Origin of the sequence: Halomonas sp. DP1Y21-3, from assembly GCF_019801245.1 — a bacterium.
Classification (GTDB): Bacteria; Pseudomonadota; Gammaproteobacteria; order Pseudomonadales; family Halomonadaceae; genus Halomonas; species Halomonas litopenaei.
Genome location: NZ_JAHVJM010000004.1, coordinates 511,517 through 567,522 on the forward strand (window position 1 = coordinate 511,517; position 56,006 = coordinate 567,522).

A 56,006-nucleotide genomic window follows, 5' to 3' on the forward strand; every position below is an offset into this window, starting at 1 on the left:
GCTGAGGCCCGCTGGGTATTGAAGGAGCCGGTACCGAGCTGCACGCTGGGCGTCGGCCCTTGTTCATCGGGCTTGTCGGTGAACAGCTGAACCACCCCGCCCACCGCGTCGGCGCCGTAGAGCGCACCGCGGGGACCGCGTACCACCTCGATACGCTCGAACATGCGCGGCTCCAGGTACTGCCAGGCAGGCCCGCCATTGGTGGCCGAGCGCAGGCGGATACCGTCGATCATCATCACCGAGGCGGTGCTGCCGGTACCACGGATATAGACGCTCGCCTGCTTGCCGAAGCCACCGTTGGTGGAAATATCCACACCGGGCTGGCCACGCAGGGCGTCGGTAATGCTGACCGGATCGCGGCGCCTTAGCGCCTCTTCATCGATGACGCTGACGGAGGACAGCGACTGACTGGCGGTACGCGGCGAAAGCGTCGCCGACACCACCAGCGGGTCGAGTTCGGTGGTGGGCTCGGTGGTGGGCTCAATAGAGGCCTGTTCGACGGAGGAAGACTCGGCGGTCATCACGTCGGAGGAAGCGGACTGCTGGGCGCTGGCCTGGCTCACCAGTAACCAGGGGGCGGCGGCAAGGCCGACGCACAGACGCAGGCCACGGGAGCGGCAGGCAACAGAAAGACGAGCAGGGGCGAAGAAAGCAGACGACATGGTGTATCCCTTGGCACCGTGCGCACCCGCACGGCGTAGACCCTCGAAGGCCGAGGAGCGAACAGGGGACACAGAACGCTGGACAGGACACCCGGGAGCGTCAAGAACACCAAACTGACAGGCAAGCGCTGCGCGTCGGGACCCCACCGCCCCTTGGCATGGCTCTTCAGGCCGGTCTCCGGGCTGACGAGATGAACCATCGAAGCGTTTCGACGGTTCGGCGCGTTCGCCTTCCCGTGACTGGCTGAGCGGGACACAGGGTCCGGTCGCATCAGGGGTCAAGGACCCTGTCACAGTGGCGTGGTGAGCGCGCTTGACTCGATCACCGTTGCGGGGGCAGCGTCGGATTGGCACCGACTTCCCGTTTCACCCCTCGTGTCTACTTCTGGCCACAGCGTCTTGCGTCAGAAAGGACTGACGCCATGGTCATGCTGGCACGTTTCGGGGCACCTGAGAGTGCGCGTAAGCTAGCAATCGGCACAGCGGGCGTCAACGAAAAGCGCCGTTCGGCTTATTCGATGGGGGCCATGCCGGCTCTGTTCGCTTAGTTTGCTCGGCCCGCTGCGGCAGCATCCTTCCCATCGAGCCGCATGGTCAGGCCATGGCGTACATAGTGTACCTGGCTTGCCAGGCGTACCGCGTCCTGGGACAGCCAGCCCATCAGATCACGCAGGCGGCGCTGGGCCGGGTCCACCGGGACGATGCCGCGCCCCACCTCGTCAAGCACCAGCACGCGCCGTCCCGGCGAACTGGCCCAGCCGGCAAAGGCCTGGCGCCAGCGCTGGCCCAGCCGGTCATCGTCGGCGCTTGCTGACTCGTTTTCACGTTGGTTCTCAAGTTCGTTCTCTAGTTCGGCCTCGAGCCAGGCAAGCCAGCCGCTGATGACGAGGGTGTCGCCATCGTCGATGGCGGGACCAGCGCCAGCACCGGGCACCCGTCTCATCATCTCGCCGGCGTCGCGCCAACGTGCCTCGGGGTAGCGCTCGGCTACCCGCTGACGCTTGCCTGACGCGGTACCGCCGATGAAGACGTGCATGTGATGCCCTCTGCTTGTCGAATGAGTGTCCAGCGCCGACCTGCGGCCTGACCGACGACGCCCTCCCAGAAAGGCACGCCCTCGAACTCTCGGCGCAGCTCGCGGATCACCCCGCCGTGGGTGACCACCAGCACGCGCCGGTGGCCAGCCTCGACGGCGGCATCGAAGATGGCGTCGAGGGCCAGCGCCAGTCGGTCACGCAGGTCCTGGGCGGATTCCCCACCGGGAGGCGCCAGCTCCCCGGCGCTGTCGATCCACTCCCGGTAGACCGGATCGTCCTTGAGCTCTTCCCAGTTGCGCCCCTCGAACTCGCCGAAGTCGTTCTCGCGCAGGCGTTGGTCCAGGCGAGGCTCCGGCCAGCCACGTCCCTCGGCGATATGGGCCAGGGTCTGGCGGCAGCGGGTCAGGTCGCTCGACACCACGGCGTCGAAGCGCTCGCCTTCCAGTTCCAGGCGCAGCCGATCCATATCGGCCAGGGCGTCGGGCATCAACAGCTCGATATCGCGCTGGCCCTGGTAGCGCTTGTCCAGGTTCCACTGGGTCAGCCCGTGGCGAACCACCACCAGCTCGAGACACACATCAGAAGCCATAGTTCTCCTCCCTCGATGGCACTGCCCAGCATATCGCCGTTGATGCCGTGAAAGGCTCGGATCATCCCCCGGGCGAAGACCCAGGTAAAGCCCCCGCTGGCAAGCAGAACCCACACCAGCCCGGCTACGTTCGCCCCGCCCGGCGCCAGCATCAGTCCCGCGGAAACAACCACCAGAAGAGGAACCAGGGCAAGCGTCAGGTCGCGCCAGCCAAGGCCCTGCTGCCAGCTATGGGCGAGTCCCTCGGGCCGAGCAGCGGGTACGCCGATCAGCAGCGCCACCGCGCTGGCTCTGGCCAGGGCGGGGACCACGACCAGCCACAGCAGAGCCCCACCGGTCGCAAGCCACCACCACAACAGGACCGCCTTCCAGGCCAGCAGGAACACCAGCGCCAGCATGCCAAAACTGCCGACCTGCGGGTCCTTCATGATCTGCCAGCGGCGCTCGAGCGGCGCATTGCTGCCTAGCGCATCGGCCAGGTCCATCACACCGTCCAGGTGCAGCCCGCCGGACAGCGCCACCCACAGTGTCAGCAGCGCCAGTGCCTGGATCGGTGTCGGCAGCGCTGAGGTCAGCGCGGCGGCCACGGCCAGCAACACGCCGATCAAGAGCCCCACCAGCGGGTAGCAACGCGCCGCCCAGCGGCGGTTGGCGCCGTTCCAGTCGATCATCACCGGCAACGGTATCCGGGTAAGAAACTGGATCGCCAGCCCCAGCCCGGCCAGTGCCGGCAGCACTCGTGGCCTTAGATCACTCACTCGGTTCTCCTCTACCCAGCCTGTTGCCCGCCCCTGCCCTCACGTCAGCGGTACGTTCCCCCGCCGGCTTCCACTCGATGGTCTGCCCCGCGACCACCTCCACCACCCGATCGGCGCACCGCGCCAACAGCAGGTGCAGACGCTGGAGCTCGCTCAGGTACCAGCGCACCAGGGCGTCCTTCGGCGGCAATTCCTCGTTGAGGTCGTTGGAGACGACCACCAGCGCGATATCACGTCGGCGAGCGTCCCCGAGCAGCGCTGCTAGTTGGTTGAAGGCGTCTCTCGCCGCAGCGCGCCTGGCGTCACGCTCGAGGCCGTCGGCAAACAGGCGCTGACTCGACCACAGCGTCAGGCAATCCAGCAGCACGGTGTCGCCTGTGCCCACCTGACGCCAGGCGGCCAACAGGTCCTGCGGTGCCTCCAGCGTATGCCAGCGGCTGTCACGCCGGGCCTGGTGGCGCGACACCCGCGAGGCCATCTCGCCCTCCTCCGCCCTGGCGGTCGCCAGGTACCAGAGCTTCCCCCGGGGCTTGTCGGCGTGGAGCGCCAGCGCCGCCTGTTCGGCCACGTGACTCTTGCCCGAACGCACCCCACCGCTGACAAAGACGATCATCGGTGCTCTCCACGAGACGGGGCGTCGCCCTGCTGCAGCAAGGTGCCGAGCCAGTCGCCGCCAAGCCATCTGAGCAGGCGGTCATTGTCGGCGCGGAGTTGCAGCGCCACGCGAATCCAGGCGCCGTCCAACCCACTGAAGGTGTGGGTGTGGCGAGCCAGACAGCCACGACGGGCCAGATACGATAACAAGGCTTCGCCATTGGCCTGCGACGGCTGGCCCGGCGGCCTGAACAGCACGAAATTGGTCTGGGAGTCCACCACCGTCAGGCCCAGATCGCGCAGGCCTGCCGTCAGATTGGCACGCTCGGAGTGAAGCCAGTCGCGCGTGCGACGCGCAAAGTCGCCATCGGCCAGCAGCTCGGGAACTACGGCGGCAGCCAGGCCGTTGACGCTCCAGGCCACCTGATGGTGTTGCAGCGCCCGACAGCGCTGCGGGGACGCCACCAGATAGCCAAGCCGCAGCCCCGCCAGGGCGTAAAACTTGGTCAGCGAGCGCAACAGCACCAGCGGCTCGCCCTGCTCCACCAGGTCGGTGAGCGGGGCTTCGTCGTCGGCAAAGTCGACGAAGGCTTCGTCGATGACCACCAGGGTGTCGCTGCGCCTGGCCGCCGCCACCAGCGCTTCCACCTCACTTCTGGGAAGGCGCGTGCCGGTGGGATTGTTGGGGCGACACACAAACACCAGATCGACAGCGGCAAGGCGTGCCGAGAGCGCCTCGACGTCCAGCCGGAAGTCATCTCCGCTGAGCTGCAAACGCTCGATCTCGATGTCGTTGAGGCGGCATGCCCGGGCGTACTCGCCGAAGGTCGGCTCGATGATCAAGGCGCGGGCGCGACGATAGGCCCGGGCCACCAGGTGGATCGCCTCGGCGCCGCCGTTGGTCAACACCACCGACAGTGGCGCTATCCCCAGCGACGCCGCCAGGGCCGCCACGGCGTCCCGGTGTTCGGGGTCAGGATAGTGGCGCACCTCGCTCATGGCGCGGGCGAGCCAATCAGCAAGCCAGGCCGGCGGGCCCAGCGGATTGAGGCTCGCGCTCACATCCATGGTCGGTGTCACCGACGACAGGCCAAGTCTGTCGAGCAGCGCCGCGCCCTGGCCGCCATGATCAGGCCAGCAAGAGCCCTGGCCCTGCGTTGGCGTCTGGCTCGCGCTTGTGTCGCTCAGATGCTGATTGTGGGTCGATGTCATCGCACGGCCTCCAGCACCAGTATGATCAGGGCCAGCAGTGTCAGAACGCCCGCCGTGCCGGCGTAGAGACAGCGAATCGCGGCGTCGATATGACGCGCCTTTAACGTCTCGGTGGGCGAGCCCAGCCGCGCCCGGTCGCTGATCTGATCGCCATAGTGGTTTACCCCGCCCAGCTCGACGCCGAGCAGATTGGCCACCATGGCCTCCGGCCAGCCGGCGTTGGGACTGGGGTGAGCCGGTGCCTGTCGGCGCGTCGCCGACCAGGCGCCGCGCCTGCGCAGCCCCGGAACCACCGCAGCAAGACACCACATCGCCAGCGCCGTCAGCCGAGCCGGCAGCAGGTTGACCAGATCGTCGAAGCGAGCCGAGGCCCAGCCGAACTCACGGTAGCGATCGCTGCGATGGCCGACCATGGAATCCAGAGTATTGGCGGCCTTGTAGGCCAAGGCCAGGGGCGCACCGCCGAGCAGAGCCCAGAACAGCGGTGCGGTGATGCCATCGACGGTATTTTCGGCCACGCTCTCGACGCACGCTCGGCTCACTCCTGCCTCGTCAAGCGCTCGGGTATCGCGCCCGACGATGGCCGAGACCGCGCGCCGCGCCTGATACAGATCGCCCCTTGCCAGCGGTGTGGCCACCGCGCGGGCCGCCTGCACCAGGCCCCGGCAGGCAAGGCAGGTCCACAAAAGCAAGCCCTCCACCACCAGCGCCAGCCAGGGCGAGACGACACCGGCAAGGCCAATCGCCAGAGTGGCCAGCGTCCATGCAAGCCCCACCACCACCAGCGTGAGCACCACGCCCTTGGCTCGACGCGCCTGCGGCCTGCCACGGTTGAGCCGCGCTTCCAGGGCGCCGATCAGTCGGCCCATGCCGACCACCGGATGCGGCAGCCAGCGTGGATCCCCCAGCCAAAGATCCAGCACCAGGGCGGCGAGCACCAACGCCAGCAACTCGGGGCTCAGTGGCGGCAGCGTCATGGAAACCACCACCCCCTGGCCGCGCTGTCGTCATCTACTCTCGCGACGTCTGCTCGCCTCATGCCGACGGGCCACCCTCGACCCGGGCGTCAGCGAAGGTCGCCATCTCGCTGAGCATGGCGCAGGCACTGGCGAGCAGCGGATAGGCCAGGGCCGCGCCGCTGCCTTCGCCCAGGCGCAGGCCAAGTGACAACAGCGGCTCACCGCCGAGTACGGCCAGCGCCTCACCGTGACCGGCCTCATCGCTGCGATGGCCAAACACCAGGTAGTCGCGCACGCCAGGCGCCAGCCGAGTCGCCGCAAGGGCCGCCACCGTGGCGATAAAACCGTCCACCAGCACCGGCGTGCGACCCGCCGCTGCAGCCAGGCAGGCCCCCGCCATGGCGGCGATCTCGAGCCCGCCCAGACGCGCCAGGGTATCGAGGGCGGTATCGCCAGCACCCCGCGCCAGCGCCCTGGCGATGACCTTGCGCTTGTGGTCCAGGCGCGCATCGTCGATACCGGTGCCACGCCCCACCACCTCCTCGGCGGAAAGGCCGGTAAAGGCGGCCAGCAGAGCGCTGCTTGCGGTGGTGTTGGCGATGCCCATCTCCCCCAGGATGACACAGCGGGCACCCGCAGCGCGGGCGCGCTCGACGGCACGAATGCCGACCTCAAGCGCCGCCTTTACCTCGTCGGGACTCATGGCGTCCTCGCAGGCAATATTGCCGCTGCCCGCGCGCACCCGTTCGAGCACCACACCCGGCACCTGGTCGCTGGGCGTGGCCACCCCAACGTCGACGACCTCGAGCCGGGCATTGATCTGGCGGGCAAAAACGTTGATGGCGGCGCCCCCGCGGGCGAAGTTGGCGACCATCTGGGCGGTGACCGAGGCCGGAAAGGCCGACACGCCTTCCGCCGCCACCCCGTGGTCGGCGGCGAACACGATGATGGCCGCAGGGTCGACCCGGGGTAACGGCTCTCCTGTCATCGCCGCCAGATCCGCAGCGAGCTTCTCGAGTCGACCCAGGCTGCCGGGGGGCTTGGTCAGGTTATCGAGACGAGCACAGGCCAGGCGGCGGGCCTCAAGGTCCAGCGAAGGAATGCAGCCAATATTGGTGGAAAGAGTTGAAGCAAGGGGCGAGTCGAGGGGCGAGTCAAGCGTCGAGGCGGGGGTAGAAGACGAGGACGAGGGCTGGTCACGCACGGCGATATCCTGATGGCACTAACGCCGCCCAGGCGGCGAATAAGAAAAAGACCGCCCGAGCCTTCAGACACGCGAACAGGCGGGCAACAAGCCGCCGAGCTTAGCAGATCACCGAAAGGCGATCTTCCCTCGGAAACGGATCCGAGATCGAGCGTCTATGCTGCAGGTCGTGCTGCAGGTCGTGCTGCGGGTCGTGCTGCGGGTCGCCTTGCCTCATTCAAACCCCATTCGAGCCCCGTTCGAGGCCCCCGCATTCATCATGATTCGACAGGACGACCGACGCCGCGCCCGGGTGGGCGCGGCGTCGGTATCTATTCATGAAACAGCTCTACTGGTGAAACCGCTCGAGCGTGACCTCAGGCAAAGACGTTGAGACACCAGGTGATGGCGGGCACGGAGACCATGTCGATCAAGACGGCGCCACACAGCGGAACGATGATGTAGGCCTTGCTCGATACCACCTTGTAGTGGTCGCAGACGGCGCCCATGTTGGCGAAGGCGTTGGGGGTAGCGCCCAGGCCAAAACCGATAAAACCGGCGGAGAGTACGGCGGCGTCGTAGTTGCTGCCGAGCGAACGAAAGACTACCAGTGCCGCGATGGCAACGATCACCAGCGTCTGGATCATCAGGATCAGCGCCAGGCCAAGTCCCATCCCCTGCAGCTGCCAGATCTTCAGGTTCATCATGGCCATGGTCAGGAAGATCGCCAGGCTGACTTCTCCGATCAGATTGATGGCACGCTCGGACACCTCGACCAGGCGAAGGTGATCGTTCAGGTTGCGCAACACGATGGCCACGAACATGGCCCCGACATAGCTTGGCAGCACGATGCCGAGTTTCTCTTTCATGAGTTCGCGACAGGCCAGGCCGATGACCATCACCGGCACCACCACCGCCATAGCCTTCAGTACCCGATGCGGGGTCAGCGTCTGATCCTCTTCGCTCAGGTGCTCCTCGTGCAGATCGGCAAGCCCGCCGACCTCCTCGGCCTCGATGCGAAGCTTGAACCGCTCGATCAACCAGCGGGCGAGAGGCGCGCCCAGCAGGCTACCGGTGATGACACCGTAGGTGGCCGCCGTCATGGCGGCGGTCAGGGCGCCGTCGGCACCGAGCGCTTCCGCCTCTGGCCCGAAGGCCGCCGCACCGCCAAAGCCGCCTTCCAGCGAAGGCCCGCCCGCCATCAGGCCGATCAGGGGGTCGAGCCCGATCATCGAGGCGACGCCGATACCGATACCATTCTGCACCAGTACCAGGGCCCAGCAGGTCAACAGGAAGATCACTAGCGAACGCCCGCCCCTGGCCAGCACCGAGAGGCTGCCACCGAGCCCTACCGTGGCGAAGAAGGCGATCATCATCGGATCCTGAACGCTGGTGTCCAGATCCAGCGTCAGCACGTCCATCGATCGCAGCAGCCATACCAGCACGGCGAAGCCGATGCCCCCGACCACCGGCGTCGGTACGCACATGCGCTCGAGCCACTCCACCCGGCGCCGAAGCTGAATGCCCACCATCAGCAGGACCAGCGCCAGTGCCATTGTTTCCACAGCGTTCAAGCCTATATTCATCTGCCTTCGCTCTCCTTCGCCCTCGAAGGACACCCTCCTGGTGACTCTCGGTGCGGCTACGCCAGGTGCCCGCACTTAGACTACTGGACAAACATTCAGGCATGAGAGGGGCCTATTTGTCGTGGAGCAAGCTTTTGCTCCCTCTTGTGTCCTCAGCGGTCCGCCCCACCCGAGGGAGGGTCCAGGCAGAAACAGCGGTTCAAACTCAGCCAAGGGAGAAGGTGCCAAGGGCCACGACCAATGACACAGAGGGCGATGACCAACGACACAGAGGGCGAGGTCACTGGCACCCTGACGGTCGAGTCGACGATGGCAAAGCAAATGAGACAACCATTTGGGCAGGCTCGGGGAAGTTGGTCATGCACAAGCAATGATCGTTTACTATGCTGTCTTGCATGCCCATCAAGGCACACTTTTAGCTGAGCCAGCAGACTCGGCCTTCCCTCCCCCTGGCTCCAGCCCAGCGGGCGGGAATCGGAGGAAATACAACGATACCGCCGGCCTTCACGCGCCGGCTGTCAGGACCTGACCAGCAAGCCGTACGTCGACCAGCAAGGAGAGCAGGCCAACACATCACTCCGCTGTATCAATGCCATGTCAATGACATCATTTAATTTAAGGGAACGATCATGAAAGTGTATTCGTCGGCAATACCTTCGCCCTGGAAGGGCATCGTGGCGGCATCGATTGCTGCGGTCGGCCTGGCAGCCAGCATTCAGCCAGCGTCCGCGACCGAAGAAGAAACCTCCTCCGAGGCGTCATCAGACAAGCCCAACATCCTGGTCATCATGGGCGATGACATCGGCTGGTTTAACACCAGCGCCTACAACAGCGGCATGATGGGTTACACCACGCCCAACATCGACAGCATCGCCGAAGAAGGCATCCGCTTCACCGACGCCTATGGCCAGCAGAGCTGCACCGCTGGGCGCGCGGCCTTCATCACCGGGCAGTCACCCAAGCGTACCGGTCTTCTCAAGATCGGCATGCCCGGCGATCCGCTCGGCCTGCAGCCGGAAGACCCGACCATCGCCGAGATCCTCAAGCCGATGGGCTACGCTACCGGCCAGTTCGGCAAGAACCACCTCGGCGATCGCGACGAGTACCTGCCGACCAACCACGGCTTCGACGAATTCTTCGGCAACCTCTACCACCTGAACGCCGAGGAAGAGCCGGAGAACGCCGACTACCCCACCGATCCTGGCTTCCGTGAACAGTTCGGCCCCCGTGGTGTCATTCGCTCTTCCGCGGATGGCCAGATCGAGGACACCGGCCCGCTGACAAAACAGCGTATGGAGACCATCGACGAGGAATTCCTGACCGCCGCCGAGGACTTCATCGAGCGCCAGGAATCTTCCGATACACCCTGGTTCGTTTGGTACAACACCACCCGCATGCACATCTTCACCCACCTCAAGGAAGAGAGTGAAGGCCGCACCGGACTTGGCGTCTACGCCGATGGCATGACCGAGCACGACGCCCTGGTGGGCCAACTGCTCGACAAGCTCGAGGAACTGGGTGCCGACGAGAACACCATCGTCATCTACACCACCGACAACGGCGCCGAGAAGTTCACCTGGCCGGATGGCGGCACCTCGCCCTTCCGTGGCGAGAAGGCCACTACCTGGGAAGGCGGCATTCGGGTGCCGTTCATGATGAGGTGGCCGGGGCAGATCGAACCGGGCCAGGTGTCCAACGAGATCCTTTCGCTTGAGGACATGTTCCCGACCCTGATCGCCGCCGCTGGCGAGCCGGACATCAAGGAGCAGCTGCTTGACGGCTACACCGCCGGTGACAAGGAATTCAACGTGCACATCGATGGCTATAACGTGCTGCCCCACCTGACCGGCGCCGAGGACGCCGGCGAGTGGCCGCGCGACACCTTCTTCGCCTTCGTCGATGATGGTTCCCTGGGTGCCGTGCGCTTCGGCCAGTACAAGGCACACTTCAGCATCCAGGAGCACGAGGGCATGGACGCTTGGCGCCGTCAGCAGACGCAGCTCAAGGCACCGCTGTTGATCGACCTGCGTGCCGATCCGTTCGAGATGGCCCCGGAAGACTCTTCCTACTACGACGACTGGCAGCTGCGCCGCATGTATGCCTTCTCCCCTGTAGGCAAGATCGTGGCGGACTTCATGGCCACCTTCGAGGAATACCCCCAGCGTCAGGAAGCCGGCTCCTTTACGCCGAAGCAATAACGCTTCCACCGGCAAGTCGACAGGAGGCCGCCCTTGGGCGGCCTCTTGCCGTTGTGCTCCCCGTTCAGCTCTTGCTCAACCCCCGTTTATCTCCTTATTCAGCCCATAGCTCTGCTCCGCGTTCGTTCGCCCCACCACCACACTGGATATATAAACAGCATTCGACTAGCCTTGCAGGCATGGATCACTATCACGACGACGGCCAGCAAAGAAGCGCTACGAGCCCCTTGAAGGGCCGCGGCGCGACCTATGATCCCGCCAATCGTTTTTCTCCCACCCGTAGCCAACAGGTGGACGACGGCTGGTGGCAAGAGGCAACGCCTGATCGCATCGCCACCGTCACCGCCACCGAGAGCGCCAAGAGCGCTCTGTCGTGGAACCGCTCGCCAGACCTGCCCTTCGATCGCTCGATCAACCCCTACCGTGGCTGCGAGCATGGCTGCATCTACTGCTACGCGCGGCCCAGTCATGCCTACTGGGACCTGTCACCCGGTCTCGACTTCGAGACCCGCCTGATCGCCCGCACCGGCCTGGTGGAACGCCTCACCGAGGAATTGTGCAAGCCCGGCTACGTCTGCCGCCCGATCAACCTGTCCGGCAACACCGACGCCTACCAGCCCATCGAGGCCGAACACCGAACCACCAGGGCACTGCTCGAACGGCTGCTGGAGTGGCGTCATCCGGTCACCCTGGTGACCAAGAGCGCGCTGATCCTGCGCGACAAGGACCTGTTGAGTGAACTGGCAAGCCGCCGCCTGGTGCGGGTGATGGTCAGCCTCACCAGCCTTGACACCGAACTCAAGCGTCAACTGGAGCCGCGCACCGCCTCACCCCGGGCCCGACTTCGGGTCATCGGCGAACTTGCCGATGCCGGTGTACCGGTGGGCACCCTGGTCTCGCCGGTGATTCCCGGGCTTACCGACCATGAACTCGAGCGCCTGCTTCAGGCCGCCAGGGACGCCGGCGCCAGCACCGCCGGCTGGATGCTGCTGCGCCTGCCACGCGAGGTCGCGCCGCTGTTCGAGGCCTGGCTCGAGGCCCACTATCCTGAGCGCGCCGGCAAGGTCATGAGCCTGATTCGCCAGTGTCGCAACGGCCAGGACTACGACAGTCGCTTCGGCCACCGCATGCGCGGCCAGGGCGTCTTCGCCGAACTGCTCGACCAACGCTTCCGCAAGGCCTGCCGTCGCCTGGGCCTGTCACGACGTAGTGATAGTGGCCTTGATAGTGGCCTTGATAGTGGCCTTGATAGCGGTCTTGATACTGATAGTGAGCTTGATACCGAGAGCTTCAGGCCGCCCCACCGTCAGGGAACACTATTCTGAGGCTTGTCTAACCTTCGCTCGTCGACGTTTCGGATAAAGCCTCGCGAGACGCCACCGCCTCCAAGCCGCTATGCGCCAGCGCTGGTCCCATTGCCGCCTTCCAACTGTCCCTGGCTGCCGCCGGTGCCACCACCTACGCTACAAGGATCCTCTGGAATAACGACCTACAATTAAAATATAAGGAGTTCTGCATGCGCCGCCAGACCAAGGGCCTGCACGCCCTCTACGCCAAGGATCCCGTGGACGCCGATCGCAAGCTGTGGGGGCGGCAGGTGGATCCCGTCAGCCGTCGTGGATTTCTCACCGGCTCCAGCCTGCTGGCCATGAGCGCGGTACTCGGCGCCAGCATTCCCTTCGCACGCTTCATGCCGGGAGGCCTGATACCCGCAGCCCTGGCCCAGAGCGACGAAGCCTTCGAGATCGAGGGCAAGGAGGGGCTGAGGGTCCTCAACGACCGTCCGATCAACGCCGAGACACCGGCCCATCTGCTCGACGATGACATTACCCCGGCGCGCTACATGTTCGTGCGCAACAACGGCCTGCCCCCGGAGCGAGCCGAGATCGATCCCGCCACCTGGACGCTGGAAATCACCGGCGAGTCGTGCCAGAACCCCACCACCTTCACCATCGCCGAGCTGAAGGAGCGCTTCTCCGAGCACACCTACCAGCTTCAGGTAGAGTGCGGCGGCAATGGTCGCAGCGAGTACGTCCCCGCCGCCAGCGGCAACCAGTGGACCACCGGCGCGGTGGCCTGCCCGACCTTTACCGGGGTACGACTTCGCGATGTGCTGGAGGCCTGTGGCATCGCCGACGACGCCGTCTATATCGGTTACTACGGCGCCGATCGCCATGCCAGCGGCGCCGCCGACAAGGAAGCGATCTCTCGCGGTGTGCCGATGGAAAAGGCCCTGGAGGACGAGTCGCTGATCGCCTGGGCGATGAACGGCGAGGACATTCCCTACCAGAACGGCTACCCGCTGCGCCTGGTGTGCGGCGGCTGGCCGGGCTCGGTCTCGGGCAAGTGGCTCAAGCAGATCGTTGTGCGCAACCAGAAGCACGATGGGGCCAAGATGGCGCCTCCCTCCTACAGCGTGCCGGCGAACCCGGTGGCACCGGGCACTGAGGTGGCCAAGGAAGACTTCGTCACCATCCAGTCGATGCCGGTGAAGTCCCTGATCACCTACCCGCGATCAGGGATCGAGCACGCCCAGGGCCAGCCGATGGAGGTGCGCGGTCACGCCTGGGCGGGGGATCTGTCGGTGTCCGAGGTGCACACCTCCATCGACTTCGGCGCCACCTGGCAGAGGGCCAGCCTCAACGACGCACCCAATCGCCTCGCCTGGCAGCGCTTTACCACCCAGGTCGAGTTCCCCGAGCCAGGCTATTACGAGGTGTGGGCCCGGGCGGTGGACGAAAACGGCCAGTCCCAGCCCATGGTGGTGCCCGGCTGGAACCCCAAAGGCTACCTCAACAACGCCTGTCACCGCATCGCGGTTCAGGTCGGCTGAGGGAGGAGACTGGCATGGGAATTCGTACCACCAGAAGGCATAGGGCATGGTCGTCGACCCGCCCGCTCTTGATGACTGGCCTGCTGCTCGGCGCGGTGCTGTTCAGCCCCTTTGGCCTGGCTCAATCGACAGGCGAGGCCTCTGGGCAAGCCACAGATGCCCCCCTCGAGACCGATCCGGACAGCGGGTTCGTGATGGCGGAGGGCTGGCAGACGGTCAAGGGCAACTGCACCGTCTGCCACTCCGCCGCCCTGGTCACCCAGAACAGGGGGTCACGCGAGCACTGGGCCTACCTGATCGACTGGATGCAGGAGACTCAGGGCCTGTGGCAGTTCAATCCCGAAATGGAAGCCACCATCCTCGACTACCTGTCGACCCACTACGGCCCGAGGACCGATGCCAGGCGGCAGAACCTGCCCAAGCATCTGATGCCGCCGGCACCACAGGCCAGCGAGACCAGCGCAGAAGGTTGAAACAACGGACGCGGTCGAAAGGCGGCTGATCGGCCCGATTCTGCGACAGCGGAATCGGGCATCGTATGCTCTGACAGATAGTCAGATGCCCTAACACAGATCCTTCAGCGCAGATCCTTCAGCGCATGTCCTTGAGCACAGTGCCGCTGGCGAGGATCTGCGCCTCGAGAGGCAACTCACGGAACGGCTCGCAAACCGCCTCGCTTTGCCATTGGCGCATGGCGGGCAACGCGAGGAGTCGCTCGAGGTAGTCGCGAGACGGGCCACCCATGGGCAGGTCGTAGGTTCGCATCCTGAAGGCGATGGGGGCGAAAAAGGCGTCTGCGGCGGTAAACCGCTCGCCGCACAGGTAAGGTCCACCAAAGCGCGTCAAGCCGTCTTCAAACAGTTCGTTCAGCCGATGCAGGTCATCCAGCAGCTCGGGCGTCTTTTCGTTCAAGCGTACGCGCAGCGCGCAGTGCATCGGACACTGCTGCCTGAGCGCGCTGAAACCTGAATGCATCTCGGCACAGGCACTTCTAGCCCAGCATCTGGCGTCCACATGCTCAGGCCAGATCTCGGAATGACGCTCGGCCAGGTATTCGATGATGGCCAGCGAGTCCCACACCACCCGTTCGTCATGATGCAGACAGGGAACTCGCCCCGAGGGCGAAAACCGACGAAAGTCGGCGTGACTGTTGTCCTGCTCATCGAAGGGGTGAAAGGCCAGCTCGAAGGGAATCTCGAGCTGGCGAAAGGTCAGCCAGGCCCTCAGCGACCACGACGACGTCTGTCGATTGGCGATATGCAGCACGTACATGACAGCGCTCCCTGGGTCGCTGGCAGCGCCTGTCGCTGCCGGTGACGTTGATCAAGCCGCCAGCGACATCTCGTAGCCGGTGTACTTGCGAAGATTGATCACTCCGGTATCGAAGATCAGATACTGGCCCTTGATTCCCATCAGGGTGCCCTCGACTCGCGGATTCTTGTCGAGGTTGTGAGACGTGACCTTGGTGGGGTACTCCAGTACCGGGTAGTCGAAGCGACGTGGGCTGCCGTCCAGGGGACGGATAGCATCGGCGCCGAAGCGCTCGCGTAGATCGCCCAGACCCGCCGACAGCCTTTCCAGCAGACGGTCGCGCTCTGCGGCCAGATCCAGTTCCTCGACCTGCCCCTTGAGCATCGCCCGCCAGTTGGTGCGATCCGACACCTCGTTCTTGAACAGCACCTCGACGAAGCCAGACTGCTGGCGGCTGTCCACCTCGAGGATCGGCAACGCCTGGATCGCGCCCTGGTCGAGCCAGCGCGTCGGCATCTGGGTATTGCGGGTGATCCCGACCTTGAGCCCGGAAGCGTTGGACAGGTAGACGACGTGGGGCTGGAAGCAGAACCGCTCGCCCCACTCGGGCTCGCGACAGGTCCCCTCGAAAAAGTGGCACAGCTCGGGCTTCATGATGCAGCTGTCGCACTGGGCCAGGCGCTTGAAGCAGGGATAGCAGTGGCCTTGTCCGAAGCTCTTCTTGGTCGCACGCCCACAGTGGGTACAGGCGATCGCCCCGCTCCACTCGAGACGCAGGGTGCGGCCCAGGTAGTCGTTGAGCGGCAGACGGTTCTCGCCGGCCTTGAGGGTGTAGCGCGCGGGAGAGTCGGGTTCGACCCCCATCTTGGACAGACATCCGTGGGCAAGTACTTCAGTCACGACTGGCATCCCGGGCGAGCCCCGCCATGTCTTCGGAAACCCCGGCACTGCTCGATGGCCCACCGGGCCCAGCGCCGCAGGTGCGTTGCTCCAGGTAGCCGATGCGGCTCTCCTCGGGCACATTGTTGTCGTGCTCGTAGCGCATCACGGCTTCCATGCACAGCTCGATCTGCTCGGCCGTCAGCATTCGCCCGTCCGGCCACTTGCGCAGCGACACCGCCTGCTTGAGGCTCTGGTAGATCGACGGCGTCATCTGGGAAATCATTCGCTCGAAGGTCATGTCGCTCATGGCATCGCTCTAGTGAAGACGTGATTTGCGGGAATGATACCAGCCCAGCACCAGCCCCACGAGCAGACCGCCCAGGTGCGCCTCGTTGGCCACATTGCCAAAGCCCACCAGCCCGGCGACGTCGGTCATGGTGAAGACCATCCAGCCGAGCATGAACAGCACCAGCATCTGCGGCACGAAGAAGCCGCTGGCCGGCGCGCGACGGGACATCAACCAGACGTAGCCAAGCAACGCAAAGTCGACGCCCGACATGCCGCCGAACAGTACCGTGCCGGTGGCGTACTGGGCCAGGTTACCGGCAAGCCCCGCCACCACCACCAGCGTCAGCATGCGCAATGGGCCATGCAGGGTCTCCACCTGACGGCCGAAATACCACAACCACATCATGTTGAAGATCAGGTGCATCCAGCCGAAATGCAGAAAGATCGGCGACAGCGGGCGCCACACCTGCCCCGCCGCCAGCGCATCGGGGATACTGCCGACGGCCAGCGCCCCGCCACGGATGCCCACAGGCACGATCGCCAGCCACGCCAGCACCATGTCTCCCCACACAGCGATGGCACCAAACACCAGAAGACACAGCCCGAGCACCGATAAGGTGACCGGATGCTGGCGCAGCAGCGGCCACCAGTGACGTGCCGGTCTCGGCTTCGAGGCACTCGGCGCGGGTATCGCCTCTCCCCGCTGCCAGCGAGTGATCACCTCGGCCAGAGCGTCCTGCTGTTTCGGGTCCATCAGCCACAGTACCTGGCCGTCGTCCTCGTCGGTGATACGGTGTCCGATGCGGTGCGACCAGAGCGCCTGTCGCAGCTCGCGAGTATCGATATCGTGGGGGATCAGCATGACCCGGAACATGGCGTCTCCAGCGCGAAAAAGGGTGGCGGCCCAGAGATGATGGCCTGAAATGACGTTGGCCGGTAGGGGCAGCGGTCACACGCGGCGCAGATGGGCGAAAGGCCCGACGGCAAGCCGGGCATGGCAGGATGTCTTTTTCATCCACACAGAAAAAGTCCGGCGGAGGGGGCCGCCGGACAAGAGCAAGGGATCATTCAAGGGAACACCTACTCAGACGCCGCTTTTGATAAAGGGTTCAGTCGGGTGCTCGACTTTAATGTAACGTTTTGTATCAATCGAAGACGATCTCTCGGGGCAAGGGCCTCGCACGCACGTCCCTGGGCACCGGCACCCATACAAAGTGGTTGGCGTCGAGGCGGGATTCAAAGCTGTAGCGATAGGCCACCAGTCGACCGAACTTCACCGCGCTGTAGTCGAGACAGGCAATATTCGGTGCCGGCAAGGCCGGGACGCCTTCGCACCAGTAGTGGCCGATGAACAGCGGGGGCTGGTCGGGGCCATAGTAGCTGAGGCTGGCCCGTTCGCTGTCGCTCAACGGCCGGTCCTCGAGGTCTCCCGGTAGATTGTCCGGCTGGAACACCACGTCACCCCAGGTGCGAGGGTCTCGTGCCCAGAAGTGGGTCCGAAAGCTTCGTCGAGTGAAACCGTCTCCGGAATGGATGACCGTGTCCCCGGGCAGGTCGATGGAACCACCGCGGGTCAGGCGCTCGAGGATCCTCGACTCTTCGGTACCCGGGCTCGAGGCCTGGAGCAGGAAGTCGTGGTCCAGACAGCCGTCGGGCCGGAGCCGCCTGAAGGATTCGATCAGGCGGTCGTCCCAGCAGGCGTGGACCACCCGGATGCCGTCGATCTCGAGACACAGGGGGATCTGGCGAAACCACGCCAGGGCATCATCCCACTCCTGAGGGTGGTCATGGTACTGCTCGAGGGTTTCACGAATGATGCGGTTGTGACGCGGTGTATGCGGGCGTAGCCATTCCCTGCCGTGCTCAGGCGGGGCCTTCTGGGTGTACGTCAGGGCATTGATCTCGTGATTGCCCAGCACGATATAGGCCTCGCCCTCTTCCACCATGCGTCTGGCGATGGAGACCGCCAGGCGGATACGCGGGCCACGGTCGATCAGGTCCCCGAGGAAGATCGCCTTGCGCTGGGGGTGACGATAGACACCGCCGCGCAGGTGATACCCCAGCCGTTCCAGCAGCGCCGCCAGGGTGGCGCCGCAGCCATGAACGTCGCCGATCAGGTCGTAGCCGTCCAGTCGCCTGCTCACGTCAATCTCCCAGCCTGTTGCTCCAGCCCAGCTTGCTGCGCAGGACGTCATAGAAGTTGTGACCCAGAGGGTGCACCAGCTGAACGTTCTGGGGCTTGCGCCGGATCACCAGAACATCATCGGGCTTGGCCACGGCACGGGTCTGGCCGTCACAGCTGATGTGGGGATAGGTCTGGTTGGTCTCACCGATATGACAGCGTATCTCGCAGCCGGCGTCGATCACGATGGGCCGGCTCGACAGGGTGTGCGGGAACATCGGTACCAGCGTCACCACGTCGAGCTTCGGATGCATGATCGGGCCACCGCCGGACATGGCGTAGGCGGTGGAACCGGTCGGCGTGGCGATGATCAGGCCATCGCTGCGCTGGCTGTAGACGAACTGGCCATCGATGAACAGTTCGAACTCGATCATCCGCACCGCCTTGCCCGGGTGCAGTACCACTTCATTGAGGGCATCGCCGCTGCCCACCAGGGAATCCCCGCGGTAGAGCTCGGCGTCGAGCAGAAAGCGCTGTTCGACCTCGTACTGTCCCGCCAGCACCTCACCGACACGGGCCTCGAGCTCATCCGGCGAGATATCGGTCAAGAAGCCCAGCCGTCCGCGATTGACCCCCAGCACCAGGGTTCCGCTGCGACACAGGGTGCGGGCCGCGCCCAGCAGGCTGCCGTCGCCCCCGACCACGATCACCAGATCACACAGTTCACCGAGCATGCGGCGACTGGCCTCGGCGTGGCCACGTTCCAGCAACGCCGAGGCGGTACGGTCTTCAACGATCACGTGGTAGCCGGCGTCATCCAGAAAACGAATCAGCCGCTTGAGGGTCTCGACCACCTTGGCGCTGCCCAGGCGCCCGATCAGTCCGATGTTCTTGAACGATTGCATCCACGCATCCTTCCCTTGGCGACCGCTCATTATGGCGAGGGGGGCCTGGCGGAGCAAACCGCGCCCGGCGCCTCAGGCCAACTGCTGGCCCAGATCGATGATCACCCAGACTGACGATGAATTAGACCGGCGCCGTCCTGCGACGCCGCTGCCACCAGGCGTTAAGCCACAGCGAACCGGCGATGATGGCGCCTCCCATGGCCAGACGCACCAGATCAGCCTCGCGGTTCCAGATCACCAGGTTCACCGCAAGGCCAGCAGGAATCAGCATGTTGTTCATGATCGCCAGGGCGCCGGCATCCACCCGCACGGCGCCCAGGTTCCACAGGAAGTAGCCGAGCCCAGAGGCGACCAGTCCCAGCCACAGCAGCACCCCCCACTGCAGGGGTGTTGTCGGCAGCCCCGAGGTGCTTCCCAACAGCGCGAAGGCCGGCAGCGCGATGCAGGCCGCACCCAGGTAGAACCAGGCGAATACATGGTGGCGAGGCAACGAGGGGGGCAGTGCCGCCGACAGGCGCCGATAGCCGACCTGCCCCATGGCAAAGCAGAGATTGGCCCCCTGCACCACCAGGAATCCCAGCCAGAAGTCGTCGTTGACGCCCTTGTAGCGAATGACCGCCGCGCCGATCACCGCAAGCCCTGCAGTGACCAGATGGAAGGGAGTGAAACGACCAAACGCCAGGTCATCCAGAATGGCGATGTACAGCGGCGTGAAGATGGTGAACAGCAGCACCTCCGGCACCGACAGGAGCACGAAGGACTGGTAGAAGAAGATGTACATGATGCCAAGCTGGACGGCACCAAGTGCCATCAGCGCGAGCTTGTGGCGCAGATCGAGCAGGCCGGGCTTCAACAACGGCAGGAACACCAGCGCCGCCAGCCCCACCCGCATCATCACCGCGAAATAGCTGTCCACCTGACCGGCCAGATAGACGCCAATCAGCGAAAACGAGAACGCCCACAGGGCGGTGACCACCACCAGATAGCCCACCGTAAACTCCCACTAGTCAAAAAGGTTTACGGCAGTATACGCGAACACCCTCTCCGGCCCAACGCTTGCCCCCCTGAGCCCTGCTCGCCTCAATGATTGACCTGCTTCAACCACCAGGCCCCGTACGCCACCCCAGGCAGCCAGCCCAGCAGGGTCAGCAGGAACGCAATCGCGATCCGGCGCGAACCACCTTCGGCTACCGCCACCGCCAGCGGGGGCATTAGCAGCACCAGCACCATCAAGGCGAGCCGGGCCGCTGGCGACGCCATCAACGCCGACGCCACCTGGGGCGAGGATGTCATGGGCTCGTCACTGGTTCTGGACGCATGCGCATCGGTGCCTTCCTTCTGTTCGGGCACAGGCGGTGGGGTGAAGTGCTCCACCGCCGGGCTATCTGCCGGGCTATTTGAAGGGCTATCCATCGCCCCAGCCTGCGCACGCTGCGGCTGCGCGTCACGCGCTGCCTGCTCCTGGGCCTGGCGATGGGCCTCGGCGTCAATCTTCTGCTCCAGGCTTTCCGCGCCTTCGGCCAGGACATCGTGGTAACGCTCCCAGTCTTCCCAGTCATGGGGTGTCCCGGCCCTGGGACGATGGTCGTGGGACTCCCGCGCTCGGTCCCAGGCCTTTTCCTCGAGGGTGTTGGGCCTTTCCTTGTCTCGCTCACCGTCGAGCCCCTTGCGGGCCAGATACTCTCGCGCGTCCATCAGAGAACTTACCTCCAGGGTCGAATGACGCCACCGGTATCTCCGATGGCCCATTTCAGTGTGCCAATACAGGCTTTGATGTAACAGCAACGCCTGATTGATAGAGAAACCCGCCTCAACTGTCCTACTGTTTTGATAGAGGTCACCCCCACGGGTTCCCCACAGCGCCATGTTCAGCTCCCAGGAGAGACATCATGCAGGAAAGACAGGTCGAGATCGCCATTATCGGAGCAGGAAGCGCCGGCCTTGGTGCCTGGCACGCGGCGCGACAACATACCGACAAGCTGGTGCTGATCGAATCCGGCGCCTACGGCACCACCTGCGCACGGGTCGGCTGCATGCCGTCCAAGCTGCTGATTTCCGCCGCCGACGTGGCCCAGCAGGCACGTGACTCCGAGGGCTTCGGGGTCAAGGTCAGCGGCGTCAGCGTCGACGGCCCCGCTGTGATGGCGCGCCTTAAGCGGGAGCGGGATCGTTTCGTCGGCAGCGTACTGAGTTCGATGGCCCGTATCGAGGAAGACGACCGCATCGTCGGTGCCGCTCGCTTCGAAGACGCCAACACCCTGGTGGTGGGCGACCATACGCGTATCAAGACCAAGCGCATCGTCATCGCCACCGGCTCCCGCCCCTCCTGGCCCGACTTTCTCAATGCCGCCGGGGATCGCCTGATCATCAACGACGACCTGTTCGAATGGGATGACCTGCCCGAGTCGGTGGTGGTATTCGGGCCCGGCGTCATCGGCCTCGAACTCGGTCAGGCGCTGCACCACCTGGGCGTGCGAGTGCGCATGTTCGGCGTCGGCGGCGCCATCGGTCCTCTCGGCGACCCCGATCTCAAGGCGCTCGCCGACAAGGAGTTCAACACAGGGTTTCCGCTGGACCCCGACGCCACCGTCAAGAAGGTCGACCGGGACGGCGATCAGGTGGTGGTGACCTTCCACTGTCGCGACAGCAACACCGAGAAGACCGAGCGCTTCGACTACCTGCTGGCGGCCACCGGACGTCGGCCCAACGTGGACAAGCTGGACCTGCCGAAGACCGGGCTGGAACTCAACGACCGCGGTGTGCCGGTGTTCGACCGGCTGACCATGCAGTGTCGCTTCGATGACGGTTCGCCCGCACCGATCTTTATCGCCGGTGATGCCAACCAGGATCTTCCCCTGCTGCACGAGGCGTCCGACGAGGGACGCATCGCAGGCGAAAACGCCGGACGCTACCCGGATATTCGCGCCGGTCGCAGGCGTACTCCGTTGGCGGTGGTGTTTACCGATCCGCAGATGGCAAGCGCTGGAGTAGGCTACGCTGAACTCAAGCGTCGGGATGAACAACTGACCAACGTGGCCATCGGCGAGGTCTCGTTCGAGGATCAGGGACGGTCCACGGTGATGCGGCAGAACCGAGGCATGCTGAGGCTTTACGCTGAGCACGGCTCGGGAATTCTTCTCGGCGCGGAAATGTTCGGCCCAAGGGCGGAACACCTGGGCCACCTGTTGGCCTGGTCCATCGACCAACGATTGACCGTGGATCGCCTGCTGGAAATGCCCTTCTACCACCCGGTGGTCGAAGAAGGTCTGAGAACAGCACTGAGGGACCTCAACGTGCATCTGCGCAGGGGTCCAGCGATCACCGAACGCTGCCTGGAGTGCGGTCCAGGCGCTTGACGGTCAAGGGCCCGACGCATGGCGCCGGGCCGCTTCAAAGGAGAGCGGTTATGCCACACAAGGCACCTCCATCGATCGTCCGGGACATCATGTCCAAGGACTGCTACCGCGTCAGCGGCAAGACCTCCATTTCCACCCTGGCGGAAGGTCTCGCTCTGCACCGATTGCCAGGGGCCCCGGTGGTGGACAACGGCGATCACCTGATCGGCTTCATCTCCGAGCAGGACGTGCTGGGCAAGGTGATCGAGAGCCTCTATCTGGATCACGAGGCACCGCTGGTCCATGAAATGATGCGTAACGAAGTGCTGTCGGTGTCTCCCACCAAGAGCATCGTCGACCTGGCCCAGGAAATGCTGGGAGCAAAACCCAAGGTGTATCCCGTCACCGAACAGGGCCGACTGGTGGGTATCGTCACCCGCCGCGACGTGCTTACCGCCGTGCTCACCATGCGACGCCATCAACGAAGCGCCTGACCCCTCCTGTTGCGCAACACCTTCTGTAGACGCTCACCGCCGGCATCACGATGCCGGCGGTGGGCGTGCTGTCGGTAGCGCCAACGCTGACACCATTGCCTGGCACACCGCCGTGCATCGGCCTCCCCGATCCTCCAGATGCCCCTGGCGCTTGTGCAAACCGTAAGGGCGTTCATGGAGCATGCCTGATATGCCCCGGGCTCACAGGTAAGAGAGAGAGGGAGAGCACCTTCGCCAAAGCAAAAAAAACGCCCCATGGAAGCCATGAGGCGCAACGATCGATTTAGCAAACCAGATCAACACTGCTAACGACTGCCATCGCGCATGCTGTCTGTACCACATATGACAGTCGTCACCAGAAAAGTTCTCCTTTCATCGAAATTTTTTTTTCCTCTCCTGGGCCGGACGGTGCACAGCGGTGAGAGAAGCGCCCTACTGACCACAGCGTTCTGCGTCGGTTCCAAGGTCTGTGGCAAGAGCTCGACGCTGCCACTACTCGACGGCCATCAACGGGCACCGCCGGCCAGGTCGTTCAGGGAATGGCATCAAGGATGTCGTCGACAGCGGCCAGGGTGAGGCGCCCGCCGGCACAGGCACCGGTATCCAGATGTAGCACATTGCCAAGCCACAGCGGTGCCTCGACGATGGTGTGTCCCACCACCACCGCATCGACGCCCTCGACGCGGGTCGAGTCCAGGCTGCCGCCGCTGTCACGTCGGAATCTACGCCGCGACCATAGCAGGTGCTCGGCCGGGGTCTGCTCGATCTGGCCCCAGTCGTCGGGTGGATCGGCGTGCACTACGCCCAGGCGACGTTGTCCCGCGACGATTTCCCGAGCCAGCGGAAGATGCGGACAGGCGGCGTTCATGGTGCTACGGGCCTCCTCGACGCCATCGAGAAAGACCCAGTTGCCGCCATTGCGCTGCCACAGATCCCAGGCCATTCCTCCGCCTTCGGCCAGGGCGGTGATCGCCATCTGTTCGTGATTGCCCATCACCGCAAAGCACCAGGGCTCAAGCGCCAGCGCCAGACAGGCGAGCGATGCCTCTCCCCTGTCGACCAGATCACCGACGCAGAACAGCCGGTCCCGGGCGACATCGAAGTCGACTCTCTCCAGCGCTTCCATCAACTGGGCGTACTGGCCGTGCACGTCACCGACGACGTAATCACGCCCTATTCGGTTTGGTCCATGACGGATACAGCGCATGAGTCTTCTCCTGCCCCCAGTGCGAGCTCAGGCTTGACGCCATCGCAACATTCGTCCTATGTTCCTTTTACAGAACGTTCGATAAATGGAACAACAGCTCAACCGAACAGTGACCTCATGATCGAGCCTTTCTCCCAAGCTAGCTTCTCAAGCGACGACACGCTGCATGCCGAAGCACTCGGCCGGCATCTTCAGCATCTGCGCCAATTGCGTGGCTGGTCGCTATCCCGCCTGGCCAGCGACGCCGGCGTCGCCAAGTCGAACCTGTCTCGGCTGGAACAGGGCAACGGCAACCCTACCCTGGACACCCTGTGGCGCCTGGCGAGCTGCCTCGAGGTGCCTTTCGGCACCCTGATAAAACCCGTGACCACGGCGCTGGATGACCAAGGCGTGCAGGTCCAGTTGATCGATCAGGGCGATAGCCAACCGGCCGTCGACGTCTACTGGATGCGCCTGGACCCTGACGTCTATCGGCTCAGCGAAGCGCACCCCGCGGGCGTGCACGAGACCGTCACGGTGATCTCCGGCCGGTTGACCACCGGCCCCGAGCACGAGAGCCACACCCTGGGCCCGGGCCAGAGCGTCACCTTCGCGGCGGATCGTCCACACCTCTACGCGTCCGACAACCAGGCCACTTCCGCCACCCTGACCATCGTCTACCATCCACCGGAAACCTCTCGATGACCACCACGACGACTCCTTTGCGTGCCAGCCCCTGGGTGACCGGCGTCCGCGAGGCGATCCCGCTGCTCGGCGGCTATATCCCCATCGCCATCTCCTTTGGCCTGGTAGCCGTCCAGGCGGGCTTCAGTGCCTGGGAAGCCGTCGCCATCTCTACCCTGATCTATGCCGGCGCCTCCCAGTTCGTGTTCGTCGGCATGGTGGCAGGTGGCGCTCCTCTATGGCTGGTGGTCGCCATGACCCTATTGATCAACGTTCGCCACGTGGTCTACGCCCCGAACCTTGCCGCCTCGATGAGCACGAGCCGCTGGTGGCCTGCACTGATGCACGGTCTGACCGACCAGGTCTTCGCCCTGGCGCTGACGCGTCTGCCGCAACTGCCGGAGGCGGCTCGGCTTGGCTGGTACACCGGCGCCGCCCTGCTGGCCTGGCTGGCCTGGATCGCAGGTACCGCCGTGGGTGCACTGGGGGGCGAATGGGTGGTGGAACGCTGGCCGCTGCTGGGCGAGGTGATGCCCTTTGCCCTGCCTGCCCTGTTTCTCGTGTTGGTGGTGCCTCGCCTGTCCAGCTTCCGCTGGGGCCTGGCGACCCTGGTGACCATCGCCGCAGGCGCCCTGCTGGCATTGCTGGGGGTGGCCAATGCCGGCATCCCCCTGGCGGCTCTGTGCGGCGCACTGTGCTTCTTTATCGTCAAACGTTCACCGGTCACAAGGAGTCGATCATGACCACTACGCTGTGGATGGCGGTGGTAGCGACCACCCTGGGCACCCTGCTGATGAGAATGGCGCCCCTGATATGGATGCGCCGTCGTCTCGCCGAGCGCCAGACGGAAGACAGCGTCGAACCGATGCCGCAGTGGCTGTCGGTGCTGGGGCCTTTGATGATCGCCGCCGTGCTGGGCGTCTCGTTGGTACCGGCACAGCCGAGCATCGCCAGCTGGAGCGCCACTGGCGTGGGGGTACTGGCGACGCTGGCGGTATGGTATCGAACGCGATCGCTGGGCTGGCCGGTCGCTGCCGGCGTGGCCGCCTACGGACTGACGCTGGTATTGGCCGGTTCGCTCTGACACTCAAGTCGACGCTGACACTCAAGTTGACGCTGACCCTAAAAGGCCTACCGGGTATTGCTGTCCGCAACCCAAGCGGTCTTGCCTTTGCCTTTGCCTTTCCCTGTGCCTATTTCCGTCAGGCCCGCACCGAATGGTGGCGGGCCGCTGCCTTCCTGCCCCCAACTCGCCGTGTTCCATCGTTTGACCCGCAGGCTTTTCCTGCGCGGCCAGGCGCTCTCCCTCATTTATGCCCGCAAGATACTAAAGCTCGAGCGATATCGGCCGATACTCGTTCGGCTCCAGTGCCGGCTCCAGGATGGAAAAGGCATTTTAAAAAGAAAAAACAAGAACCTGCTTCGACCTTGCTCCCAGCACCTTCCACTCCCGAGGTAACTTGATGGTATCGGCCAGAAGAATAAGCGCCCTGTATCGCGCACTGAATAGCCACACCGCCTGTATTGTCTTTCGTCCCGACGGCACCATCCGCGAAGCCAGTGATGCCTTTCTTGCCACCGTCGGCTATCGGCTCGATCAGATACGCGGTCAGCACCACCGCATGTTCTGTCCGCCAGAGGTTCATCAGGACCCCGCCTACGAGGCATTCTGGCGGGGGCTGGCGGACGGCCAGTCGAAAACCGGTACCTTTCGCCGCATCGACGCCAATGGCAATCCGTTATGGCTGGAGGCGACCTATCTTCCTGTGCGCTCCGCTCGAGGCAAGATTCACTACATTCTCAAGATTGCCAATGACGTCACCGACGATCGCCTTGCGGCGTCCGGTCAGGATGCTGTGCTCAGCGCCCTCGACGCGTCCATGGCGGTGATCGAATTCACACCGGAAGGCGAAATACTGCGTGCCAACGGCAACTTCCTGACCACGATGGGCTATCGTCTCGACGACATCCTTGGACGGCATCACAGGATGTTCTGCGACGACACCTTCTATCGAGATCACCCCGACTTCTGGCAGGAACTGGCCGCCAACACCTTCAAGCAGGGACGCTTCAGACGCATAACCGCCAGTGGGCGCACCGTCTGGCTCGAGGCCACCTACAACCCGGTGATCGACGAAACCGGCCGGGTGACACGCGTCGTCAAGTTTGCCACCGACATCACCCGCTCTGTCGAGGCCGAAGATGCCGCTCGCAGTGCCGTGGAGTCCGCCCGAGTCACCGCGGAGCAGACCGAGACCATCGCCGACAATGGTCTGGTCCAGCTCGAAGAGGCTGTCGAGTCGTCGCGCCAGGCCGCCGACGAGATCAAGGCGACCCAAGCCATCGTGGCCGCCCTGGAGGAGCAGACGCGAGCGATCAACAACATAACCGACTCCATCTCGCGGATCGCCCAGCAGACCAACCTGCTGGCGCTGAATGCGGCGGTCGAAGCGGCGCGCGCTGGCGAGCATGGCCGCGGATTTGCGGTGGTGGCCCAGGAGGTTCGCGAACTGTCCCAGGGCTCCACCCGCGCCGCCGAGCAGATCACCCAGGTGCTCAACGACAACAACCAACGCATTCGACTGGCCAACCAGAAGATCACCGAGGTGGCCACCCGCAGTGACCTCAGCCAGCAACGGGTCGGCGAGGCGCAACTGGTGATACGCGAGATCCTGGACGGCGCCCACAACGTCTCGGCGGCGATTCGCAAGCTCTGATCGTGGCGTGTGATAGGCACCAATACCGCACCGCAGTCATTGTCGCCACTACAAGCCACATGACTGCGGCGTGGCTCCGGGCTCGTCCGGTTGACGAAAATCACGCCGCGCGAGCCTTTTGCTTGCAAGGCGTAACCAACGGAGATTACTATCAAAAACGCCTTGCGGGTGTAGCTCAATGGTAGAGCAGAAGCTTCCCAAGCTTAAGACGAGGGTTCGATTCCCTTCACCCGCTCCAGGCCTCCCCCCATCCTGCGATCAGGCGTCGTTTTCGAGCACTGTCTCGTGCTTTGGCCTTGCCTGTTCAGCGCCCCGGGTACCGCGAGCCCCGGCATGTCGCCATTCATGCCGCTACCGCTGAATCGGCCTCATACTTAAAGACTACGCCCCCCTTCGATGGGCCCCTGTTCAAGCTCGGTTTTCGCACGCTAGGCTGGCGCCACAATCAAAAAGTCGTGGGGACGCCGTATGCCTTTTTATCGCCACACCCTGCTGCTGACGCCTGTCTGGCTGCTGCTGAGCACACTTGCCATGGCCGATGGTTCGAGGGATAGCTGCGATCAGCGCGCGCAGGCACTCGAGCATGACCTCGCCTTCGCTCGTCATGCCGAGGACACCGCACGGGTGAATGAACTGGAACTCGCCCTGGATGGTGTCCGAAGCGGCTGCACCAGCGAAGACGTGCTCAGCCAGGCCGAGTCACGCGTACGTGAGGGTCAGCAGATGGTGGAACAGCGCCAGCAGGAGTTGAACGAGGCCTTCGACGAAGGTGATATCGGCCAGATAACGCGTAAACGCGAGGCTCTCGAGGTCGCCATCGAGGTGCTCAACGCTCGCATCGCCGCGCTCAAGGTGCTGCTGCCGTCGGCCAGCTGAACCTTGTACGGCTGACATTCGAGGGACAGTGCCAGCCGCAGAGCGTCAAGCGCTGGTAGCACCGCCAGTCTGACAATCGGCTGTCGGGATGCTTGCCGACCGCCATTGGCCGCGCCTAGTCCCGGTCCTGGCGTCGCTCCCAACGTTCCTCGATGGCGAGCCCGATCCAGATGCCGGCGATCATGCAGATCAGGGCGACGACCGCTCCCGGCGAGCCTGCCGGCAACGCGATCAATAGCTGTAGATCGTTGCCACCCAGCGCAAGCGAGGCGCCGATGCCCATCACGATTCCGGCCAGCAGATGCTTCATCCAGCGCCCGAGGGACCCCTGATACTCGCCTGGTCGGAAGTGGGCTCGCGCCGCTACCAGCATTCCCGCCAGGATCGCGACGCTGATCAGGACGCGTCCGAGGCTAGGCCAGGCGACGGCCATGTCCATCGCCAGAGGACGCTCGGTGACGTCTCGAATCAACTGGCTCGGTGACCACAGTGGTTCCAGCACGCCCAACAGACCGCCTACCGCGCCGAACACCATAACACCCGCGTAGATACGGCGGTGAGCCGGCGACAGCCGCCAGATCGCCAGCAGCGAGACTGCGACGATACTCAGTACCAGCCACCAGGCCGGAGTGAGGGTCGTCGCCAGACGGGTGTAGGAGATATCAGGGGCGCCCAGGTACAGCATCCACCAACCCAGCACCCAGCCCAGAATGGTGGCGAGCATGTGCCACTGCCCCCGCGCCAGGGCGGAAAGGGTCGAGATCGAACAGCCATGATTGACCGCCGCGGCCAGGCCAAACAGCAGCCCACCGACGGCGAAGGGCCACCCGATCGCGTGACGTCTGAGCACCTCGCCAAGAGGGAAATGGATGAACAGGGGGCTGGCAAGCCAGAACCAGACGCCGCAGCCGACGATGGTCAGCAACAGACCCGGCCGCCACATGCGTATCCCCTGAACCGCACGCACCATGCAAAGACCGGTACGCTGGGCGAGCCACCCCAACGCGACAGCCAGCAGCAGGGAGACCAACAGAGCCATCACATCTCCTCGTTTACACGGTTCCGGAAATACAAGGACGGAACACTATCTGACGATCATGGCCGGCGATGGTGCGATATTGGCCGGCACGTCATGCTGTTGCTCGGTGTCCCTCTACTCTCGGCATTCCTCTCTGCATTCCTGTCTGTTCAGAACGGGGTTCAGAGCTGGTGTCGCGGCGGATGGCAGAACAGGCCGTCACCCCGACAAGGATCTCGACGTCGTGCGGCCTCACATCCATCCATAATGTAACAATATGCAATGAACGCCCCTGCCACCACACCAGCGTCAACGCAGATCGGGACCCGCGACATGTGCGGCTGGATGTGAGAGCCTTGCGATCAGCCGTCCTTTCCCGTTTCAAGCGATCTACCGTGCCATGACCTTGTCCTTGTTTCTGCTCGTGTTCGTCGTCTGTCTGGTCGTCTTCGTCGCGGTGCTCGCGGTGTTGATGCTGTCCGGCACGCCACGATACCGCACCGAGCCACAGCACCTGCTTGACCTGTTCGACCGTGCTCTCGACAGCACAGTTGGCGAAGATGAATGGAATGCCGTCATCCTTTATCCGATTCGCCACGACGAGTACCTGGACGGCGTCCGACGCCGCGCTCGCAGCCTGGTCGATGAACACGGGCGCTTTGGCCGGGTGACCCGGGGCAAGGCCCTGCTGGACAGCGCCGGACAGGAGGACCTGCGTGCACTGCGCGACCACCTGGCCGCTCGTATCCGCCTCAGGGAGCAGCCCAGGGGGGACTGACAGTCAGTGAGAATCCTGTACCCATCGGGTATGATGACGTCCTCGTTACCGCCTGCGGGAGCCCCCCGATGAGCAGCGCCATCAGGCAGATCCCTCTGGACACCGCGACCCGCCATCACTCCCACGACTACCATCAGATCGTGATCGCCCTGGCCGGGCGCGCCGACTTCGACATCGAAGGCCTTGGCGGCACCATCGAGGCATTCTGCGGCTGCATCGTGCCCGCCAACCACCTCCACTACTACGCCGGCACCGGCAACAACCGCCAACTGATCCTCGACCTTCCCGATGACGCCCTGGCGCTCACCGGCCATCATCATGAACTGGCCAGGCTGTTCGACGCGCCACGTTTCTTCACCCTGGACGCACCTCTGAAACAGTTCCTGGGTTTCGTGGTGGCCGAAATGAATCAGTTGGCGCTCGAGGGCCCCGTCCCTGCCCTGCATCAGGAGCGCCTGGCGACCACCTTGCTGGGCTCGTTGCATGCGCGTCTGGCCGGCGATGAAACCGGCGAGATGCACCACCGGCGCATCGACCTGCGCGCGCTCGATCGCTACATCGACGATCACCTGGCGCGCCGCTTCAAGGTCGCCGATCTGGCAGCCTTCGCCTGCCTCAGCGAAACCCACTTTACCGAACGCTTCCGCGCCCAGACGGGCATGTCACCCTGGCAATACGTGATGCGTCGACGCCTGGAGGCGTCACGTCAGCTGTTGATGCGCAGTCGCCTGCCGTTGTCGGAAATCGCCGCCCTCACCGGCTTCGCCCATCAGAGCGCCCTGTCCCGCGCCTACCGCAAGCACTATGGCCATCCCCCCAGCCAGACCCGACGTCATGTCAGCGAGATTTCGTCACCGAATCTCCACCATCTGACTGCCAAATCGGCACATTAAAGCTAGGGTTAGTCGATAACGCCCGTGGATTTGCCAAATCCTTCGGTGCATTTGGCAAGCATGGAAGAGGCATGCAACCTAGTCTTGCCAACATGCCCGGATTGCGCGACTGCACGTCCGCGATCGACTTTGCGGCAAGCCCTTTCTCCGCCCGCGGCGGTTCACCATTTGGGGACTGACATGCTCAACGCCAACAATATGCTCGACAACTCCACCTGGCAGCAGGATCTGGATACACTCTTTGCGCGCATCAGCGATCACTACGTGGTCGAAGAAAACGCCTTCGTAAGTGAATTGATCAAGCTGATCGATGGCAAGGACGAGCACATCGAGCGCGTCGCCGACAAGACGGCTTCTCTCGTGCGCGAAGTGCGCGAGATGGACACCGCCGTCGATACCATCGACGAGCTGCTGCAGCAGTACAGCCTGGATACCCACGAAGGCTTGATGCTGATGTGTCTGGCCGAGGCGATGCTGCGCATCCCCGACAAGGCCACCGCCGATGCACTGATCGAAGATCGACTGGGCCCGGCCGACTGGAAGGCCCACCTCGGCAAGAGCGAGTCCTGGATGGTCAACGCCTCCACCTGGGGCCTTCTGATGACCGGCCGGGTGGTGAGCCTGGACAAGCCCAAGGATGGCAAGCCCAGCGGTTTCATCAACAAGATGGTCAACCGCATGGGCGAGCCGGTCATTCGCCGGGCCATGGTCGAAGCCATGAAGGTGATGGGCAAGCAGTTCGTGCTGGGGCGTGATATAGACGAAGCGCTCAAGCGCTCCAAGCCGCTGTTCGACAAGGGCTATACCTACTCCTACGACATGCTGGGCGAGGCCGCCCGTACCCGGCGTGATGCCGGCCGCTACTTCGACGACTACGCCACCGCCATCCGCCAGGTCGGCAAGACCAGCCGCAACCTGGGTGACAGGACGCCGGCACCGTCGATCTCAATCAAGCTGTCCGCGCTGCACCCGCGCTACGAGTTTGGCCGCCGCGAACAGGTCCTCGAGGAGCTGGTGGGCAGCGTCAAGGAGCTGGCCAAGCTGGCCCGGGACAATGACGTGGCGGTGACCATCGACGCCGAGGAGGTCGACCGCCTGGAGTTGTCGCTGGAGGTCTTCCGCGCCGTCTACGAGAGCGACATCTGCCGCGGCTGGGGCCACTTCGGTCTGGTGGTGCAGGCCTACTCCAAGCGCGCCCTGCCGGTGCTGCACTACCTCAACCGTCTGGCCGACTTCCAGGGTGACGAGATCCCGTTGCGTCTGGTCAAGGGCGCCTACTGGGACACCGAGATCAAGGAGTCCCAGCAGCTCGGCGTCGACGGCTATCCGGTGTTCACCCGCAAGGCATCCACCGATGTGGCCTACCTGGCCTGCGCGCGCTTCCTGCTGTCCGATGCCACCAAGGGTCGCATCTTCCCGCAGTTCGCCACCCATAACGCCCATACCATCACCACCATCCTCGAGCAGGCCAACCACACCAGCCGAGCCTTCGAGTTCCAGCGCCTGCACGGCATGGGCGAGGCACTCTACGATGCCGCACTAAAGCGTGCACCTGAAGGCACCTACTGCCGTATCTACGCCCCAGTGGGCGCCCACAAGGACCTGCTGCCCTACCTGGTTCGCCGACTGCTCGAGAACGGTGCCAACTCCTCCTTCGTGCATCAGCTGGTGGACCCCAAGGTGCCGGTGGAGTCGCTGTGCGTCCATCCCATCGAGACACTGCGACAGTTCGACAGCCTGTCCAATCCCCAGATTCCGCTGCCTCGCGACATCTATGGCGAGCACCGCCCCAACTCCCGCGGCGTCAACCTGACCATCAACAGCCAGTACCAGCCGCTGATGGAAGCCATGGGCAAGCACATGGATACCCGCTACCAGGCGCGTCCGCTGCTGGCCTTCGAGGTCGCCGAGGACCCCGCCCAGACCCACGAAGTCACCAGTCCTTACGACCGTCGCCAGGTGGTCGGTAGCGTGCAGTGGACCACCCGCGAACAGACCGAGCGGGCGGTGGACGCGGCCTGGGCTGCCTTCCCGGCATGGGAGGTCACCCCGGTCAAGGAGCGCGCCGACATCCTGAGGCGCTTCGCCGACCTGATGGAAGAGCACCTGGCGGAGCTGATGGCGCTGTGCTCGCGTGAAGGTGGCAAGCTGTTGACCGACGGCGTCGACGAGATCCGCGAAGCGGTGGACTTCTGTCGCTACTATGCGGTGCGCGCCGAGGAGATCTTCGGTGAGCCCACCGAGCTGCCCGGCCCCACCGGCGAGTCCAATCGTCTGCACATGGGCGGCAAGGGGGTGTTCGCCGCGATCAGCCCGTGGAACTTCCCGGTGGCAATCTTCTGCGGCCAGATGGTCGCCACCGCGGTGGCCGGCAATACCGTGCTGGCCAAGCCCGCCGAGCAGACGTCGATCGTTGCCCACCGGGTGGTCGAGCTGCTGTACCAGGCCGGCATGCCCCGTGAAGTGGTCCAGCTGCTGCCCGGCGACGGCCCCACCGTGGGCAGCGTGCTGACCGGCGATTCGCGGATCACCGGGGTGGTCTTCACCGGCGGTACCGATACCGCCCAGATCATCAACCGCGCCCTGGCAGAGCGTGAGAATGCGCCACTGCCGACACTGGTGGCCGAGACCGGCGGCATGAACGCGATGATCGTCGACTCCACCGCCCTGCCCGAGCAGGTCGTCGCCGACGTCATCCACTCGGCCTTCCAGAGCGCCGGACAGCGCTGCTCGGCCTTGCGGGTGCTCTACCTGCAGGACGACGTCGCCGACCGTGTGCTACAGATCCTCGACGGCGCCATGGCCGAACTCCACGTGGGTGACCCACGCGACCTCGGCACCGACGTAGGCCCGGTGATCGACGAGGACGCGCGCAAGAACCTGCAGGCGCATATCGATCGGCTGAAGGGTGAAGGACGTCTGATCAGCGAAACGCCGCTGAAGCCCGAGCACACCAGTGAAGGCACCTTTGTCGCCCCGGCGGCCTTCACCATCGATGGTATCGATGCGCTCGAGCGTGAACAGTTCGGCCCGGTGCTGCACGTGGTGCGCTGGAAGTCCAACGAGCTCGACAAGGTGATCGCCTCGATCAACGCGCGTGGTTATGGCCTGACCTTCGGCGTGCACAGCCGCAACGAATCCTTTGCCGATGAAATAGCGCGGAAAGTGCGCGTTGGCAACGTCTACATCAACCGCAATATCATTGGTGCTGTCGTAGGCGTTCAACCCTTCGGCGGTCAGGGGCTGTCCGGCACCGGCCCCAAGGCCGGCGGCCCCAACTACCTGTTGCGTTTCGCCACCGAGAAGACGGTGACCAACAACACGGCGGCACTCGGCGGCAACGCCTCGCTGCTGGCGCTAGGGGACGAGTAAGTCAGGCCCTGGCCTGCTGGTCCAACGCACTCACCCGACGGTCGGCGCACCGTCGGCAACCGGCGCTCACCCACTACCCCGAGGGGAGCGCCGGATCGCAGGGACGCGCGTGACGACCGCGCCCACACGGGGAGATCATCGCGCTCGACACAGAGCCGGTGACTTGAGAACGCCAACCACCCACGACAAAAACCACAAGGAACGCTCCCATGGTCGAAAACAACGCCACCATTGGCATCACGTTCGCGCTGTATCTGATATTGATGCTGGTCATCGGTATCATTGCTTACAAGCGCACCACCAATCTGTCCGACTATATCCTTGGTGGCCGCTCGCTTGGCCCCTGGACGTCGGCGATATCTGCCGGCGCCTCGGACATGTCGGGCTGGCTGCTGCTGGGTCTGCCCGGTGCGGCCTACGTCAGCGGTCTGTCGGCCTCCTGGATCGCCGTGGGCCTGTTGATCGGCACCTGGCTCAACTGGCTGATCGTCGCCCGGCGCATGCGCGTCTACACCTTCAAGGCCAATGACGCCCTGACCCTGCCGGACTTCTTCGCCAAGCGCTTTCGCGAGAAGGCACCGCTGTTGCGGGTGATCTCGGCGGTCTTCATCCTGCTGTTCTTCCTGTTCTACACCAGCTCCGGCCTGGTTGCTGGCGGCAAGCTGTTCGAGACGGTATTCGGCTTCGACTACACCATCGCGGTGACCGTCGGTACGCTGGCCATCATCTCCTATACCTTCTTTGGCGGCTTCCTGGCGGTCTCCTGGACCGACCTGATCCAGGGTCTGATGATGGCGGCGGCGCTGCTGGTCGTGCCGGTCATCGCCCTGACCGAACTGGGTGGCTTCAGCGGCAGTGGCCAGCAGATCCTGGCCGAGAACCCCGACATGCTGAGCTGGTTCGTCGATGCGTCCACCGGTGAAACCCTGACCGCCATCGGCATCATCAGTTCGCTGGCCTGGGGCCTTGGCTACTTCGGCCAGCCGCACATCCTGGCGCGTTTCGCGGCCATCCGCTCCGAAGCCGACATCCCCGCCGCCCGTCGCATCGCCGTGACCTGGTCGGGCCTGTGCCTGGTCTGCGCCATGGCGGTCGGTCTGCTGGGCCTCGTCTACATGACCCGCGACCTGGGTGACGGCGAGACCATCTTCATGGTCATGGTCAACGCCATCTTCCATCCGCTGGTCGCCGGTGTGCTGCTCGCCGCCATCCTGGCCGCGGTCATGTCCACCGCCGACTCCCAGCTGCTGGTGTCGTCCTCTGCCCTGACCGATGACTTCTACAAGGCGCTGTTCCGCCCCGACGCCAGCCAGTCCGAGCTGGTCTGGGTCGGCCGCTTTGCGGTCATCGGCATCGCCGTCATCGCCTACCTGCTGGCGATGAACCCGGACTCCACGGTACTGGGACTGGTGTCCTACGCCTGGGCCGGTTTCGGCGCCGCCTTCGGTCCTGCGCTGATCATGTCGCTGTACTGGCGTCGCATGAACCAGTGGGGCGCGCTGGCCGGTATCGTGGTCGGTGGTATCACCGTGGTGGCCTGGGCCGAGATGTCCGGCGGCCTGTTCGATCTTTACGAGATCGTGCCCGGCGTGATCTTCGCCTACATCGCCATCGTGGTGGTGAGCTTGATGACCGCCGAGCCGAGCAAGGAGATCACCGAGCAGTTCGACACCCTGGAAGACGCCTGATCGTCAGTGATCGTCTGCCACGCAAGAAGGCCGCCCTCGGGCGGCCTTCTTCGTTACGGGACACATCCCCGCTCAACTCTCAGACACGGTCGAACCGCCCTGCCCACCTTAGCCGTGCACATCAGCCCCGTTCAAAACAGGCCGACGTAGCGACACAGCAGCAGCACGATAAAGCTGACCAGCGCCAGCGGATACCAGGGCATGGCCCCCGCCAGGCGCCACCAGCCGGGTACCGCGGAGAAGTGCAGCGGCATGGACAACCCCCCGCCCAGCGCCCACACCCCCAGTACTACCATGGCCAGCCTCGCCGGCGTCGGGAGGTCACGAATCAGCCAGGGTTCCAGCAGCAGCCACACCGCCAACACAGCGGTCAGTGCGAGCACCAGTGCCGCCCCGCCCCAGGGCAGCGTCGACATGCCGAGCAACCTCTCACGCCTTCGTCTGGCCACCATCCCGCACTCTCCTCCGGAGTCTTCTCCCACAGTGAAGACGATTTATCGCCGGACGGCGAGCGTTTATGCAGTGCACAAGCGCGCATCGACGTCTACGCCACAATGTGCAAAAAAATTGTACAGTATTTACATTACCTACCCGCCCAAGTTGATTTAGTTCCATAAATTCTGGCTAGTTACTGCTATCTGGCCAATTAAATATTTCTACAAGACATTTAGAAACACTGTTCGTAAACTGCGAAGCGTACAAGGTTACTTCCCTCGGAAGGATGCCATCGGATCATCAAGGAGGTCCCGCATGAACATGACTCGACTGATGGGCACCGCAGCCCTGCTCGCTACCACCACCTTCGCCGCCCAGTCTGCCCTGGCCTATCAGGCAGGTGACATCTACGTGCGCGGTGGCTTCGAGAAGGCCGATCCCACCTCGGATAACGGCGATATCGCCAACCAGGATCTCGATGTCTCCGAAGAGAACGGCTTTGCCTACGGCGCCGGCTACCTGTTCCACGACAAGTTCGGTGTCGAGCTCAACGGCTCCGAGGCCATGGAGCACGATATCGCGGTCAACGGCGGTAATGTGGGCAGCGTCGACCGTACCCCGGTCAACCTGATGCTCAACTACTACCCGCTGGGCGGCGTGGAAAACGCTCGCGTCCACCCCTACGTTGGCGTGGGCATGAACTACACCCACTTCTCCGACGAGAGCTTCAACGCCGACCTCGATAGCTCCTACGGCGCCGCAGCCCAGGTGGGTCTCGACCTCAGCGTCACCGACAACCTGCTGGTCGGCACCTACGCCCGCTACGCCGATGTCGATTCAGATATCGAGGTCGACGGCCACGATGTCGGCGAGGCCGAGATCGATCCGATGACCATCGGTGCCGGCGTCACCTATCGTTTCTAAGCGCTTGCGCGATCTTGAAATAAGCGGTTAAGCGGTCAGCTCGATCGCGCCGCATTCCAACCGCAGCATCGAAGGCGTCTGGCTTTGCCAGGCGCCTTTTTTGGTGCGTTGCCGGTTCATTTATGTCGACCAAAGGAGGTATTGAGGTAGATCAATAACCACGTTCTCGATGCGGCATACACTGCTTGGCAATCGGGCTCGCCGAATGGCTCGCCGACCGGCTCGCCCACTTTTGCCAGTACGCAAGGAGAACACCATGCGCCATCCCCTGATCACCACCGCCCTGGTCGCCGCCATCGCCGGCAGCGCCTTCGCCAGCAGCCAGGCCTTTGCCGCCTACGGCAAGGGCGACATCTACACCCGCATCGGGGTGGCGAAGGTCAAGCCCGACTCCGACAACGGCTCGCTGTTGGGTGGCGACATGGACACCGACGTCCATGACGACAATGGTTTCGCCTTCACCCTGGGCTATCGCTTCCACGACAAGTTCGGCGTCGAACTGCTGGCCGCCGAGCCCTTCGAGCACGACGTCGACCTGAACGTAGGTGGCACCGATATCGGTGCCAGCGTCGAGCACCTGCCGCCGACTCTGACCGTGCAGTACTACCCCTTCGGTGGCACCGAGGCGCGGGTGCAGCCCTACGTCGGCCTGGGGGTCAACTACACCCACTTCTCCGACGAGGACATCGATACCGGGGACGATCTCGATCTGGAAGAGTCCTGGGGCTGGGCCGGCCAGGCGGGCCTCGACCTGGTCATCGACGACCACTGGGCGGCCAACATGGCGGTGTGGTATCTGGATATCGACAGCGACGTCGACCTCAACGGCGAGGACATCGGCGAGATCGAGGTGGACCCCTACGTGATCATGGCCGGTATCAGCTACCGCTTCTGATCCAGGGCTCGACCGCTAACACGCAGCGCCCGCTCCTGCCTGGCAGGAGCGGGCGCTGTGCTGTCACCGTCACCAGATGGCTTCTGTGGTCGTTCGCGTGGCAGTTGCCACTGCAATTCTCGAGCGAGGGGCTGTGCTGTCACCGTCACAAGATGGCTTCTGTGGTCGCTCGCGTGGCAGTTGCCACTGCAATTCTCGAGGGAGGGGCTGCGGTAACAGGGCAAGCAGAGGCCTAGGCTTAGTACGAAAAGCCGGCGAGCGATGGTTAGACAAGGCAAAAATCGGTAAGAAAGCGCAGTTTACGAGATGTAAATGAGCATTTTGACGCGATTTTTAACGCTGTATTACCGAGCGCAGGCACTTTTCGTACAAGCCTTAGCGGGGATGATAACGTGACAGCCCCAACCTCCCCAGAGTGGCATCATCGAGGTGCTCGACGGCCTCTACCGCCGCCAGCGCCTGGTGGTAGCCCTCGCTGAGGAAGTCACGACCGGCCAGCAGGTGCTCAAGGTACTCGCGGGCGGGCCGCAGGCCATCCCCCTGGCGTTCGGCGCCGGCGATATAGACCCAGGCCTCGATCGGCCCTTGTTCGGTGATCACCGGCAGACGATGACGGTCGTACTCGTGCGGGTAACCTTCGAAGGGATCCATCTGCCGGATCTGCTCGGGTTCGAGGAGTTCGAACAGCGCGCCCTCGACCCGATCGCCTGGCGCCGGCACCACATTGGCGTGGGCAATGCCCGGCACCCGGGAGGCCTTGTTGAAGCACAGCGCGTAGCCTTCCAGGCTGCCGGCCAGCACACGCCGGGTCTCGCCGATGCGCGCGGCGACACGCTCGATGTTCATGTTGCTGCCATAGGCAAAGTACCAGGGCATCGCCTTCTCCTCGCTGGGGACTTCTTCCGTTACCGGCGATTCAGTTCTCGGTGATCAGCCGGTCGATATCCTCGACAACCTTCTGCAACAGCATCCGGTCCTGGGCGCGCGCGCCTTCCTGGATCAGGTAGGCGTCCACCGCCGGGGCCACATCGCAACTGGCGGGCAGGGGTGCACGCTGTTCGACCAGGGTATCGAGCCTGGCGATAAACACGAAGCGCAGCCACTGGGGCAGCGACATGGTATCGATGCAGAACGGCTGCCGACTGTTGAAGGCGGCGGCCTCCGGCTTGTCCATACGCCACATGTTGGCGGCCTTCATGGTCGCCTCGAGCTCGCGCAGGGCCGCGCCCAGGGCGTCGTGGACGGAAGGTTCGGTGGGCATGATGCCTCCGCTTTGAAAATGGGCTTGGTGCACGTCATTGTCGCGTGCCGGACCAGCGAGGGCCAGCCCGGTAGCAAGACGCGCCGCCTGAGGATCCGCTGCAAATGCGGCACCTCGAAGGGCACGCCTCGACGTGCAGACTTTCTCGAACGAGGATCTCGCCGGCTGGATGAGCGACTCGGCCTACAGGGGCTCGGCGGCGGGCAGCACCTTGCGCAGGAAGTCTCGGGTACGCGGGTCCTGCGGTGCATGGAACAGTTCCGAGGGAGGCCCCTGCTCGACGATGCGCCCGCCCTCCATGAACACCACCCGGTCGGCCACGTCACGGGCAAAGGCCATTTCGTGGGTGACCACCAGCATGGTCTGGCGTTCACGCGCCAACTGCTTCATCAACGCCAGCACCTCGTCGACCCACTCGGGATCCAGCGATGAGGTGGGTTCGTCGAACAGGATCACCTCGGCCTGGGCGGCCATGGCGCGGCCTATCCCCACCCGCTGCTGCTGGCCCCCGGACAGCGACGCCGGATAGGCGTCCGCCTTGTCCGACATGCCGATGCGCTCGAGGATCTCACGCGCTCGCTGGTGGGCCTTGGCCCTGGGCCAGCGGTTGACCACGATGAGGCCCTCGGCGATGTTCTCAAGCGCCGTCTTGTTGGCAAACAGCGCGTAGTTCTGGAACACGAAGGCCGTGTGACGACGGGCAGCCAGGATCTCGGACTTGCTGGCCTGGGTCAGGTCCAGATTCAGCGGGCCCAGCGTCAGGCGGCCACCGTCGGGCTGCTCGAGAAAGTTGAGACAGCGCAGCAACGTCGACTTGCCGGTCCCGGAGGGGCCGATCACCACGATGATCTCGCCCTGCTGGATCTCCAGGTCGATACCGTCGAGCACGGTGGTATCACCGAAGCGCTTGGTCAGTCGCTCTAGCTTGATCATCGACGATAGGCCTCGTTGAGTCGGGATTCCAGGCGCCGCTGCAGCCAGGCCAGCGCCTCGACGATGGCCCAGTAGATCAGCGCCACGGTGATGAAGGCCTCGAAGTACAGGAAGCTGCCGGCGGCCTCTTTCTGGGTCGCCCCCATCAGCTCGGTGACGCCCAGGGTGAACGCCAGCGAGGTGGCCTTGATCATGTCGATGAAGTAGTTCATCAACGTCGGCACCGCGATGCGAGTGGCCTGGGGCAGCACGATCCGGCGCATCAACTGGCCGTTGGTCATGCCAATGGACAGGGCCGCCTCGGTCTGGCTGCGATCCACGCCGACGATGGCGGCGCGGATCGACTCCGCCATATAGGCCGAGAAGTGCAGCGTCAGCCCCATGATGGTGGCGGTGATGCCATCGATGGTGGTCAGAAACGACAGCACCTGGGGCAGCCCGTAGTAGAACAGGAACAGCTGCACCAACAGCGGCGTGCCGCGAAAGAACGAGATGAACCACAGCGTCAGGCCGTTGAGAACCGGGATCTTGAGTACCCGGATCACCGCCAGGCCACAGGCCAGCACCAGAGCCAGCGCCATACCGGCCAGCGCCATCCCCAGGGTCAGGGGAAGGTAGCTGAGCAGTATGGGCACCAGCCCAACCATGTAGTCGAGGTCGAGAATGCTCATGGAGAGTCGATCACCGCTCAGGGCGTGGTGATATCGGCATCGAACCAGCGCTCGGAGATCTCGCTCAAGGTGCCATCTTCACGCAGGGTGTCCAGCGCCAGGTCGACCTCGTCGCGCAGTTCCTGGTCGTCCTGGCGGAACGGCAGCGCATTGCGAATCTCGGAGAACGGCTTGCCGGCCAGCGCCAGCGGCAGCGGCTTTTCCTTGATCACCTGGGTGGCGCTGACGCGATCCATGACGAAGGCATCGACACGACCCAGCGCGGTGTCCTGCTCGATGTTGCTCTCATAGGTGCGGATATCGATCTCGTCGGCGTAGGGCAGCTCGCGCAGCAACTGCTCGTAGTTGGAGCCCAGGTTGACGGCCACGGTCTTGCCCGCCAGATCCTCGACCCCGGAGACCTCGTCATTACCTTCCTTGGTCACCACCTGAGCACCGTCATACACATAGGGCGAGGTGAACAGGTACTTCTGCTCACGCTCCTCGGTGATGGTGATCTGGTTGGCAATGGTGTCGATGCGCCCGGACTCGAGCATGCCGAACAACCCTGAGAAGTTGGCGGTGACGAACTCCACCTCGGTGCCCATCTCTTCGGCCACCGCTTCCATCACGTCGACCTCGAAGCCCTTGAGGGTGTCCTGCTCGACGAAGGTAAAGGGAAAGTAACCACCGGACATGCCGACTTTCAGGGTGTCGGCGTGGGCACCGGCAGCGAGACCGATGGCACCTGCGGCGGCAAGAGAAACAGCCAGATGACGAACCATGGACGGCTCCTTGAAAACGATTGGGGCGGCCAGTGCGGCATGGCCCGGGAGGGTGACAGGTGGAGGCATCCATCGCCACTTCAACCCTGGGCTGCTCGATGGCTCAGCATGATTTGGAATAAACGAACTGCATTATATTCCAAATCGATAGCAGACGCAGTGAAAAATCCCAGGGTGAACCATAGCCTCCTGCTATTGCGATCGCCCTTCCCGGGAGCAACCGCCGACCGCCGTCGGCTGACTGTCACAACATCGACTTATCCCCACCATCATTCATTCACAGAAGCGCTGAATGTCCCTGTGGATAACCCTTTGACAGATGACGCCGGGCCGCTTCTGACGCTCTTTCGCGGCGCTTGATCAAAAATTCACCAGCGGTGCAGCAAATTCAGTGCGAGGGATGCACAAATTTCCGCCGTGGACGGCTGACACTCCTCGAGCGGCGCGATAGAGTGCACGCTGATCTTTCGGAGGGGCCATGCAAGCGATCCATCGTCTTCACGACTTTTTCACCCTGACCGGTGCCGAGGTGCGTCTCTATCATATGGGACGGCGTGTGCACCCCTGCGCGCTCGAGACCCTGGCAGACTTCGAGAGCGGCCAGGTCCCCTGGCCGGAACCCTGGCAGGGTCGTGCCCGCCTGGCGCTGGTGTTTCGCCTGGGTGACATGAGCGACCCGCTGATCTGGTTCCTGGCGCTGCCGGTGGACGAACAGGGCCTTCTGGATGCCGCCCAGCGGGACGCCTTCCTCGAGCGCCTGCTGTCCACCCTGGGACGCAGCGCAGAAGCGCTGGAGCAGTCCGACGGCGGCGAGATCGACAATCTGATGAAGGACAACCCGCTGGCCTTCACCCCTTCCCTGACCTTTCAGGCGATGCTGCACGCTCGAGCCAGCGCCGATCTGGAGCGTCCCGCCAGCGAGCACCTTGAGCCGGTCGAAGCCTTCCTGTCGGGCCAGGGTGGCCACGACTGGCAGGCGCTGGGCCTGCAGGGGCTGGCCGACCATGTGGCGCGTCTCACTCCCGAGACTGAGGCCTCGCTGGTGGCCGCTATCCCGCAGCTGCACAGCGAAGTGCTGACATCGCTATGCTACTGTCTGGAACATGTAGCACTATCAGCAGAGCTTGCGGAGGCGCTGCGTCAGCGCGGCGAACAGGCCGCCAGCCAGGGCGACATCGAGACCTTCTGCGCCTGTGTACGCGCCGTGGGCAACGCGCCCGACAGCCTGGCCGGTGACTGGTTCGACGCCTTGCTGGCCGATAGCGATGCCTGCGGCCCGGACACCCTCGCGGCAATCGCCGCACGGGGCTGGCAACACCTGGAGCACGCCGAGCGCCTGCCGCTGTTTCTGGAGCGGGTCGCCGAATGCGACGGGGCCGACTTCCTGGCCGTTGCGAGGGACCTGGCGCAGATCCCCCGGCTGCGTCTGCCGGTACTGATGACGCTGCGTCAGGCCCCGAAGGACTCCGCCACCGCTCGCCGACTGGCGGCGGTCAAGGGCACAGGCGGTCATTGATTCGCTTGCCCGTGTGACGTTCGTTGCCACTGACAGTTCGACAACGGACGTCGCCTGAATAACAAGCAGCATCCCGCGACAAGGAGAAGACATGAAGGACCTGCCCTTTCAGGCTCAGGCCGTCGTCGGTCGCCGCGAGATGGTGATCCTGCCGCAGATGCACCTGCATCTGTGTGCCAAGGTGGACACCGGCGCTCGCACCTCGGCGCTGCACGCCGAGGAGATCGAGTCCTTCGAGGAGGACGAGATCCTGTGGGTCAGCTTCGTCACCCGTGCCGGCGGCCCCGACAGTCCGTCACACCAGTACCGTATGCACCTGCATGATCGGCGCAAGGTCACCAGCTCCAACGGCCAGGCCGAGTGGCGCTACTTTATTCGCACCCAGATGCAGATGGGGGATCTGGAATTTCCCGTCGAGCTATCCCTGACCGACCGGCGCAACATGCGCCACCCCATGCTTCTCGGTCGCCGCGCACTGCGCCGCCTGCTGGTGGCGCCCGGCGCCACCTTTCTGCACGGCGAACCCTGACGGATCCACCGCCCCTGACCTGGAGACTCGCACATGCATATCGCGCTGCTGTCCCGCAACCGCAATCTCTACTCCACTCGTCGCCTGGTGGAAGCCGCCGAACAACGCGGCCATACGGCCCGGGTGGTCGATACGCTGCGCTGCTACATGAGCATCGCTTCTCACCATCCGTCGATTCACTACAAGGGTGAGGAACTCGAGCCCTTCGACGCCGTCATCCCGCGCATCGGCTCCTCGGTCACCTTCTACGGCTGCGCCGTGCTGCGTCAGTTCGAGATGATGAACGTCACCGTGCTCAACGACAGCGTCGGCATCACCCGCTCCCGCGACAAGCTGCGCTCACTGCAGCTGCTGTCTCGCAAGGGCATCGGCCTGCCGGTGACCGGCTTCGCCCACTCCCCCGATGACATCCCGGACCTGATCACCATGGTCAAGGGCGCCCCGCTGGTGATCAAGCTGCTGGAAGGCACCCAGGGTATCGGCGTGGTGCTGGCCGAGACCAACCAGGCGGCGGAATCGGTGATCCAGGCGTTCATGGGCATGAAGGCCAACATCATGGTTCAGGAGTACATCAAGGAAGCCAAGGGCGCCGACATCCGCTGCTTCGTCATCGGCGACAAGGTGGTGGCAGCGATGAAGCGCCAGGCGGCCGAAGGCGAGTTCCGCTCCAACCTGCACCGCGGCGGCAGCGCCAGCGTCATCCGTATCACCCCGGAAGAACGCTCCACCGCCATCCGCGCGGCCAAGTCCATGGGGCTGCGCGTGGCCGGTGTCGACCTGCTGCGCTCCAACCATGGCCCCGTGGTGATGGAGGTGAACTCCTCGCCCGGCCTGCAGGGCATCGAGAGCGCCACCGGCAAGGACATCGCCGGCCTGGTCATCGAACACCTGGAAAAGAGCGCCACGGCGCGTCCACGGACCCGTACGCCGGCCAAACCCAAGGGCTGAAGCGGCAAGGGCTCAAGATAAAAGCCCCGTAAAGGATGACGCCGACGGGCGACCGATAGTACGGTCGCCCGTCTTCTTATTGGCGATCAGTTGTCCCTCATAAGCGCGAGGCTGTCCTTCGCCTACGACGATATCTCGCCGCAACCTGGTCAACTTTGTCAGCGCTTTTCGACCAAGGTCGAAGCGATCGACTATCCCACCGCAAGAATCATAAATATTTGCCACATTAGGGGTGGCAAAACTCCTGCTGGAGCCCCACAATTTGCGTCACCGGAGGAGGTGACGCGCATGTTTCTCGATAATCGCCAGGTGGCGATGGACAGCCTGCTGGAGGCCCTGGCCGACAGCGTCGACTATTTCCAGGACAATCTCGAGCGCCTGCGACCCTCGCTGCGCGACGCTCTGGAGCCCCACTTCGAGACGCGCCAGAAGACCATGCGCGAGCTCCAGGAGCTGGCGCGCGAACACCTCGACCTGCTGCCGCGTGATGCCGACGTCGAACGCGACGACTACATGTGGCTGTGGAGTCGTCTCAAGAGCTTTGTCGGCAACGACTCACAGGTGTTGATCAACGAGCTGCTCGAGCAGGAGCGGGTGCTGATGCAATCCCTCTCCACCCTGTTTACCCATCCCTTGCCGGGCCCCATCGAGCCGGTGATCGAAGAGGTATGGAAGGGTTGCCGCGCGCTGATTCGCGAGCTCTACGACCTGCAGAAGTCGACCGCCCAGAAGCGTGGCGCAGGCCGTCGAACCGTCAAACGCTGACGCCGCCGACCACAACGCCAATCCACGAAAACGCCTTGCCAGGCTCTGCCGGCAAGGCGTTTTTATTGGTGAAGCGGATGCCTGGGTAAAGGGGCCGCTCTCAGTTCTTGTCGGCGTCGGGCGTGCGCAGCAGCAATGGCGCCGCACTGGCGTCGCCTCTGGTCAACACCTCATCGATGATCTCGTGAAGACTTCGAGCCTCGATGCGAGCTGCCGGCGCCGCGATCTTCAAAGGCTCCAGCGGGCCAAGAAAGCGCGGCTCTCGTTGCCACAGGTAGAGATCGCCCAGGGTCGCCACCCGGGCCACCCACTCCCGCAGGATCAGCCAGCGAGAACCCTCCCTCTCGGGCGCCGGGCAGCCCTCGACCTCAAGTCCCAGGGCATCAGCGATGAACAGCGCCCGCGGCAGGTGCCAGTCCTGGGTAATCAATAGCGCGCGCTCCACTTCGAACACGTCGCGGGCCCTGGCCAGGGTATCGAAGGTGCTGAAACCGGCGTAGTCCAGCGTCATGTCGACCTCGCGCACGCCACGCGCCTTGAGATCGCGCCACATGGTCACCGGCTCGTTGTAGTAGCGGGTGGCATTGTCACCGGACACCAGCAGGTGGCGCAGACGTCCCTCGTTCATCAACCGGGCGGCGGCGATCATGCGCCCTTCGAAGTGGGGATTGCGGGTACCGCTGCGGGTCCAGTGGGAGGTGCCGAAGACGATGCCGACCTGGTGGGGGCGGCATTCGACGAGGCGAGGAGCGATGCGATCGCGGGTGGTGGCCACCACCCAGGCGTTGGCCGCGACGAAGGCCAGGGCGAGCAACAGGACCAGGCTACCGAGACACAGCAGCAGGCGACGAAACATCGTGAACAGCGGCTCGCGCATGACGATTCCAATTGACAGCGGAGGTCAGGACCCGCTGCGCGGGCCAGAGAGGGCCGGGTCAGAACATGCCAAGTTCCAGCTTGGCCTCGTCGCTCATCATCTCACGACTCCAGGGGGGATCGAAGACGATCTCGGTATGCACCTTGGAAATCTGCGGTGCTCCCAGAATCTTGTTGCGCGCATCCGCCGCGATCACATCGCCCATGCCACAACCGGGGGCGGTCAGGGTCATGCGAATGGTGACGATGCGCTCACCACTGATCAGGCGCTCGATACGACAACCGTATACCAGTCCCAGATCGACGATATTGACCGGGATCTCGGGATCGAAACAAGTCCTGAGCTGATCCCAGACAAACGCCTCGATCGCCGCATCGTCGGCCTCGGGGTCCAGTGTCGGGCGTGGCATCGGCTCGAGGCCCACCGCGTCCAGGTTGGATCCCTCGATCAGGTACAGACGTCCCTCGTAGGCAACACTCAGGGTGCTGCCCTTGGCCTGCATCACCGAGACGATGCTGTCCTCGTCAAGCGTCACCGTCTTGCCGAAGGGAATGGAGATGACCTCCACGTCCCGCTGCAACGGCAGTTGCTGGCCCTTGCTCAGTTGAGCAATCTGATCGTGTTCGCTCATGCAATTCCTTAGGCGGGTACGCCGAATGACTCCCTTGCCAACCAGGGCTCGAGGCGGCACGCGCCGCCCCGAGCCGCCCTGCTGCTTCAGCGCAGCATGCTGATCACCCGCTGGAGGCTCTCGACCAGCACGTCGACTTCCTCCGGGGTGTTGTAGGCCGCAAAGGAAGCGCGACAGGTGGCATCGACGCCGAACTGGGCCAGCAGCGGCTGGGCGCAGTGGTGGCCGGTACGAATCGCCACGCCGAGCTGGTCGATCAGCAGACCGATATCCTGGCTATGCACGCCGTCGACCACGAAGGACAAGACGCCTGCCTTGTCCGGCGCGGTGCCCAGCACGCGAAGGCCATCCACCGCCGCCACGCTTTCGGTGGCGTGCTCGAGCAGGCGATGCTCCCAGGCGCTGATGTGCTCAAGGCCGATCGAGTTGACCCATTCGATGGCACGGCCCAGGGCGATCACTTCGGCGATGGCCGGCGTGCCCGCCTCGAACTTGTGGGGAATGGCGGCAAAGGTGGTCGGCGTCTCGAAGGACACCGTGGCGATCATCTCGCCGCCACCCTGCCAGGGCGGCATGGCCTCGAGCAGCGCCTCGCGGCCGTAGAGCACGCCGGCGCCGGTGGGACCATAGACCTTGTGCCCCGAAAATGCGTAGAAGTCGGCACCGATGGCCTGAACATCGATCGGCTCATGGGGTGCCGCCTGGGCGCCATCCACCAGAATCAGCGCATCGTGCTGATGGGCGACCCGAGCCATCTCGGCCACCGGGTTGATGGTACCGAGGGCGTTGGAGACGTGATTGACCGCCACCAGCCGGGTGCGCTCGCCGATCAGGTCACGGTAGGCGTCCTGATCCAGCGCGCCACGCTCATCCACCGGGATCACCTTGATGGTGAAGCCGCGCTCGGCCGCCAGCAGCTGCCAGGGCACGATATTGGAGTGATGTTCGAGCTGGGAGATCAGCACCTCGTCACCGGGACCGAGGTTGGCGCGCCCCCAGCTCTGGGCCACCAGGTTGATCGCCTCGGTGGTGCCACGGGTGAACACGATCTCGCGGGTGCTCGCGGCGTTCACAAAGGCACGCACGGTCTCACGGGTGCCCTCGAAGGCCGCCGTGGCCTCGTCGGCCAGGGTGTGAAGGCCACGATGGATATTGGCATTCATCTGGCTGTAGTAGTGATCGAACACCTCGATCACCTGACGTGGCGTCTGGCTGGTGGCGGCGTTGTCCAGATAGACCAGGGGCTTGCCGTGGACCTCCCGATCGAGGATCGGGAAGTCCTTGCGCACCCTCGCCACATCGAGCAGCAGATCGCTGAAGTGGGTCATGCTCAGTCCTCGTTGAGGGCCACGGCGGCTTCCACCAGACCGGCCAGGTGGAAGCGCTCGGGCAGCTTGCCGGCCACGGTCAGCTCGACCCGCTCGGACACCGCGTCCAGGTTCACCTGGTCCATCACCTCACCGGCGAAGGCCAGGGTCAGCAGTCCACGTGCGGTGGCCTCGTCCAGCCCGCGGGTACGCAGGGCAAACACCGCTTCCTCGTCGAGCTGACCGGTGGTGGCGCCGTGGGAACACTTGACGTCGTCGGCGTAGATCTCGAGCTCGGGCTTGGTGTCGATCTGGGCGCGATCGGAGAGCAGCAGGTTGGCGTTGCTCTGGTCGGCCTCGATCTTCTGGCTGTCGCGCTTGACGATCACCTTGCCGTTGAACACGCCGTGGGCGCGGTCATCGAGGATGCCCTTGTAGTTCTCGTGGGAGAAGGTGTGGGGCGCGTTGTGGTTGGCCAGGGTGTGGTTGTCTACATGCTGGCGATTCTGGCCGTAGAACAGACCATTGAAGGTCACCTCGGCGCCCTGGCCATTGAGGTCGCTGACCAGGTCGTTGCGCACCAGTCCACCACCGAGGGTGATGTTGAAGGAGGTGAACTGAGCGTCGCGGCACTGCTCCACGTGGATACTGGCCACGTGCAGGTCCTGCTCGGGCGACTCCACCAGCTTGTAGTGGGTCAGGTTGGCGCCACGATCGAGCATCACCTCTTCCACCAGGTTGGTGAAGTTGGCGGCGCCCTCTTCACCCACATGGTGTTCGATCACGGTGGCCTGGCTGCGTCCGCCCGCCTCGATCAGGATACGCGGGTGGCTCATCACCGGCGCCTCGTTGGCCCGGGACAGGAACTGCAGCACGATGGGCTTGTCGACCACGGTGCCGGGCGCCAGGCGCACCAGCGCGCCCTCCTCGAAGAAGGCGGTGTTGAGCGCCGAGAAGGCCGAGAATTCGACCCCGGTCAGGCGCCCCAGCGGGCCGCCGACGGCCTCATGGTTCTCTTCCAGGGCCTGGGACAGCGGCTGCACCTGCACGCCACCCGGCAGCTCGGACAGGTCCGACAGGGCGCTGGAAAAGACGCCGTCGACGAAGGTCAGACGGTGGGCGTCCAGCGGCAGCGTCAGGGCAGCGGCGCTGGCCTGGGAAAACTCGGCAGAGCCTGTGAGCTGGAAGTCGGTGCGACTGATGGCGCGCACGTCGGTGTACTTCCACTCTTCGACGCGGCGATCGGGAAAGCCCATCGCCTCGAAGCGGGCCGCACCGGCCTGGCGCCGTGCGGCGATCCAGGTGGGTTCGCCGCGGCGCGCCTCGCTGCGCTCGTTCAGACGATCGAGAAAGCGTTGCACATCACTCATGCAGCGGGCTCCTCTACGACCCAGTCGTAGCCACGGGATTCGAGTTCATGGGCAAGCTCTGCGCCGCCGCTCTTGACGATCCGGCCGTTCACCAGCACGTGGACGTGGTCGGGCACGATGTAGTCGAGCAGGCGCTGGTAGTGGGTCACCAGCAGGATGCCGCGATCTTCACTGCGCAGCGAGTTGACCCCATCGGCCACCACCTTCATGGCGTCGATGTCGAGGCCGGAGTCGATCTCGTCGAGCATCGCGAGCTTGGGCTGCAGCACCAGCATCTGCAGGATCTCGTTACGCTTCTTCTCGCCGCCGGAGAAGCCTTCATTGACGGCACGCTGCAGGAAGCTGTTGTCCATCTTCATGAAGGACACCTTTTCCTTGATCAGCTTCATGAACTCGGGTGCCGGAATCTCGCCCTCGCCGCGCGCCTCGCGCTGGGCGTTGAGCGCCGCCTTGAGCAGGTAGATGTTCTTGACCCCCGGGATTTCCACCGGGTACTGAAAGCCCAGCAGCAGACCGGCCTGGGCGCGCTCTTCAATCTCCATCTCGAGGACATCCTTGCCCTCGAAGGTGATCGAGCCCGCGGTCACCTCGTAGCCGTCCTTGCCCGCGATGACGGCGGACAGGGTCGACTTGCCGGCGCCATTGGGACCCATGATGGCGTGCACTTCGCCAGGCTGGATGGACAGGGTCAGACCCTTGAGGATTTCAGAGCCCTCGACGGTGACGTGGAGATCCTTGACTTCGAGCATGTAGACACCTTTGCGATGCCCGCCGCGCCGGGCGGCGGGAGAAAAACGAATAAGGGTGGAATGTAGCGCCGGGGGTCAGCCCACCGCGCCTTCGAGCGTCACGTTGAGCAGCGCCTCTGCCTCGACCGCAAACTCCATCGGCAGCTCCTGGAAGACGTCCTTGCAGAAGCCGTTGACGATCATGTTGACCGCGTCTTCCTCGGAGATACCGCGGCTCTGGCAGTAGAACAGCTGGTCCTCGCCGATCTTGGAGGTGGTCGCCTCGTGCTCCACCGTGGCCGTCGAGTTGCCGATCTCCTGGTACGGGAAGGTGTGGGCACCGCAGGTATCGCCGATCAGCAGCGAATCACACTGGGTAAAGTTGCGCGCACCCTTGGCCCGCGGGCCGACCTTGACCAGACCACGATAGGACTGGTTGGAACGCCCGGCGGAGATACCCTTGGAGACGATGGTGGACTTGGAGCCCTCGCCCAGGTGGATCATCTTGGTGCCGGTATCGGCCTGCTGGCGACCGTTGGTCACCGCCACCGAGTAGAACTCGCCGATGGAGTCCTTGCCACGCAGGATGCAGGACGGGTACTTCCAGGTGATGGCAGAGCCGGTCTCGACCTGGGTCCAGCTGATGTGGGAACGGTCGCCACGGCAGTCGCCACGCTTGGTGACGAAGTTGTAGATGCCGCCCTTGCCGTCCTCGTCACCCGGATACCAGTTCTGCACCGTGGAGTACTTGATGCTGGCGTCTTCCAGCGCCACCAGTTCCACCACCGCGGCGTGCAGCTGGTTCTCGTCACGCATCGGTGCGGTGCAGCCTTCCAGGTAGGACACCTGGGCCTTCTTCTCGCACACGATCAGGGTGCGCTCGAACTGGCCGGTGTTGGCGGCGTTGATGCGGAAGTAGGTGGACAGCTCCATCGGGCAGGTCACGCCTTCCGGCACGAACACAAACGAGCCGTCGGTGAACACCGCCGAGTTGAGCGCGGCAAAGTAGTTGTCGCTGGTCGGCACCACGGTACCCAGGTACTGCTTGACCAGCTCCGGATAGTCGCGGATCGCCTCGGAGATGGAGCAGAAGATCACGCCGGCCTCGGCCAGCTTGTCCTTGAAGGTGGTGGTCACCGACACCGAGTCGAACACCGCGTCCACGGCGACGCCAGCCAGGGCCGCACGCTCATGCAGCGGGATGCCCAGCTTCTCGTAGGTTTCGAGCAGCTTGGGGTCCACCTCGTCGAGGCTCTGGGGCTTGTCTTCCTCACGCTTGGGCGCGCTGAAATACGAGATCGCCTGATAGTCGATGGGCGGATAGTCCAGATGGGCCCAGGACGGCGCGGTCATCTTCAGCCACTGACGGTAGGCGTCCAGGCGCCAATCGAGCATCCACTGCGGCTCACCCTTCTTCTTGGAGATGAAGGCGATGGTGTCTTCATCCAGCCCCGGCGGGATCGTGTCGCTCTCGATGTCGGTCACGAATCCTTCTTTATATTCGCGACGGACGAGCTGTTCCATTTCCTGACTTGCCATGATGTGTCCCCTCCCGGACGGTTCGGTCGGCGGGCGTTACCCGCCCAGGGTAATGAAGTCGATGTCGATGAGGCGCTGGTCAGGCTTCCGCCGCCAGGCTGATGCTCTGGATCGGCAGGCGAATCGGCAGCTTCAGCGGCGCACTGTCGGCCAGGTGCGCCAGGGTGATGCTGTCGAGCAGTTCGCGGATCGCCAGCGACACTCGCTGCCAGTTGTCGGCCACCCCGCAGGTGGAGGCCAGGTCGCATTCGCCATCGGCGTGGCTGCATTCGGTCACCGCCACCGGCCCTTCGATGGCCGCGATGATGTCGCTGGCGGTGATCTCCGAGGCAGGACGCGCCAGGTAGTAGCCACCCTGGGCGCCGCGCCGGGACACCAGCAGTCCCGCGCGCACCAGCATCTTCAGCGTCTTGCTCACCGTGGGGTGAGGCAACTGCACCGCTTCGGCGAGCTCTCCGGCGGCGTGCGGCTGCTGGGGGTGACGTGCGATCTGTGCCATCACCACCGCCGCATAGTCCGTCAACCGGGAAAGCTTCAGCATGCCCATCTCCTCGGGGAGTTCCCCTCGTCGGTGCAGGGCTCAGCCCCTGCTTCGATTGGGGACCATTTTAGTCCTGTATAACCTCCATGTGAAGAGCGGCACACATCTATCACGTCGATAGCCCTCACGTTCTCGGCACGATCGCCGCCGATAGACACAATAAAACCAATCATTCTCATTTACTTTAACTATGCGTCCGGGTTGACAGCCTCACCCCCAAGCATCAGATCCATCAATTCCCGTCATTGCAGATCGTCATTCATGATCAAACCAAATAGATACTTCATTCTGCTAAGCTTGTGCCGTATCAACGGCCAGTGAACGCAACGCCTCGCCTCTTGTCAGGCCGAGCCGATGGCGTGTGTCCTGGCCCAGGGTCGTTCACAGGCCCGACTCACCCCGCCGCGAGGCCTCGACAGGAGCTATTGCCTTGGAACTGATTCAGTACGCCCTGGACAACGCCGACCTGCTGTTGTCCCGGACCCTCGAGCACATCTCGCTGGTGGGCGTTGCCGTCGGCATCGCCACCCTCACCGGGGTGCCCATCGGCATCGCCATCACCCGCAACGAGCGCGTCGCCCAGGCGGTGCTCTACGCCGCGTCGATCATCGTCACCGTGCCCTCCATCGCGCTGTTCGGGATCATGATTCCGGTGCTGTCGCTGATCGGTCAGGGCATCGGCTACCTGCCGGCGGTGATCGCGGTGCTGCTGTACTCCCAATTACCGATCATTCGTAACACCTACACCGCCATCAACAACGTCGACCCGGCCCTGCGCGAGGCTGCCCGTGGCATCGGCATGAGCCACCGGCAACGCCTGCGGATGGTCGAGATCCCGCTGGCGGTGCCGGTGATCATGGCCGGGGTGCGCACCGCCGTGGTGCTCAATATCGGCGTCATGGCGATCGCCGCCTATATCGGCGCTGGCGGTCTCGGCACCTTTATCAGCCGTGGTATCTCCCAGTCCGACCCGCGCCAGCTGATCGTCGGCGCGGTGGCGGTCAGCCTGCTGGCGATCATCGTCGACTACGGCCTGCTGGCGGTGCAGAAGCGCTTCACGCCCAAGGGCATGGAAGGCGCCGCCAACGCCGCCTGATCATTTGTGTTCCGGCAACGTCGCGGAAATGCCGCTGCGGCGGCTGGCGTCCTGTACGCCACACCGCCCGAGCGCAGCCGGAACGTCGATACGACAACAGGTGAGCCGCCGCCTCGACAGCGGCACCGTCGACGCCCATCGACGACCCGGAGCTCGCCGACGCCGACTTGCATACAAGGATTTGCTCATGATTCGTCTGGAAAACCTGACCAAGGTCTTCGATACGCCCAAGGGCGCGGTCGTCGCCGCCGACCACATCAACATGGAGGTCCCCAGCGGCGAGATCTGCATCCTGCTCGGCCCCTCCGGCTGCGGCAAGACCACCACCCTCAAGATGATCAACCGGATCGTGAAGCCCTCCTCCGGCAAGGTGTTCATCAATGGCGATGACACCACCGGCATGGACACCCAGGACCTGCGCCGCAACATCGGCTACGTCATCCAGCAGATCGGCCTGTTCCCCAACATGACCATCGAGGAGAACATCGCGGTGGTGCCCAAGCTGCTGGGCTGGGACAAGGCGCGCTACAAGGAGCGTGCCCGCGAGCTGATGCGCATGATCGCGCTGGAACCCGACGCCTTTCTCAAGCGCTATCCGTCCGAGCTGTCCGGTGGTCAACAGCAGCGTATCGGTGTGGCCCGGGCACTGGCCGCCGATCCCCCCGTGATGCTGATGGACGAGCCCTTCGGCGCCATCGACCCGATCAACCGGGCGGTGATCCAGGATGAATTCCTGAAGATGCAGCAGGACCTGAAGAAGACCATCATGTTCGTCAGCCACGATATCGACGAGGCGATCAAGATGGGGGATCGGGTCGCGGTCTTCCGTGAGGGCAAGCTGGTGCAGTATTCGTCCCCCGACGACCTGCTGGCGGCGCCGAAGAATGCCTTCGTCGAGTCCTTCCTGGGCGAGGACCGCGCGCTCAAGCGGCTGAATCTGGTCAAGGTCGCCGAAGTGGTCAGCGATGAGATCGGTACCGTCAAGCCGGAGGACACCCTGACCACGGCGCTCGCACGCATCGACGACTTCGGCTACCAGAATTCGATCCTGATGATCAACGACAAGCGCCAGCCGGTGGGCCTGATCAGCCGCTCCCTGGCCCGCACCACCAAGGGCTACTGCCGCGACCACTTCCAGAACGTGCCGGCCACGGTGAGTCTCGACGACGACCTGCGCAAGGTGGCCTCGCTGATGTTCGCCCAGGACATCACCTGGCTGCCCTGCGTCGACGAGGAGGGCCGCGTCTGCGGGCAGATCACCCAACGCGCCATGACCCACCACCTGGGCGCCCGCTTCCGTACCAAGCAGCGCGAGACGTCCGCCGTGGCCGCCGAGCCCAAGGAGTGAGCCGATGCTGATTCGAAGCCTGAAAAGCGCCGGACTCGTCCTTGCCCTGATTGTCATCTTCCTGCTCGGGGTATGGGCCCAGGCCAGCGGCGCCATCGATGACTTCCTGTGGTACCTGCCCGACGTCCAGTATCTGGTGGTCCAGCACCTGTGGCTGACCTTGCTGTCGGGCAGCCTGGCGATCCTGGTCGCGATCCCGCTGGGGGTGTGGCTGTCGCGCCCGAGCATGGCCAAGGCCGCGGAATCGATGATGCAGGTGCTCAACGTCGGCACCACCATCCCCACCCTGGCGGTGCTGGCGCTGTCCATGAGCTTTCTCGGCATCGGTACCGTGCCGGCGGTGTTTGGCCTGTTCGTGGCCACCCTGCTGCCCATCGCGCGCAACACCTACGCCGGACTCAAGGGCGTCTCGCCGGCGCTCAAGGAGGCCGCTGCCGGGATTGGCATGTCACCGACCCAGCGCCTTTTCAAGGTGGAACTGCCCAATGCCCTTTACGTCATCTTTGCCGGTATCCGTACCGCCCTGACCATCAACGTCGGCACGGTGCCCCTGGCCTTTTTGATCGGCGCAGGCGGACTGGGTGAGCTGATCTTCACCGGCATCGATCTCTACGATCCGATCATGATGCTGTCCGGGGCCATCCCCACCGCCCTGCTGGCGATCCTGGTGGACGCCCTGGTGGCCGGCGTGGCCTTCATCGTGGTGCCGCGCGGCGTCAATCCGGCGCGGGCCTGAACACCTGGGCTTTCCAACAACGACACCCTGCAAGGAGATATTCGCATGAAGACCCTGATGACCACCCTGACCGGCCTGGCCCTGTTTACCGC

General features: G+C 64.1%; 57 protein-coding genes, 1 tRNA gene and 1 riboswitch (2 of these 59 running past the window's edge). Of the genes, 26 read left to right on the plus strand and 32 right to left on the minus strand.

Annotated features, from left to right (window positions below; all coding sequences use genetic code 11):
- The 9 genes from KUV74_RS14480 to gltS form a co-directional block, all read right to left on the minus strand.
- On the minus strand, positions 1–521 hold the 5' portion of the coding sequence (locus KUV74_RS14480; protein ID WP_222516724.1) for a TonB-dependent receptor domain-containing protein. Its footprint begins 1,285 nt before the window's first position; the window shows 521 of its 1,806 coding nt (coding positions 1–521); the start codon lies at positions 519–521; its stop codon lies beyond the left edge, outside the window.
- A gap of 292 nt (positions 522–813) precedes the next feature.
- Positions 814–1,071: riboswitch (cobalamin riboswitch) on the minus strand.
- 135 nt (positions 1,072–1,206) lie between these two features.
- Complete coding sequence (locus tag KUV74_RS14485) at positions 1,207–1,698, minus strand: bifunctional adenosylcobinamide kinase/adenosylcobinamide-phosphate guanylyltransferase (RefSeq protein ID WP_222516684.1); 492 nt, start codon at positions 1,696–1,698, stop codon at positions 1,207–1,209.
- Positions 1,650–2,288, minus strand: coding sequence for a histidine phosphatase family protein (locus KUV74_RS14490; RefSeq protein ID WP_222516685.1), 639 nt, complete (start codon positions 2,286–2,288; stop codon positions 1,650–1,652). The genes KUV74_RS14485 and KUV74_RS14490 overlap by 49 nt, the downstream gene beginning before the upstream one ends.
- A complete protein-coding gene (cobS, locus tag KUV74_RS14495) occupies positions 2,240–3,025 on the minus strand; it encodes an adenosylcobinamide-GDP ribazoletransferase (protein WP_222516725.1) in 786 nt (261 codons plus the stop codon). Before cobS ends, KUV74_RS14490 begins: the two co-directional genes overlap by 49 nt.
- 13 nt (positions 3,026–3,038) lie before the next feature.
- The gene (locus tag KUV74_RS14500) at positions 3,039–3,659 is read right to left on the minus strand and encodes a bifunctional adenosylcobinamide kinase/adenosylcobinamide-phosphate guanylyltransferase (protein ID WP_222516686.1); all 621 of its coding nucleotides are present in this window, start codon (positions 3,657–3,659) and stop codon (positions 3,039–3,041) included.
- Positions 3,656–4,852 carry a threonine-phosphate decarboxylase CobD gene (gene cobD, locus KUV74_RS14505; protein ID WP_222516687.1) on the minus strand — a complete coding sequence of 399 codons (1,197 nt, stop codon included), beginning with the start codon at positions 4,850–4,852 and terminating at the stop codon, positions 3,656–3,658. Before cobD ends, KUV74_RS14500 begins: the two co-directional genes overlap by 4 nt.
- The gene (gene cbiB / locus KUV74_RS14510) at positions 4,849–5,829 is read right to left on the minus strand and encodes an adenosylcobinamide-phosphate synthase CbiB (RefSeq protein ID WP_222516688.1); all 981 of its coding nucleotides are present in this window, start codon (positions 5,827–5,829) and stop codon (positions 4,849–4,851) included. Before cbiB ends, cobD begins: the two co-directional genes overlap by 4 nt.
- Before the next feature lie 58 nt (positions 5,830–5,887).
- Complete coding sequence (gene cobT / locus KUV74_RS14515; protein ID WP_222516726.1) at positions 5,888–6,922, minus strand: nicotinate-nucleotide--dimethylbenzimidazole phosphoribosyltransferase; 1,035 nt, start codon at positions 6,920–6,922, stop codon at positions 5,888–5,890.
- 449 nt (positions 6,923–7,371) lie between these two features.
- A complete protein-coding gene (gltS, locus tag KUV74_RS14520; RefSeq protein ID WP_124803921.1) occupies positions 7,372–8,580 on the minus strand; it encodes a sodium/glutamate symporter in 1,209 nt (402 codons plus the stop codon).
- A 629-nt stretch (positions 8,581–9,209) separates the two neighbouring features.
- Here gltS and KUV74_RS14525 point away from each other — a divergent pair.
- From KUV74_RS14525 to KUV74_RS14540, 4 genes are all read left to right on the plus strand, one after another.
- Positions 9,210–10,778: an arylsulfatase gene (locus KUV74_RS14525; protein ID WP_124803923.1), complete on the plus strand. Its 1,569-nt coding sequence runs from the start codon at positions 9,210–9,212 to the stop codon at positions 10,776–10,778.
- Positions 10,779–10,957: 179 nt separating this feature from the next.
- Positions 10,958–12,103, plus strand: coding sequence for a PA0069 family radical SAM protein (locus KUV74_RS14530; RefSeq protein WP_222516689.1), 1,146 nt, complete (start codon positions 10,958–10,960; stop codon positions 12,101–12,103).
- Positions 12,104–12,294: 191 nt separating this feature from the next.
- On the plus strand, positions 12,295–13,611 hold the full coding sequence (locus tag KUV74_RS14535; protein WP_222516690.1) for a sulfite oxidase: 1,317 nt from the start codon (positions 12,295–12,297) through the stop codon (positions 13,609–13,611).
- 14 nt (positions 13,612–13,625) lie between these two features.
- Positions 13,626–14,084 (plus strand): hypothetical protein, encoded by a 459-nt coding sequence (locus tag KUV74_RS14540; protein ID WP_222516691.1) that lies wholly within the window; start codon positions 13,626–13,628, stop codon positions 14,082–14,084.
- A 118-nt stretch (positions 14,085–14,202) separates the two neighbouring features.
- On the opposite strand, the gene KUV74_RS14545 is transcribed toward KUV74_RS14540, so the two are convergent.
- The 8 genes from KUV74_RS14545 to KUV74_RS14580 form a co-directional block, all read right to left on the minus strand.
- Complete coding sequence (locus KUV74_RS14545; protein WP_222516692.1) at positions 14,203–14,883, minus strand: glutathione S-transferase family protein; 681 nt, start codon at positions 14,881–14,883, stop codon at positions 14,203–14,205.
- A 51-nt stretch (positions 14,884–14,934) separates the two neighbouring features.
- A complete protein-coding gene (locus tag KUV74_RS14550) occupies positions 14,935–15,771 on the minus strand; it encodes a DUF2797 domain-containing protein (RefSeq protein ID WP_371931865.1) in 837 nt (278 codons plus the stop codon).
- Positions 15,755–16,051, minus strand: a complete 297-nt coding sequence (locus tag KUV74_RS14555) for a YeaC family protein (RefSeq protein ID WP_045994422.1) — start codon at positions 16,049–16,051, stop codon at positions 15,755–15,757. Before KUV74_RS14555 ends, KUV74_RS14550 begins: the two co-directional genes overlap by 17 nt.
- A 9-nt stretch (positions 16,052–16,060) precedes the next feature.
- A complete protein-coding gene (locus tag KUV74_RS14560; RefSeq protein ID WP_045994416.1) occupies positions 16,061–16,906 on the minus strand; it encodes a rhomboid family intramembrane serine protease in 846 nt (281 codons plus the stop codon).
- 271 nt (positions 16,907–17,177) lie between these two features.
- Positions 17,178–18,164, minus strand: coding sequence for a metallophosphoesterase (locus KUV74_RS14565; RefSeq protein ID WP_222516727.1), 987 nt, complete (start codon positions 18,162–18,164; stop codon positions 17,178–17,180).
- A 13-nt stretch (positions 18,165–18,177) separates the two neighbouring features.
- Positions 18,178–19,059, minus strand: coding sequence for an NAD(+) kinase (locus tag KUV74_RS14570; RefSeq protein WP_108132991.1), 882 nt, complete (start codon positions 19,057–19,059; stop codon positions 18,178–18,180).
- Positions 19,060–19,180: 121 nt separating this feature from the next.
- The gene (locus KUV74_RS14575) at positions 19,181–20,050 is read right to left on the minus strand and encodes a DMT family transporter (RefSeq protein WP_222516693.1); all 870 of its coding nucleotides are present in this window, start codon (positions 20,048–20,050) and stop codon (positions 19,181–19,183) included.
- A gap of 89 nt (positions 20,051–20,139) precedes the next feature.
- Positions 20,140–20,754, minus strand: a complete 615-nt coding sequence (locus tag KUV74_RS14580; protein ID WP_222516694.1) for a YqaE/Pmp3 family membrane protein — start codon at positions 20,752–20,754, stop codon at positions 20,140–20,142.
- Positions 20,755–20,948: 194 nt separating this feature from the next.
- On the opposite strand from KUV74_RS14580, the gene KUV74_RS14585 reads away from it, so the two are divergent.
- Together KUV74_RS14585 and KUV74_RS14590 are read left to right on the plus strand one after the other, a co-directional pair.
- Entirely contained in the window at positions 20,949–22,415 is a 1,467-nt protein-coding gene (locus KUV74_RS14585; protein WP_222516695.1) for a dihydrolipoyl dehydrogenase, read from the plus strand.
- Between the two features lie 50 nt (positions 22,416–22,465).
- Positions 22,466–22,888 carry a CBS domain-containing protein gene (locus KUV74_RS14590; RefSeq protein ID WP_045994411.1) on the plus strand — a complete coding sequence of 141 codons (423 nt, stop codon included), beginning with the start codon at positions 22,466–22,468 and terminating at the stop codon, positions 22,886–22,888.
- 532 nt (positions 22,889–23,420) lie between these two features.
- Here the strand turns inward: KUV74_RS14590 and KUV74_RS14595 are convergent.
- Positions 23,421–24,095: a metallophosphoesterase gene (locus KUV74_RS14595; RefSeq protein ID WP_222516696.1), complete on the minus strand. Its 675-nt coding sequence runs from the start codon at positions 24,093–24,095 to the stop codon at positions 23,421–23,423.
- A 117-nt stretch (positions 24,096–24,212) separates the two neighbouring features.
- Here KUV74_RS14595 and KUV74_RS14600 point away from each other — a divergent pair, with 117 nt between their 5' ends.
- The 6 genes from KUV74_RS14600 to KUV74_RS14625 all read left to right on the plus strand — a co-directional run bounded on the left by KUV74_RS14600 (position 24,213) and on the right by KUV74_RS14625 (position 28,351).
- Complete coding sequence (locus KUV74_RS14600; RefSeq protein WP_045994409.1) at positions 24,213–24,779, plus strand: helix-turn-helix domain-containing protein; 567 nt, start codon at positions 24,213–24,215, stop codon at positions 24,777–24,779.
- Positions 24,776–25,501 (plus strand): AzlC family ABC transporter permease, encoded by a 726-nt coding sequence (locus tag KUV74_RS14605; protein WP_213229565.1) that lies wholly within the window; start codon positions 24,776–24,778, stop codon positions 25,499–25,501. The genes KUV74_RS14600 and KUV74_RS14605 overlap by 4 nt, the downstream gene beginning before the upstream one ends.
- Positions 25,498–25,842 (plus strand): AzlD domain-containing protein, encoded by a 345-nt coding sequence (locus KUV74_RS14610; protein ID WP_045994407.1) that lies wholly within the window; start codon positions 25,498–25,500, stop codon positions 25,840–25,842. The genes KUV74_RS14605 and KUV74_RS14610 overlap by 4 nt, the downstream gene beginning before the upstream one ends.
- Positions 25,843–26,221: 379 nt before the next feature.
- On the plus strand, positions 26,222–27,475 hold the full coding sequence (locus KUV74_RS14615; RefSeq protein ID WP_108132999.1) for a PAS domain S-box protein: 1,254 nt from the start codon (positions 26,222–26,224) through the stop codon (positions 27,473–27,475).
- 164 nt (positions 27,476–27,639) lie between these two features.
- Positions 27,640–27,713, plus strand: a tRNA-Gly gene (locus KUV74_RS14620).
- Between the two features lie 230 nt (positions 27,714–27,943).
- Positions 27,944–28,351, plus strand: coding sequence for a DUF1090 domain-containing protein (locus KUV74_RS14625; RefSeq protein ID WP_045994404.1), 408 nt, complete (start codon positions 27,944–27,946; stop codon positions 28,349–28,351).
- Between the two features lie 115 nt (positions 28,352–28,466).
- On the opposite strand, the gene KUV74_RS14630 is transcribed toward KUV74_RS14625, so the two are convergent.
- Positions 28,467–29,390 carry a YeeE/YedE thiosulfate transporter family protein gene (locus KUV74_RS14630; RefSeq protein WP_222516697.1) on the minus strand — a complete coding sequence of 308 codons (924 nt, stop codon included), beginning with the start codon at positions 29,388–29,390 and terminating at the stop codon, positions 28,467–28,469.
- 385 nt (positions 29,391–29,775) lie between these two features.
- Here KUV74_RS14630 and KUV74_RS14635 point away from each other — a divergent pair, with 385 nt between their 5' ends.
- From KUV74_RS14635 to putP, 4 genes are all read left to right on the plus strand, one after another.
- Entirely contained in the window at positions 29,776–30,147 is a 372-nt protein-coding gene (locus KUV74_RS14635; protein WP_045994420.1) for a hypothetical protein, read from the plus strand.
- A 68-nt stretch (positions 30,148–30,215) separates the two neighbouring features.
- Positions 30,216–31,040, plus strand: a complete 825-nt coding sequence (locus tag KUV74_RS14640; RefSeq protein ID WP_108133001.1) for an AraC family transcriptional regulator — start codon at positions 30,216–30,218, stop codon at positions 31,038–31,040.
- 180 nt (positions 31,041–31,220) lie between these two features.
- Positions 31,221–34,412, plus strand: a complete 3,192-nt coding sequence (gene putA, locus KUV74_RS14645; protein WP_108133002.1) for a bifunctional proline dehydrogenase/L-glutamate gamma-semialdehyde dehydrogenase PutA — start codon at positions 31,221–31,223, stop codon at positions 34,410–34,412.
- Between the two features lie 209 nt (positions 34,413–34,621).
- Positions 34,622–36,100, plus strand: coding sequence for a sodium/proline symporter PutP (gene putP, locus KUV74_RS14650; protein WP_045994400.1), 1,479 nt, complete (start codon positions 34,622–34,624; stop codon positions 36,098–36,100).
- Positions 36,101–36,231: 131 nt separating this feature from the next.
- On the opposite strand, the gene KUV74_RS14655 is transcribed toward putP, so the two are convergent.
- Entirely contained in the window at positions 36,232–36,552 is a 321-nt protein-coding gene (locus KUV74_RS14655) for a hypothetical protein (protein ID WP_222516698.1), read from the minus strand.
- 298 nt (positions 36,553–36,850) lie between these two features.
- Here KUV74_RS14655 and KUV74_RS14660 point away from each other — a divergent pair, with 298 nt between their 5' ends.
- Positions 36,851–37,459, plus strand: coding sequence for an OmpW/AlkL family protein (locus tag KUV74_RS14660; protein ID WP_108450177.1), 609 nt, complete (start codon positions 36,851–36,853; stop codon positions 37,457–37,459).
- A 256-nt stretch (positions 37,460–37,715) separates the two neighbouring features.
- Positions 37,716–38,354 (plus strand): OmpW/AlkL family protein, encoded by a 639-nt coding sequence (locus tag KUV74_RS14665; RefSeq protein WP_222516699.1) that lies wholly within the window; start codon positions 37,716–37,718, stop codon positions 38,352–38,354.
- A gap of 375 nt (positions 38,355–38,729) precedes the next feature.
- Here the strand turns inward: KUV74_RS14665 and KUV74_RS14670 are convergent, their stop codons facing one another.
- The 5 genes from KUV74_RS14670 to KUV74_RS14690 form a co-directional block, all read right to left on the minus strand.
- Positions 38,730–39,230 carry a gamma-glutamylcyclotransferase family protein gene (locus KUV74_RS14670; protein WP_222516700.1) on the minus strand — a complete coding sequence of 167 codons (501 nt, stop codon included), beginning with the start codon at positions 39,228–39,230 and terminating at the stop codon, positions 38,730–38,732.
- Between the two features lie 40 nt (positions 39,231–39,270).
- A complete protein-coding gene (locus KUV74_RS14675; RefSeq protein ID WP_108133007.1) occupies positions 39,271–39,615 on the minus strand; it encodes a YqcC family protein in 345 nt (114 codons plus the stop codon).
- 183 nt (positions 39,616–39,798) lie between these two features.
- On the minus strand, positions 39,799–40,548 hold the full coding sequence (locus tag KUV74_RS14680) for an amino acid ABC transporter ATP-binding protein (protein WP_108450180.1): 750 nt from the start codon (positions 40,546–40,548) through the stop codon (positions 39,799–39,801).
- Positions 40,545–41,219 (minus strand): amino acid ABC transporter permease, encoded by a 675-nt coding sequence (locus tag KUV74_RS14685; protein ID WP_045995127.1) that lies wholly within the window; start codon positions 41,217–41,219, stop codon positions 40,545–40,547. The genes KUV74_RS14680 and KUV74_RS14685 overlap by 4 nt, the downstream gene beginning before the upstream one ends.
- A 17-nt stretch (positions 41,220–41,236) precedes the next feature.
- Positions 41,237–41,983: an amino acid ABC transporter substrate-binding protein gene (locus KUV74_RS14690; RefSeq protein ID WP_222516701.1), complete on the minus strand. Its 747-nt coding sequence runs from the start codon at positions 41,981–41,983 to the stop codon at positions 41,237–41,239.
- A 478-nt stretch (positions 41,984–42,461) separates the two neighbouring features.
- On the opposite strand from KUV74_RS14690, the gene KUV74_RS14695 reads away from it, so the two are divergent.
- From KUV74_RS14695 to KUV74_RS14710, 4 genes are all read left to right on the plus strand, one after another.
- Positions 42,462–43,499, plus strand: coding sequence for a DUF3549 family protein (locus tag KUV74_RS14695; protein WP_045995125.1), 1,038 nt, complete (start codon positions 42,462–42,464; stop codon positions 43,497–43,499).
- Between the two features lie 91 nt (positions 43,500–43,590).
- A complete protein-coding gene (locus tag KUV74_RS14700) occupies positions 43,591–44,028 on the plus strand; it encodes an ATP-dependent zinc protease (protein WP_045995124.1) in 438 nt (145 codons plus the stop codon).
- 33 nt (positions 44,029–44,061) lie between these two features.
- The gene (rimK, locus tag KUV74_RS14705; RefSeq protein WP_045995123.1) at positions 44,062–44,976 is read left to right on the plus strand and encodes a 30S ribosomal protein S6--L-glutamate ligase; all 915 of its coding nucleotides are present in this window, start codon (positions 44,062–44,064) and stop codon (positions 44,974–44,976) included.
- A gap of 288 nt (positions 44,977–45,264) precedes the next feature.
- On the plus strand, positions 45,265–45,741 hold the full coding sequence (locus tag KUV74_RS14710; protein ID WP_045995122.1) for a hypothetical protein: 477 nt from the start codon (positions 45,265–45,267) through the stop codon (positions 45,739–45,741).
- 100 nt (positions 45,742–45,841) lie between these two features.
- Here KUV74_RS14710 and KUV74_RS14715 read toward each other — a convergent pair whose 3' ends face one another.
- The 7 genes from KUV74_RS14715 to KUV74_RS14745 all read right to left on the minus strand — a co-directional run bounded on the left by KUV74_RS14715 (position 45,842) and on the right by KUV74_RS14745 (position 52,734).
- Positions 45,842–46,618, minus strand: a complete 777-nt coding sequence (locus KUV74_RS14715) for a vancomycin high temperature exclusion protein (RefSeq protein WP_124803951.1) — start codon at positions 46,616–46,618, stop codon at positions 45,842–45,844.
- A gap of 58 nt (positions 46,619–46,676) precedes the next feature.
- Positions 46,677–47,249, minus strand: a complete 573-nt coding sequence (sufT, locus tag KUV74_RS14720) for a putative Fe-S cluster assembly protein SufT (protein ID WP_045995121.1) — start codon at positions 47,247–47,249, stop codon at positions 46,677–46,679.
- 86 nt (positions 47,250–47,335) lie between these two features.
- Positions 47,336–48,577, minus strand: coding sequence for a cysteine desulfurase (locus tag KUV74_RS14725; protein ID WP_108133008.1), 1,242 nt, complete (start codon positions 48,575–48,577; stop codon positions 47,336–47,338).
- Between the two features lie 2 nt (positions 48,578–48,579).
- Positions 48,580–49,926 (minus strand): Fe-S cluster assembly protein SufD, encoded by a 1,347-nt coding sequence (gene sufD, locus KUV74_RS14730; RefSeq protein ID WP_108133009.1) that lies wholly within the window; start codon positions 49,924–49,926, stop codon positions 48,580–48,582.
- The gene (sufC, locus tag KUV74_RS14735) at positions 49,923–50,675 is read right to left on the minus strand and encodes a Fe-S cluster assembly ATPase SufC (RefSeq protein ID WP_045995118.1); all 753 of its coding nucleotides are present in this window, start codon (positions 50,673–50,675) and stop codon (positions 49,923–49,925) included. The genes sufD and sufC overlap by 4 nt, the downstream gene beginning before the upstream one ends.
- 75 nt (positions 50,676–50,750) lie before the next feature.
- Complete coding sequence (sufB, locus tag KUV74_RS14740) at positions 50,751–52,193, minus strand: Fe-S cluster assembly protein SufB (RefSeq protein WP_108450186.1); 1,443 nt, start codon at positions 52,191–52,193, stop codon at positions 50,751–50,753.
- A 79-nt stretch (positions 52,194–52,272) separates the two neighbouring features.
- Positions 52,273–52,734, minus strand: a complete 462-nt coding sequence (locus KUV74_RS14745; RefSeq protein ID WP_045995116.1) for an SUF system Fe-S cluster assembly regulator — start codon at positions 52,732–52,734, stop codon at positions 52,273–52,275.
- A gap of 430 nt (positions 52,735–53,164) precedes the next feature.
- Here KUV74_RS14745 and KUV74_RS14750 point away from each other — a divergent pair, with 430 nt between their 5' ends.
- The 4 genes from KUV74_RS14750 to KUV74_RS14765 form a co-directional block, all read left to right on the plus strand.
- Positions 53,165–53,830, plus strand: coding sequence for an ABC transporter permease (locus tag KUV74_RS14750; RefSeq protein WP_045995115.1), 666 nt, complete (start codon positions 53,165–53,167; stop codon positions 53,828–53,830).
- A 187-nt stretch (positions 53,831–54,017) separates the two neighbouring features.
- Positions 54,018–55,178 (plus strand): ABC transporter ATP-binding protein, encoded by a 1,161-nt coding sequence (locus KUV74_RS14755; protein WP_045995114.1) that lies wholly within the window; start codon positions 54,018–54,020, stop codon positions 55,176–55,178.
- Between the two features lie 4 nt (positions 55,179–55,182).
- Positions 55,183–55,914, plus strand: a complete 732-nt coding sequence (locus KUV74_RS14760) for an ABC transporter permease (protein WP_222516702.1) — start codon at positions 55,183–55,185, stop codon at positions 55,912–55,914.
- Positions 55,915–55,959: 45 nt separating this feature from the next.
- Positions 55,960–56,006 carry the 5' portion of a glycine betaine ABC transporter substrate-binding protein gene (locus KUV74_RS14765; protein WP_222516703.1) on the plus strand. It continues 835 nt past the right edge of the window, so 47 of the gene's 882 nt are visible here — the first part of the coding sequence; its start codon is at positions 55,960–55,962; its stop codon lies beyond the right edge, outside the window.

Coding starts and splice junctions, on each gene's coding strand:
- KUV74_RS14485 (WP_222516684.1), bottom strand. CDS start 1,698: ATGCACGTCTTCATCGGCGGTACCGCGTCAGGCAAGCGTCAGCGGGTA.
- KUV74_RS14490 (WP_222516685.1), bottom strand. CDS start 2,288: ATGGCTTCTGATGTGTGTCTCGAGCTGGTGGTGGTTCGCCACGGGCTG.
- KUV74_RS14500 (WP_222516686.1), bottom strand. CDS start 3,659: ATGATCGTCTTTGTCAGCGGTGGGGTGCGTTCGGGCAAGAGTCACGTG.
- cobD (WP_222516687.1), bottom strand. CDS start 4,852: ATGACATCGACCCACAATCAGCATCTGAGCGACACAAGCGCGAGCCAG.
- cbiB (WP_222516688.1), bottom strand. CDS start 5,829: ATGACGCTGCCGCCACTGAGCCCCGAGTTGCTGGCGTTGGTGCTCGCC.
- gltS (WP_124803921.1), bottom strand. CDS start 8,580: ATGAATATAGGCTTGAACGCTGTGGAAACAATGGCACTGGCGCTGGTC.
- KUV74_RS14525 (WP_124803923.1), top strand. CDS start 9,210: ATGAAAGTGTATTCGTCGGCAATACCTTCGCCCTGGAAGGGCATCGTG.
- KUV74_RS14530 (WP_222516689.1), top strand. CDS start 10,958: ATGGATCACTATCACGACGACGGCCAGCAAAGAAGCGCTACGAGCCCC.
- KUV74_RS14535 (WP_222516690.1), top strand. CDS start 12,295: ATGCGCCGCCAGACCAAGGGCCTGCACGCCCTCTACGCCAAGGATCCC.
- KUV74_RS14540 (WP_222516691.1), top strand. CDS start 13,626: ATGGGAATTCGTACCACCAGAAGGCATAGGGCATGGTCGTCGACCCGC.
- KUV74_RS14545 (WP_222516692.1), bottom strand. CDS start 14,883: ATGTACGTGCTGCATATCGCCAATCGACAGACGTCGTCGTGGTCGCTG.
- KUV74_RS14550 (WP_371931865.1), bottom strand. CDS start 15,771: ATGCCAGTCGTGACTGAAGTACTTGCCCACGGATGTCTGTCCAAGATG.
- KUV74_RS14555 (WP_045994422.1), bottom strand. CDS start 16,051: ATGAGCGACATGACCTTCGAGCGAATGATTTCCCAGATGACGCCGTCG.
- KUV74_RS14560 (WP_045994416.1), bottom strand. CDS start 16,906: ATGTTCCGGGTCATGCTGATCCCCCACGATATCGATACTCGCGAGCTG.
- KUV74_RS14570 (WP_108132991.1), bottom strand. CDS start 19,059: ATGCAATCGTTCAAGAACATCGGACTGATCGGGCGCCTGGGCAGCGCC.
- KUV74_RS14580 (WP_222516694.1), bottom strand. CDS start 20,754: ATGGACGCGCGAGAGTATCTGGCCCGCAAGGGGCTCGACGGTGAGCGA.
- KUV74_RS14585 (WP_222516695.1), top strand. CDS start 20,949: ATGCAGGAAAGACAGGTCGAGATCGCCATTATCGGAGCAGGAAGCGCC.
- KUV74_RS14590 (WP_045994411.1), top strand. CDS start 22,466: ATGCCACACAAGGCACCTCCATCGATCGTCCGGGACATCATGTCCAAG.
- KUV74_RS14595 (WP_222516696.1), bottom strand. CDS start 24,095: ATGCGCTGTATCCGTCATGGACCAAACCGAATAGGGCGTGATTACGTC.
- KUV74_RS14600 (WP_045994409.1), top strand. CDS start 24,213: ATGATCGAGCCTTTCTCCCAAGCTAGCTTCTCAAGCGACGACACGCTG.
- KUV74_RS14605 (WP_213229565.1), top strand. CDS start 24,776: ATGACCACCACGACGACTCCTTTGCGTGCCAGCCCCTGGGTGACCGGC.
- KUV74_RS14610 (WP_045994407.1), top strand. CDS start 25,498: ATGACCACTACGCTGTGGATGGCGGTGGTAGCGACCACCCTGGGCACC.
- KUV74_RS14615 (WP_108132999.1), top strand. CDS start 26,222: ATGGTATCGGCCAGAAGAATAAGCGCCCTGTATCGCGCACTGAATAGC.
- KUV74_RS14625 (WP_045994404.1), top strand. CDS start 27,944: ATGCCTTTTTATCGCCACACCCTGCTGCTGACGCCTGTCTGGCTGCTG.
- KUV74_RS14630 (WP_222516697.1), bottom strand. CDS start 29,390: ATGGCTCTGTTGGTCTCCCTGCTGCTGGCTGTCGCGTTGGGGTGGCTC.
- KUV74_RS14640 (WP_108133001.1), top strand. CDS start 30,216: ATGAGCAGCGCCATCAGGCAGATCCCTCTGGACACCGCGACCCGCCAT.
- putA (WP_108133002.1), top strand. CDS start 31,221: ATGCTCAACGCCAACAATATGCTCGACAACTCCACCTGGCAGCAGGAT.
- putP (WP_045994400.1), top strand. CDS start 34,622: ATGGTCGAAAACAACGCCACCATTGGCATCACGTTCGCGCTGTATCTG.
- KUV74_RS14655 (WP_222516698.1), bottom strand. CDS start 36,552: ATGGTGGCCAGACGAAGGCGTGAGAGGTTGCTCGGCATGTCGACGCTG.
- KUV74_RS14660 (WP_108450177.1), top strand. CDS start 36,851: ATGAACATGACTCGACTGATGGGCACCGCAGCCCTGCTCGCTACCACC.
- KUV74_RS14665 (WP_222516699.1), top strand. CDS start 37,716: ATGCGCCATCCCCTGATCACCACCGCCCTGGTCGCCGCCATCGCCGGC.
- KUV74_RS14670 (WP_222516700.1), bottom strand. CDS start 39,230: ATGCCCTGGTACTTTGCCTATGGCAGCAACATGAACATCGAGCGTGTC.
- KUV74_RS14675 (WP_108133007.1), bottom strand. CDS start 39,615: ATGCCCACCGAACCTTCCGTCCACGACGCCCTGGGCGCGGCCCTGCGC.
- KUV74_RS14680 (WP_108450180.1), bottom strand. CDS start 40,548: ATGATCAAGCTAGAGCGACTGACCAAGCGCTTCGGTGATACCACCGTG.
- KUV74_RS14685 (WP_045995127.1), bottom strand. CDS start 41,219: ATGAGCATTCTCGACCTCGACTACATGGTTGGGCTGGTGCCCATACTG.
- KUV74_RS14690 (WP_222516701.1), bottom strand. CDS start 41,983: ATGGTTCGTCATCTGGCTGTTTCTCTTGCCGCCGCAGGTGCCATCGGT.
- KUV74_RS14695 (WP_045995125.1), top strand. CDS start 42,462: ATGCAAGCGATCCATCGTCTTCACGACTTTTTCACCCTGACCGGTGCC.
- KUV74_RS14700 (WP_045995124.1), top strand. CDS start 43,591: ATGAAGGACCTGCCCTTTCAGGCTCAGGCCGTCGTCGGTCGCCGCGAG.
- rimK (WP_045995123.1), top strand. CDS start 44,062: ATGCATATCGCGCTGCTGTCCCGCAACCGCAATCTCTACTCCACTCGT.
- KUV74_RS14710 (WP_045995122.1), top strand. CDS start 45,265: ATGTTTCTCGATAATCGCCAGGTGGCGATGGACAGCCTGCTGGAGGCC.
- KUV74_RS14715 (WP_124803951.1), bottom strand. CDS start 46,618: ATGCGCGAGCCGCTGTTCACGATGTTTCGTCGCCTGCTGCTGTGTCTC.
- sufT (WP_045995121.1), bottom strand. CDS start 47,249: ATGAGCGAACACGATCAGATTGCTCAACTGAGCAAGGGCCAGCAACTG.
- KUV74_RS14725 (WP_108133008.1), bottom strand. CDS start 48,577: ATGACCCACTTCAGCGATCTGCTGCTCGATGTGGCGAGGGTGCGCAAG.
- sufD (WP_108133009.1), bottom strand. CDS start 49,926: ATGAGTGATGTGCAACGCTTTCTCGATCGTCTGAACGAGCGCAGCGAG.
- sufC (WP_045995118.1), bottom strand. CDS start 50,675: ATGCTCGAAGTCAAGGATCTCCACGTCACCGTCGAGGGCTCTGAAATC.
- sufB (WP_108450186.1), bottom strand. CDS start 52,193: ATGGCAAGTCAGGAAATGGAACAGCTCGTCCGTCGCGAATATAAAGAA.
- KUV74_RS14745 (WP_045995116.1), bottom strand. CDS start 52,734: ATGCTGAAGCTTTCCCGGTTGACGGACTATGCGGCGGTGGTGATGGCA.
- KUV74_RS14755 (WP_045995114.1), top strand. CDS start 54,018: ATGATTCGTCTGGAAAACCTGACCAAGGTCTTCGATACGCCCAAGGGC.
- KUV74_RS14760 (WP_222516702.1), top strand. CDS start 55,183: ATGCTGATTCGAAGCCTGAAAAGCGCCGGACTCGTCCTTGCCCTGATT.